Origin of the sequence: Pandoraea sp. XJJ-1 (assembly GCF_026802345.1) — a bacterium.
Taxonomy (GTDB): Bacteria; Pseudomonadota; Gammaproteobacteria; order Burkholderiales; family Burkholderiaceae; genus Pandoraea; species Pandoraea cepalis.
Genome location: NZ_CP113827.1, coordinates 3,722,843 through 3,778,998, shown reverse-complemented (window position 1 = coordinate 3,778,998; position 56,156 = coordinate 3,722,843). Strand labels below are relative to the sequence as shown.

Below are 56,156 nucleotides of genomic sequence, written 5' to 3'. Positions count from 1 at the left end.
CGCTGCCGGAAGTGCCGCTGCTGGGCGTGCTGCCGGGCACCGGCGGCCTGACTCGCTTGACCGACAAGCGTCACGTGCGCAACGACCGCGCCGACATCTTCTGCACCGTCGTCGAGGGCATTCGCGGCGAGCGTGCCAAGCAATGGCGCCTGGTCGACGAAGTCGTCAAGCCCGCGCAATTCGCACAAACGGTGTCGGCGCGTGCGCTGGAACTCGCTCAAGGCAGCGACCGTCCGGGCGGCAAGGGTGTGACGCTCACGCGCCTGGAGCGCACCGACGAGCCGGACGCGATCCGCTATGAATTCGTCGACGTGGAAATCGACCGCGCCAACCGCACCGCCAGCCTCACCGTGAAGGCGCCGAAGTCCACGCCGCCGGCCGACATCGCCGGTATCGAGGGCGCCGGCGTGAACTGGTGGCCGCTGAAAATGGCGCGCGAACTCGACGACGCCATTCTCAATCTGCGCACGAACGAACTCGATATCGGCACGTGGCTGTTGCGCACCGAGGGCGAGGCGAAACACGTGCTGGCGGCTGATGCATCGCTGCTGGCCCATCAGGATCACTGGTTGGTGCGCGAGACCATCGGCATGCTGCGCCGCACGTTTGCGCGTATCGACGTGTCCTCACGCTCGCTCTTCGCGCTGATCGAGCCGGATTCGTGCTTCACCGGCACGCTGGCCGAATTCGCCTTCGCGGCCGACCGCACGTACATGGCGGCGCTGCCCGCCAGCGAGGAAGACGAACCGGCAATCACGCTCACCGAAGTCAACTTCGGCCTGTTGCCGATGGTCACCGATCAATCGCGTCTGGCACGGCGCTTCTATGAAGACGCGGCGGAACTCGACGCCGTGCGCGCCACGATTGGCCGCCAGGTGCGCCCCGATGAGGCGGAACGCCTCGGGCTGGTCACGGCCGCCGTCGACGATCTCGACTGGCCGGACGAAATCCGCATCGCGATCGAGGAGCGCGCGGCCATGTCGCCCGACGCGCTCACCGGCCTCGAAGCGAACCTGCGCTTCAACGGCAAGGAGACGATGAACACCCGCATCTTCGGCCGTTTGTCGGCGTGGCAGAACTGGATCTTCATCCGTCCGAACGCCGTGGGCGAGAAGGGCGCGCTCAAGGTCTACGGCAAGGGCAACAAGGCGCAGTTCGATCCGAACCGCGTCTGACGAATGGGCTGCAACGTCGCCGGTGACGAACGCCGGGCGGTGGCAGGACCGAACAAGTCGTTTTACACAGAATACGTACGAGACACGAGGATTCCCACGATGGCTTCGATCAACTACAGCGAGAAGATCCCCAACAACGTCAACCTGTCGGACGATCGCACGCTGCAACGTGCGCTTGAACAGTGGCAGCCGAATTTCCTGTCCTGGTGGGGCGACATGGGGCCGGAAGGCTCGCACGGCTTCGACGTCTATCTGCGCACGGCGGTAAGCGTGGATCCGGGCGGCTGGGCGCACTTCGATCACGTGAAGATGCCGGACTATCGCTGGGGCATCTTCCTCACGCCGGGAGAAGCCGATCGCAAGATCCACTTCGGCGAGCACAAGGGCGAAGCTGCGTGGCAGGACGTGCCGGGCGAACACCGCGCGAACCTGCGTCGCATCATCGTCACGCAGGGCGACACGGAACCCGCGTCGGTCGAGCAACAGCGTCACCTCGGACTGACGGCGCCGTCGATGTACGACTTGCGCAACCTGTTCCAGGTGAACGTGGAAGAAGGCCGCCATCTGTGGGCAATGGTCTACCTGCTGCATCGCTACTTCGGCCGCGACGGCCGTGAAGAAGCCGAAGCGCTGCTCGGCCGCCGCTCGGGCGACGAAGACAATCCGCGAATTCTCGGTGCGTTCAACGAGAAGACGCCGGACTGGCTGGCGTTCTACATGTTCACGTACTTCACCGATCGCGACGGTAAGTTCCAGCTCTCGGCACTGGCCGAGTCGGGGTTCGACCCGCTCGCGCGCACCACGAAGTTCATGCTGACCGAAGAGGCGCACCACATGTTCGTGGGCGAGTCGGGCGTCTCGCGCGTGATCGCTCGCACGGCGCAAGTGATGAACGAATTGAAGACCGATGACGTCGCGAAGCTGCGGGCAGCGGGCGTGATCGATCTGCCGACGATTCAGCGCTACGTCAACTTCCACTACTCCGTGACGATCGACCTGTTCGGTGCGGATCAGTCGTCGAACGCGGCCATCTTCTACAGCTCGGGCCTGAAGGGCCGCTACGAAGAGGGTAAGCGCGACGACGACCATCAGCTCAACGGTCAAATGTATCGGCTGCTGGACGTGGACAACGGCAAGCTCGTCGAGCGCGAGGTGCCGATGCTCAACGCGATGAACGAAGTGCTGCGCGACGATTACATCAAGGACTCGGTCGCGGGGGTAAATCGCTGGAACAAGGTGCTGGAGAAGGCCGGTATCGACTTCCGCCTTAGCGTCCCGCACAAGGCATTCAATCGTCAGATCGGCACATTCGCGGGCGTGCGTGTGTCGCCGGACGGCCGTGTGGTGAGCGAGGCCGAATGGGCTGCGCATGAGCGTGAGTGGCTGCCGTCGGCGGAAGATCGCGCGTATGTGGCGTCGCTCATGGGCCGCGTGACCGAGCCGGGCAAGTTTGCCAACTGGATCGCGCCGCCCCCGCTCGGCATCAACCGCCAGCCGATCGACTTCGAGTACGTGCGCTTCAACTAAGGCCAACGAGAGCCCAGGCGCGAGCCATCCCACAAGGAGACAGCATCATGAACGGCCCCGTTCCGGTCGAAGTTCTGAAGCAGCATCTGATCGATCCGGAGATCTGCATTCGCTGCAACACCTGCGAGGAGACGTGTCCGGTCGACGCGATCACGCACGACGAGAACAACTACGTGGTGCGCGCGGACACGTGCAATGGGTGTATGGCGTGTATCTCGCCGTGCCCGACGGGGGCCATCGACAACTGGCGCGATGTGCTCAAGGCCGACGCGTATGCTGTCGACGACCAGCTCACGTGGGACGAGTTGCCCGTGCAGGACGATGCGCTCGCCGGTCAGGGCACGATCGGCGAGGCGGCGCCGGGCGTGGCTGGCGGTGCGTCGGCCGACGTCCCCGAGCCCGTCATCGCCGGCTCGGATTTCGTGCGCGGCTCTGTCGTGCCGCCGTGGTCCGCCGCCAAGCCCTATGTCAATCTGTACAACCACAAGGCGCCGGTACAGGCGACCGTGGTCGGCAACTATCGCCTGACCGACGCCAGCACCGAGAGCGACATCCACCATATCGTGCTCGACTTCGGCAAGCAGCCGTTCCCGGTGCTCGAAGGACAGTCGATCGGCATCATTCCGCCGGGCACGTCGGGCGACGGGCGGGCGCACCATGCGCGACAGTACTCGATTGCGTCGCCGCGCGACGGCGAGCGTCCCGGTTACAACAACCTGGCGCTCACGGTCAAACGCGTGACGAAGGATCACCAGGAGCAGGCGGTTGGCGGGGTGTGTTCGAACTACCTGTGCGATCTGAAGAAGGGCGACGTGGTGAACGTGATGGGCCCGTTCGGCAGTACGTTCCTGATGCCGAACCACGCCGATTCGCACCTGCTGATGATCTGCACCGGCACGGGGGCGGCCCCGATGCGGGCGATGACCGAGTATCGTCGTCGTCGCCGTCTGAAGGGCGCGACCGGCAAGCTCATGCTGTTCTTCGGCGCGCGCACGCAGGGCGAGCTGCCGTACTTCGGCCCCCTGCTCAACCTGCCGAAGGACTTCATCGACACGAATCTGGCCTTCTCGCGTACACCAGGACAGGCCAAGCGCTACGTGCAGGACGCCATGCGCGAGCGCGCGGCCGATGTGGCGGCGCTGCTGCGTCACGACCACACCTACATTTATGTGTGCGGGCTCAAGGGCATGGAGGACGGCGTGCTGCAAGTGCTGCAGACCATCGCGGGCGACGCCGGGCTCGACTGGCAGGCCCTCTGGCAACGGATGAAGACGGAAGGGCGTCTGCATCTGGAAACCTACTGATTGACTGACGACTGACGATATCGGCTCGCGCAGCACCCGGCAGAGGGTGTGGCGCGAACCTCGGCTTGACCGACGGCGTTTTGCGCCGGCTTGACACCGCGTGCTTCGGCACGCGGTTTTTTTTCGTTCGTCGATGACGGTCGGGGTATCGAAGGCTGTCGCGGCGACGTCACCGGAATTGAGTAACATGGAGGAGCGGTTTCCCTTCCATCTTTTCTCTGAACGGAGAGTCATATGGGCAAGAAGCGGATTCTGGTACTGGCAGGCGACTATGTCGAAGACTACGAGCTGATGGTGCCCGTGCAGGCACTCATGGCCGTGGGTCACCGGGTGGAAGTGGTCTGCCCCGGCAAGAAGGCGGGCGACAAGGTGCGCACTGCGATTCACGACTTCGAAGGCGATCAGACGTACAGCGAGAAGCGCGGTCACGACTTCACGCTCAATGCGACATTCGACGGACTGTCTCCCGCCGACTTCGACGCGCTGGTGATTCCCGGTGGCCGCGCGCCGGAATATCTGCGGTTGAATGATGAGGTCGTCGAGATCGTCAGACATTTTGCCGAGAGCGACAAACCGATTGCCGCGATCTGTCACGGGGCGCAGTTGCTGGCGGCGGCCGGTGTGATCGAAGGGCGCGAGTGTTCGGCGTATCCGGCCTGTGCGCCGGAGGTGCGGCTGGCCGGCGGGAAGTACATGGAGATCGGGATCGACGAGGCGCATACCGACGGCAAGCTGGTGACCGCCCCCGCCTGGCCCGCGCATCCGGCGTGGATCGCGCAGTTCCTCGCCGTGCTGGGAACGAAGATCGAGCTCTGACGCGCGGCGGATTTGTCCGAACTTGCCTCGTTTTCGAAAGCTTGACGTCCGGTGGCGCAGCAAGATCGGCCGATCTCAACCAGGTCGGTCGGCAGGCGCTGCGCGCGCCGGAGCCCCGGCATACGACGAAGGAGGGTCGTGATGGACGTCAATGCTTATCCCTTCAGGGGCCATGCCGCAGGCTCCCCTGCCAGTCCCACGGCCGCTGGGCCGACGCGTGCCGGATTATTGCCGGAAGCCGGACCACTTGGAACGTTCGGGGCAGTCACCGGACATGACGGTAGCGGCACGCCGCTGCCGCCCATCGGACCTTACGATTTTTCTACCGCGCGGCGCGTGCACGAGGTCCTTCCGGCAGGGGCCCCCAGTGCGGCTGTTCGACTATCGTTCGAAGCGCACGCGCAAGCACCGCAATACGTGGTGACGGCGTTCCCGAGCGCTGGGCATGCCACGCGAGCGTGGCTTGCCTCTCGCCTGTTCGGCGCGTTGGGCCTGGCGACACCGACGGCCGTGTTGGTGCGGGGATGTTCGCTGGCATTCGATGGAACCCAGGCGCCTGAGCGGATCTACCTGGCGACGACGTATCTTCCCGTGTACCGGCCATTGGGGGAATGGTTGGAGGGGGAGGCCGCGCTGCGCGCGATCGACGCGGCAGATGGCGCGCAAAGCTCGCCGAGTGCGCGCGGCGGTGGGGGCGATGCGTGTGAGCGTGCTCGAGACGGCGCCCGCGCGGCCGGACGGCAAATGGCGCAAGTACTTGCGCAGTCCGGCGGTGCACCACTGCATGCGCTCGCTGGCGCGCCGGCACAGGCGTATGCCGACGCCACACGCACACGCGACGAAATGCGCGGCGTGCTCTGCGCTTGGCTCCCCGAAGTCTATCGATGCGCATTGGAGCGTCAGTACGTCGCCGCGCTGTGGCTGGGCGATCGGAATCTTTTCCACGCCGTCATGGAAAACGTCGGTGTCTGGCGAGACAAGAACGACTTGCCCTACATGATGACGGTCGATTTCCGGGCCTGCCTCGATGCGGGCTTTCAGGGCGCGCTGTCGGATTTGATGCCGTATCGCCTTGGCGAACCTTCCACGGCATTCGTGCGGCGGTTGGCCGGGCTGACACAGACCGTCGACAGCAAGACGGTGCTCGACGAACTGAAGAATCCGACGGGGGTTCGGGCACTGGCGGCCGAGATGGCCTTCCGCCTCGGGCGAATTTCGGCGCACCACATCGCGCCTTGGGTGGACGATGCCCAGGACTTGGTCCGCGCGACATCGGTCGCTGCCAAGGTGGCCGCGGCGGCCGAGGACTGGAGCGGAATCGTGCCCCACCTCCTGGCGCGACGCGACCGTCTCGTGACCCGGCTGGGTGGCGCCTGGGCCGCACAGGCGTGGACACAACTGTACCCGACGCGCGCCCGCGCCATCGAGGCGCATCAGGCGCCCTTTTTGCGTTCGGCCGCAGCCGAACGCGATCGTGTGTGAGCCCGTCGGATCGGGCCGTCCGACCCATTGTCAAGCCGCCTCGGCGAATGGCACCAATTTGGTGCGCGGCGCCGATTGACGTGCGTTTGCCCCGGTTGCCTAACGTCGCAAGCTCGCATAAACTATCGACGCCACAAACCCCGCGTGACTGGCGATTAGGGTGCACAGCCTTGTGTGCCCGAGGTGGAGCAACCCACCGGGAAGCGCCGGGGTCTTATTTGCCGTTCGCCTGGGCAGCCGTGATGGTTGGTGCTGCCCTGTCTATCGTCTTCCGAAGCACAAAGGAAGATGCGCTGCGCCATCCCCTCCCGGAAAATCTGTTCAATTCAACGGAAACGCCATGTTCGACAAATCGAAATCCACCGTTGCCTCCGTCGATCCCGACGTTTGGGCTGCGATTCAGAAAGAAAATCAGCGTCAGGAAGACCACATCGAGCTGATCGCATCGGAAAACTACACCAGCCCGGCCGTGATGGAAGCGCAGGGCTCGCAACTGACCAACAAGTATGCGGAAGGTTATCCGGGCAAGCGCTACTACGGTGGTTGCGAGTATGTCGACATCGTGGAACAACTGGCCATTGATCGCGTGAAGGCGCTGTTCGGTGCCGAAGCCGCGAACGTGCAGCCGAACTCGGGCTCGCAGGCTAACCAGGGCGTGTACTTCGCCATGCTCAAGCCGGGCGACACCATCATGGGCATGAGCCTGGCGCACGGTGGCCACCTCACGCACGGCTCGCCGGTGAACATGTCGGGCAAGTGGTTCAACGTGGTGAGCTACGGCCTGAACGAGAACGAAGACATCGATTACGACGCTGCCGAGAAGCTCGCGCAGCAGCACAAGCCGAAGATGATCGTGGCGGGCGCCTCGGCCTTCGCCTTGAGGATCGACTTCGAGCGTATGTCGCAGATCGCCAAGTCGGTCGGCGCGTACTTCATGGTCGACATGGCGCACTATGCCGGTCTGATCGCCGCCGGTGTGTACCCGAACCCGGTGCCGCATGCCGACTTCGTGACGACGACCACGCACAAGAGCCTGCGCGGCCCGCGCGGCGGCGTGATTCTGATGAAGGCCGAGTTCGAGAAGCCGATCAACTCGGCCATCTTCCCGGGCATCCAGGGCGGCCCGCTCATGCACGTGATCGCCGGCAAGGCCGTCGCGTTCAAGGAAGCCGCGTCGCCGGAATTCAAGGCGTACCAGGAACAAGTCGTGAAGAACGCCCGCGTGATGGCCGAGACGCTGGTCAAGCGCGGCCTGCGTATCGTGTCGGGCAAGACCGAATCGCACGTGATGCTGGTTGACCTGCGCGCCAAGAACATCACCGGCAAGGCCGCGGAAGCGGCGCTGGGCGAAGCGCACATCACTGTGAACAAGAACGCGATTCCGAACGATCCGGAAAAGCCGTTCGTGACGAGCGGCGTGCGCCTGGGCTCGCCGGCCATGACGACGCGCGGTTTCAAGGAAGCTGAAGCCGAACTCGTCGGCAACCTGATCGCCGACGTGCTGGAAAACCCGGAAGACGCCGACAACCTGGCTCGTGTGCGCGCACAAGTGGCTGAGTTGACGAAGCGTTTCCCGGTCTACGGCTAAGCCCCGGACGCCGCCCGCATGCGCTGCCCGTTCTGCCGTCACGACGACACGCAGGTCATCGACTCGCGTGAAGCGGAAGATGGCGCCGCCATCCGGCGGCGCCGGAAATGCCCGGCGTGCGACAAGCGTTTCACCACGTACGAGCGTGTCGAGCTAGCGATGCCGGCGGTCGTCAAGAAAGACGGCAGCCGCGCCGAGTACGACCGCGCGAAGGTGCGCGCCAGCATGCAGTTGGCGATTCGCAAGCGCCCTGTGAGTGCCGAAGCGATGGATGCCGCAATTGCGCGCATCGAATACAAGCTGCTGGCCGGTGCGGAGCGCGAGGTGATGAGTCAGCGTATTGGCGAATTGGTGATGCGCGAATTGAAGCGGCTCGACAAGATTGCGTACATTCGCTTTGCGTCGGTGTACCGCAGCTTCGAGGACATTGCCGAGTTTCGCGATGTGCTCGAGGAAATCGACAGCACCGATGTCAAGCCCAAGCGTAAGCCGGTGGCCTGAGTCGACGGCGATGCGAGAGCGCGTATGAGCTTGCGCTGGCGACCGTAAGGCCCGTTTGCTGTAAAGAAGGACAGGAAACCCGTCGTGTCTGAAAGGGCACGGCGGGTTTTTTTATTTCACCATGACTCCAGCTCGGCACTTCGCTGGACTACGCCAAGACTAGATACAGCAGGTTTATCAATAACTTAGGCGAGTTCATCATATGCCGGTGCTTTCTGAAACTTGACCCGACTTCCGCTCTGCTGGCCCCTAGAAGGCTCCTGGGAACCGGGTCTTTTCGAGGAGTCATCATGGCAAAAATCAAGCTCACCAAGTCCGCTGTCGATGCGGCACACCCCCAGGCGCAGGCCGTCGAACTCCGGGATACGCTGGTGCCCGGCTTCTTGTGCAAGATTACCCCGTCGGGCCGCAAGGTGTTCATGCTCCAATATCGGACGAACGCCGGCGAGCGCCGCAAGCCCGCCTTGGGCCAGTACGGGGAACTGACCGTCGAACAGGCCCGTTCGCTCGCGCAGGAATGGCTGGCCCAGGTACGCCGGGGTGGTGATCCCGGCGCCGACAAGGCGGAGGCGCGCAAAGCGCCCACCGTCGAGGAGTTGTGCAAGAAGTTCATGGAGGATCACTCCAAAAAGCGCAACAAGCCCAGCACCCGAGTCGGCTATCAAGGCGTCATCGACCGCTGCATCATCCCGTTGCTGGGCCGCAAGAAGGTCCACGACGTGAAGCGCCCTGACATTGCCGGACTGATGGAAAAACTTTCGTACAAGCAGACCGAGGCAAACAAGGCGTTCAGCATCCTGCGCAAGATGTTCAACTTGGCCGAGGTATGGGGCTATCGGCCTGACGGTACTAATCCTTGCCGCCATGTACCGATGTTCCCTGCCGGAAAGTCCACCCACCTTATCAGCGACGAGGACATGGGCAAGCTGTTCCGGCAGCTCGACAAGATCGAGGCCGAGGGGCTGGAGAACTACGTCATCCCGTTAGCGATCCGCCTGCAATTCGAGTTTGCCGGCCGCCGTGGCGAAATCGTTTCGCTCGAATGGGAATGGATCGATCTGGAAAACCGCCGCGTCGTCTGGCCCGACAGCAAGACCGGCGGCATGTCCAAGCCCATAAGCGAGGAAGCCTACCGGCTGCTTTCTACGGCACCGAGGCAGGAAGGCAATCCCTACGTACTGCCGTCGCCGCGCCATCCAGGGCAGCACCTGACCACGGGCGAGTATTACGGTGGCTGGAGCCGTGCGCTCAAAGCGGCGGGGGCGACACATGTGGGGACGCACGGTATTCGCCACCGCTCGGCGACCGACATTGCCAATTCGGGAATCCCGGTCAAGGTCGGCATGGCCCTGACGGCTCACAAGACTGTAGTGATGTTCATGCGCTACGTCCACACTGAGGACAAGCCGGTGCGGGAAGCCGCCGAACTGGTGGCGAATCGGCGCAAGGCAATCACTGGGGGGCGCCGCACCGAAGAGGTGAATGCTTGATCCGGTGCAAGATATCCGTTCCGTCGCCAGCAGCACCTTCAATGCTGCTGGGCGACATCCGGGGGCCGGCCAACGGGCAGCGCTTGGCCGGCATCCACCAGCGCAGCGTCATGCCCACCAGCGTGCGCTACGCGAAGGGTGAACTCCAACGAATTGTCGTGACGCGATACGACAATTCGCAGAAGAAGTGTTATCCGGTTCCGTTCTGCGATTGCTGCAAGGCTTGTTCGAGCCAACCGCTTTCTTCTTCGGCGACGAGCTGTTGCATTGCGTCCAATCGGATTGCCTGCGCGGACCTCCGACGGGTTTCAACCTTTCCGGGAGTCATCTCCGACTGCAACTCAGTCTGCATGCATTCTCCCAGAACGTGCTGGAATTCCAGTTCATCGGTACGGGCGAAGAGTACGCGCCGATGTGCATCATCGATCAGCATCAACCTCACAGAATTCAGGCGCAGCAAGTGACGCCAGCGGCGGTCGATCGACACGAAATAAGGAATGAAAAACGAGCCGAGCTGACTTGCCGTAGCATTCTTCTCTAAGACACGGAGGAGAGTCATGTCCCAAGCCATGCCGCGAATCTCCTCCAACATCGTCTTGGATCGACCAGTGATCGGGCCGAAGAACGGCGACCCCAACTCGGAAGTCATGCCGCTCCATATGAGGTGCAACTCGGTGAGCGGGATGGCCCCCAGGTTATGGATGCTGAAACGCAGCAGTTCGCTCAAGATGCGTCTCTTATCTGCCTTGCGTTTCTCGTGCCACAGGCGGGCAAACCGCAAGAGCAACGCCTGTGTCCCAGCGCTCTTGGCTTCGTGATGAATGACATGCTCACTGGTCTGCAACTCCGACAGAAAGGCCTCGGCTTCGGGACGGAGTAAAGCCTTTAGCTCTTCGCATGGGACATCGAAAACGAAGCGAGTGGGATCATCCCGAAAGGCATCCCAATCCAGGTGATCGAGCATGCGGAAGGCGATCAACGTATTCAAGGGTCGTTCGTTGCGTGGATCGTCGCGGGTCAGTCGGGTGTTCTCGATGAGGAACGGCAGCACATCGAATTGCACGTTGCGGTTCCGAGCTTTAAGCATGAGGACCTCGTCGACCCGGTTGCGATCGACCTGCTGGATGCTCTCGCCGGCGATGGCCGCACGCATTTTCTCTGCAAAGTTCGAATCGAAGCTCAGCGAAAAATCGATCAGTGCATTCGACTGGCCGCCAGTGAATCGTGCTTGAATGCTGGTCCCGGCGGACATGAAAAACGCTCGTGGCCCCTCGAAGAACGGGGTGACGTACTCACTGGAGGACAGGCTGAGGCCAAGTTCGAGGTTGATCGCACCTGGGGAATCGGTGCAAATGACAGCGCGAAGACCTGCGCATTCCGCCGCGCGTTGGGACTCGATGGCGTCAAGTGCGGCCTTGTCGCTGTTGAGTAGTGCAGAAAATAGGGCGTCTACGATTGGGATATCAGGCACGAGTCGGTCCTGGCTATAAACGGATGCCGCCAGACTTCGGCGTGGCGCATTGTTCGGGCTGACGATTGCGCACCACCGATTCGTGAAAACTCTTCACGTCCTCATGGCGGCACTTAACCAAGCCCGGAAGTTTCTTGAGACGGGCTTTCTGAATGGCACACATCATTTGTGTGCTGGCCATCGAATGCTCACGCCGTCCGGAAGCTCAAGCTCAAGTTTCGGGTCCAGCTTCCGGTCTGGCGCAATTGTGAGCAAGTCGAGGGGGATGCTCCACTCATCTGCAAGTTGCGCCTTCAGTTCCTTAACCGTAAAGCCCCGGAATGACAAACGCCATACTCGCCCGTCTGGGCTATCGTTGTCCTTGTCTTCACTCAGCAGACTGCGTTCCCCAATCGTCAGCGCCTTAACGAGAGGTGGCGCACTCCGCTTAACGCTCAACTCCACGACCACTTCCTGAGGTGCGGTGGAAGGAACAAAAGGAAGCTCGTCACGATACGGTTCAAGCGTCCGTTGGATGAATAGCATTGCGGGCTCGTACTTCTTCACCGTTTGAATAGCCAGCAACTTCTCCAAACACCGTCCCTTGATCTTGCCGGAGCGGAACTCGCCAGCAGCATTGAAGTAGACCTCGAAGAACATTCCGTTCAACATATCGAGCGCCCGCTCGATTGGAATGGAAGCCAACTCCTGACGCAGCTTGTCCAAGAACGCGACCGCCCGATTCTCGTTTCCACATGCGCATTGATATAGATTGCGACCCAGCACAAAGGCTTCGTCAGCACTGACCTTGCCCCAATCGAGTTCCAGTACGGCCACGACGGCCGGATTCTGCTGATACCAGTTGTAGGTCTTCATCGCCTTAATGAGACCGGCGATTTTGTTTCCGTTCTTTAGCGGGAAGTCCACATCTGCCTTGGCCTCATCCGAGTACGAAAAGGCCTGCTTCAGGCGTACACCGGCTTTTCGTAGCTTCTTGGTGATGAGTTCGGCCAGGGCAGCGGGCGAACGACCTGCAAGAGCAATGTGTCCTGTTGTCTTCAAGAGACCAGGCACTTCAACGCTCTCATCAAAAAAGGCCGGCAGGATGTATTCGCGGCTTTCGGTGAATGCCCGAGCTTGGGCGCTCTTGCGCTCATGGTTCGTCCACAACTTCTTGCGGTACGCGTCGGAGACGAACATGACAGTGAAGACAGCTCGGTTCTGGTAGACATCGCTCAGGTGCGTGTACAGATCCTTTCCCCACAAATCGACTTCCTCGAACTTGTCGTAAAAGACATCGACGCCTTCGGCTTGCAACGCCTTGGCCACGGCATCGACATACACACGATCTTCGCCGGCAAAGGACAAGGCGACATGAAATTTTTTTGGCACTTCGGTAGTCTCCATTAAGAGTCGGTAACCCCAGGCGGAGGGGGCGGACCGTTCTTCGCTCCATCATTCGGTTCGAGTAGGGCACGCAGATTCGCTCGTATCGTTGCGGCAACTGTTGAAGTGGGCATTCCGTGTAGCCGGCTGAGCGCTTCGACCACTATGGCAACATCGGCAGGTTTAGACGGGCGATCGCCCGTCTTTGTGAAGGGGCCATCGGTCTCAGTCAATAGCCTATCGAGCGGAATCAGCGCGACCATAGATGCATGTCGCGTATTTTCCAACATGGCGGCGTTTATCGAAAAATAACACCCCAATTCGAGAGCGCGCTGCGCTTCTGCCTTGCTGCCGGTGAACCAGTGAAGTACGACCTTCCCCTTAGATGGAGGCAAAAACGATTCAATATGGTCAAGTACAGCCTTGGCAGCTCGAACGCTGTGAACAGTGACAACCTTGCCCCCCGCGTCAGCGCAACGCTGAAGAACGTGTTGAAAGACTTGCTTCTGCAGGTCCAGAGATTTGTAGAAGCGCGGACCTGCATCGAGGCCGACTTCACCAACGTAACGCGCCTCCGACAGGTAGCGATCCCACAGTTCAAGTTCGCTCGCACGCTCCGCGACCAATTGCGGATGCAGCCCAAGCGCAGCTCGGACATGCTTCGTGCGCTGCGCGAGTTCGTGATTGCGTGGCCACGCTAACGGTGTTGTTGTCACCGCGAGGGTGAATACGCCAGCCGCATCTGCCTCCCGGACCGCAAGAGCGTGGTCCGGGTAGAGATCGACGTGGCAATGGAAGTCCACAAGACCGGCCGACGGAATCATGATCGCATCCTCGTCAACTCGGTCTTGCCTCGACACCATCGATCAGACGCTCGACTTCACCAAGGCCTCGCCGATAGACATCGGCCAGCTCGTTGAGATGAGCCGACTCGTCCGCGAGGGAGCCGGGCTTATGAATCAGCAGATTCGCAAGCTGCGGTCTTGCCCGCAGGCGCTCAATCGCGTACTGAAATGATCTGATCTGCTTTCCTGTCGATTCGCGCGTGTCCAGCGGCTGTGCGTGTAGGTCTTCCACGGTGTATGTCGTCGCGTCACCTCCGACACCCCATGCCGTAGTCAGGGCAGCACGACGGATTAGGCACGGAAGGCAATAGCCGCAGTGTTCGATGCCAAGTCCTTGCCACCGACCCTTCGTCGGGGATGAACACGACAATGAATCGGTTGCCAAATTCTTCAACAGTGAGGGATTCCGACAGTTTGTGGCCATTTCGCCCTTCGTCTTGTCCCAGTACGGGTTTCGGATCTCGCCGTCTATGCCGAGTATGCCGAGCAGGTCGTTCCACCTAGCCATGTAGTAAGGATGCGTGGTGCGGGTGCTGTTCGATCCGAGCCGTAGTGGGTCCAAAGGCACATTCAGAGCAATGAGTCCATTTTCGGGTACACGTAGAATGAAACTCCGCCCCAATCCAGTACCTGCAAACACCCCGAGCGCGAAGAACAGGAACGACCTACCGCGCGTGCTGTTCTCTGAACCGACGCCTTCCACAAGGCCATCCACAAAGGTCATTCCGACCCGCAGACGCTCGAAGGACGACTTGTTGAAGTGCTTCTTCAAACCCGTGAACAGCTTGCCCTGCGCGTCGCTTGTCGCGCCTTCGCCGAAATGACTGACTAACAACGGTGTGGCGCCGTCTTCCAGTAGATCAATGGCGCCAATCAAGCTATCCAATCCCCCCGAGAACAGGCTGATGGAATCAAATGGTGGGGCAATCAAGCTCGGAGGCGCCACCTGGGCGATTGTTGCGAATCGAGCCGGACGTGCCCTGAACCCAATCATCCAGCGGTCGCCCGTTAAGAAGTCCAGTGCTTTCTTCAGCGTTGGTCCTGCCGCAGCCCAGCGAGCAGGTTCGCTGACCGGGACGACCAGGCGTATCTCGCGCGTCCAAGAATCCTGCGACTGCTCGACACGTGAGATGCGGGTATCCGCTGCATGGACATGCGCGGCCAGCACCAGCAGATCAATGCCGATCTCAGAGGGAAACACGCCGATCTTCTTCAGGCTCGTCAGCGCGCCACCGATACCATGATCCAAGGACTTTTCGCCGGCGACGAGTTGTATGTACGTCCTCTGTTCATCGGTCCCAACCGCAACATCGAGACTGTCGTCGGGGCCGAAGCGGCCCGCTAGGAGTTGTCGCTTCATTGGTCGGCCTCCGCATCACCAAGAGTTTGCAAGATCGCAAATGCCGACTCGTACACGGCGTCTACGAAGACCTGAATCCGCTCGGGCGTGAGATTGGGGGTCTCCGACCGAGCACGCGTCAGCGCGTCGCTCACTCCGCCACGGATGAAATCGCGCAACTGCTGTTCAACGCGATGCGCAGCTTGCGCGTCTGTCGGCATAGTCACGGCCTTGGTGCCGATGTCATTGCATATGCGCGCTTCTATCGCGTGCGTGGCATACAGCTCGAAAACCGTTTGCATTTGATCCGGGGTAAACGTGGTTAGATCGGTTAGCCCTTCGCTTGCCAGTTCAACGATGGTCTCGATGTATGCCTCGCGGGCAATTCCTTCATCCACGGTGCCTGCGCCCGGACAGATGTAGTCGGCCAAGCCCACGAATATCTCGGCGATCGGACGACCTGCCAGCGACTCCAAGTCCAGTGCACGTAACGCCTCGCGCACACCACGCGCCTGCGCGTCGGCCAAGAAGCCAAGGAGTCGCGCGCCGGCACCGCGAGAGGCGCCCATGCGTTGTGCAGCCTGGCGCGCGCCGCCGGCCGACGTTGAAACGTACTTTGATACGGCGCGCCCCAGACTGGCCCGATCACTGCCGCCAGAACCGGCGAATCGAGTAAAGCTGTTACGCGCGCCCGAGAAGCGTTGCGGGTCCGCCGTCTTCGGAATGGGTGGCCGGTTTGGTGGTGCAGGGGGCGCAGCGCCATCTGCGGGAGGCTGGCCATCAGGGCCTACGCCAGGACTCGCAGGGTTGGGAGGAGCGTCACCGCCATCACCGCCGCCCAGCCATGACGGGACGAGCGGAGTTCCTCCGCCAGGGCCTCCGTAAGCCGTTGAGGTTCCCATCAGCGCGCTCCCTTCACGTCTTTGAGCGCCGCTTCGGCGCTGGCCTTGAGGCCGGGGTTGTTGGTGGCTTTGCTCCAATCGCCAAGCAGCTTCGTCAGGCGGGCGGCGCACTCAACATCTTTGATAACGCCTTGCCAGCCGCTGACAGCCCAAGGACCGCACTTGCCACTTGGCAGCGCCTCCAGGAAATCCATCAACCGGGTCTGTAAGCCTGGTTGCGCCTTCACGAGAACCACGAGGCCATCGATACCCGGCGGCTTGATGTCGAAAGCGCCGGTGCTCATGATCTTCGTGCGCACGGCTTCGAACACCTTCTCCGCTTCAGGCTGCACAAGCTGCTTCAACTCGGCCTCGTAGCTTTGAACAGTCATCTTGCCGCCGAACAGCTTTTCCACCACGCCGGCCAAGTGTCCCAGCACCGACACCGGGCCGAAGTAGTCCTTCTTGTCCTTGGTCACGAACAAGTAGGGGCGCAAATCGATACCCGATAGTTTCGGCGACAAGCATGCCCAGTCGCATATCGTCTCTGAGGACTTCCACTCAGCCAACACGGCGCTGTCAGGCACGGATACAGGTTCGACGGACTTCGGCCCCTTCCGCTCACCAGCTTGAGGCTCCTTACCATCAGCCGTCGCCAAGTGCTTTTCCAGGGCATCGAGGTCTTCGCAAAATCCGTGCGGATGGACCGCTGCGACAAATGCGATCTGCTCGAACAGCCGTGGTATGAAGCGTTCCGCGAGCATAAGCTTCGCGAGTACGGGCAACTTGATGTCGTCACCGAATCCGCGTGCTGTCGCGGTGCGCTCGCGCAGCAACAACGTGTTGAGGAAACGTTTTATCTGACGCGGGTTGCCTTTCGCGCCGCTTGCCAGGATGGGGCCGATTTGATCGCTGAGTGCGAGCGCGTTATTCGCCTTCTCGGCCTGCTTTCCTAGCGCTGTCTTGATGGTCGCAGAATCCAATCCGCCGCTGGTCCAAGGACGTTTCAGCTTCTCCCGTGCCACGCCGATCAGCTTCGCGTAGTCCGCGTCGTCCTCACCGATTTCGGCGCCAGCCAGCAGCAACGTGACATAAATCCGTGTCTCGGTCTCGCCCAATGCCGGAATACGGAATGGAACCTGGATGAGTTTTTCGAGGTAATTGCGCGCGTAGTCCCGCGGCCCGGTACTGTCGGGCAGATCAGGGAAATGCTTGCGCACTGCGTACTCGATCATTGCCTCGTCGGCTGCGACGACGAACGCCGTCCGCGCAGTGAAGACGAACAACCGGATGGCTTCGAGGGTTTCGATGGCGGTGTCGGGCAAGCAACGATCGAGGTCATCAATCAATACGACAAGTTGCCTGATACCGGCGTCCTTTAGAAGTCGGTCAAACGCCTTGCGGAACGCCTCCACTTCCTCCGGCACGTTTTTGGACTCGCCCGGCTTCAGCACGGCCTTCACCTCATCCACGGCCGTCGTGAGGTTTTCCTTCGTCGCAATCTTGGCTGGGTCTGCTACCAACGCTTCAAGGGAGCCGATAATGGCTCCGATTTGGTCAGGTGTTGGTATGCCCGTGAAAGCGGTCATCGCCAAACCGCCAGCCCTCTTCGCAACCTTCAGCCAGTCGATCCGGCTGAACACATCCTTGACGGCGGCCGCAGCCTTGGTCAGGGCCGGGCGCTTTTCGACCAAGCCTGTCACGATCCCTTCGATCAGGGCGATCTTCGCGTCCTCGAACCCCTGGAATCGCCAACCGTTGAACTTGAGGCACAGGACATCGTCCGTGTTGGCGAAACCCGCCTCGATCATTTCGAGCACGCTGGACTTGCCCGCACCCCAGTCGCCGTGTACCCCGATCGTTACGGGATGTTCGGGCTTTGCGCGAAGCAGCCCGATGATCGTGGTGGCGATGGCCTCGTTATTCAGCAGATCAACCTTGGTTTCGTTGTCGGCTAGGATCATTGGTTTCCTCCCTGTGCATACAGTGCCGCGCCGGCTATGGCGTCCTTTGGCCGCAACAACGCGGCTGCGCCCAACCCCACACACTGGCGCAACCGATCATCGTCCAAGTTGTTCAGGTCCTCGGTATTGCGAACGCCAGCAGACAGTAGTGCCAAGTATTGGCCGCGCGTCAGCCGCACCGAAACCTTAGTGAGGGGCAGCGCGTCGGACGGCAAGCCGAATTCGAGCCGCTGAAGAATTTCGTCCAGACCTTGAAGAAAATCAGGTTGATCGGGGAATAGCGTTGCCAGAATCTGATGCGCGGAACGCAGATGAAAGCGAGTCGCGTCGGCAATGCCGATGATGTTGCCGTAGCCAATGGCACCGCCAAACGGCGTCGTAGAGTAATGCCTCTCCAGCACATCGACGGGCGTCCCCTCAATCCAATCATGCAGCAGTGCGGCACGCTTGCATCGTGCCCAAAACTCGATCTGGTCACGACAGTACCGCTGCAGCATTTGAGGCATTTGCTGTCCGAAGCGCTGTGCCACCTCGCCAGCGCGCACACTTTCGGACTGCCCCTTCTTCATAACCGGCGTATAAATGGCATCCAGTTCGTCCAGCACTTGGACCATCGCTAGGATGTGGCTGGGCGGTGTCTGCGCGACGTTCAGGCGCCCCATCAATTCGACCAGGCGCAGGCTCGACTCGAATGACAGGGACGAGGCGCCACATGCGCGCCCAAGGAGCGTCAGGTGGATGAGATCGCCTTCGCGCTCGGCAAGCCCTGCCTGCAACAGGCGCTCAACCAGAGCGCTCACGTCCCGCTCTACCATCGCGACCCATTGTGGATTCGCTCGCGATGCCGAGTACCCTCCGAAAGTGTTGACCAGCAGTCCCGGGATCTCGTCAGCACGGACGCCGCGCACCTGACTGAGCAGACGCAGCGTCCATGTCGGCAGATCACGTTGCTGGAAGGAGGACCTTGCGTCTTCGGGGACACCCAGCACATAGCGCTGGAAAAGCTGTGCACGTTCCATTGGCGTGTCCGCCAGGATGATCGCCTTGCCGGTCTCATTGAAGCCGAGTCGCCCAGCGCGACCCGCCATGTTCTTGTACTCGGCCACCGTGAACTGTCGACCGTCCTCGCCGACGAATTCATTCTCGGCGAGCACCACCGTTGAGGCTGGCGTGTTGATGCCGGCGGCCAAGGTCGTGGTGGCGACCAGGGCATGGATGCCCCCCATGGCGCTGCGATACCCTCGCTCGACCGCCTCGCGTTCCGCCCTCAGCAAATTGGTGTTGTGGAATGCGGTGCCACCGGCCAGGCATTCCCGCAAGTCCTGCGATGCGCCGGTCAGGTCTTGGGTGGGAAGTGCGTCCAGGATTGCGCTGGCCGGCGGCAGGCCAAGTTCCTTGGCAAGGTACTTCGCACACCCCTGGGCCGGACCGCGCATGTTGCGGAACACCAGTAGCTTCTCGCCCTGACCCACCAGTTGCTGCGCCAGAGGCACGATCACATCCTGCGAACTGGGTTTGTCGCGACGCTGCACGATGCGGTACGAAGGCAGTAAAGCCTCGGTCTTCGTAGTCCCGTCGGTATCGATGTATTGGAATGTTCCTCGCCGGTCGAGAACGCCTTCGATCAACGGCACGGGCCGCTCGCGCGACAACAGTAGCGGAACACCGAGCCAGCGATCGAAGCTATTCAGATTGCCAATGACTGCGGACAGGATCACGAGCTGCGGCTCGATGCCATGCTGCCGGGCCCGCAAGAGCAGAGAAAAGATCAGCTCAACCGTGATGCCGCGCTGCGGGTCCGTGATGAACTGCCCTTCGTCCAGCACAACCAGACCGAGCTGACTCAGCAGGCGAGGCGAGCCCAACGCTAGATTGAGGAAGGTCTCATAGGTAAAGAAGCCCAGGTCATAGCGCCCAGCCAAAACGGGCCCGATGCCGTCGGTTGCATCCCCACTGCAGCGGACCACGCGCAATCCTGCAGCCGAGTAGCGCTCAGTGAACTCCTCGAATTTCTCGTTGACCAGCGCTCGATAGGGCAACAGGAATGCCGCCTTCTTGCCGGACGTGACCGCCTGAATCGCCGCCACCTCGCCGACCATCGTCTTGCCGGAACTCGTCGGGGCAACAACCAACAAGGAGTTTCCGCTGAGCACGCCGAACTCGTTGACCGCTTTGAGTTGCAGTGCGTTGAGACCTTGAGGAAAGTCGGTGGCCCACCTATCGACAATCTCGGGCGGGAAGCCGTGGGCGGAAAACTCCGCGAACGATCCCGACATTTGATGGACAGCCCTTGTAGGAAAAGCTGCGGCGTAGTTGTCGCCGCGCTTGAGCGTCGGGAACGTCAGACCGCCTTGCACACTGCCCAAGAATACGGGCGTTTGCGTGACGCTGATTCGCTCGGCCTCCACACGCGCCAGTCGGATGATCTCCCCGGCGATCTCAGGAAAGCTGACTGAGTCGCCTACCGTGCCTGTCAACGCCTCAATCACGGCGTGGGTGAGCAAGCCATGCCCGGTGCCGGGCTGTTCCCACGCAGATTCATTCGTCGCACAAGCCGCCAGAAGGATACGGCCTTCTCCATAGATGCCCGTAAGTGCGAATGCATTGCGCGGGCGTGCCACCGTCTCCAGCACGCGCGCCGGTGCCTGGCCGCTGAAACAGCAATCGAGGATACATAGGACAGCGCGGGCCTTGGTCGCCTTGAAGGCGTCCGCCAAGCCAGCCATCGATAAGGCCGTCCCAGCAAGGTCGCCGGCGTTCGTGTCGAACAACACCAAGTTGCCATCTGGAGATCCGTGTCCCGCAAACGCGATAACCACCACGTCATCTACACTCGCGGCAGCCAAGGTGCCTAGCATGGCTCCTGACACTTCCGCGTGGGTGGCGGCCTCGTCCACGAGTAGGCGGCCACTCAGGCCTTCGATCGTATCGGTGAACAGTGCCCACAGAGCCGTAGCATCGCGGCGCGCTCCGCCCAGTTCGGGTATGGAGGTATCGAGATGCTTGTTGATGCCTACGAATATCGCCTTGATCGCCATACGCGTTCCTTATCCGATTCGAGCAAGGAGTTGTTCAATCACGTCGCAGGCCTGCCGCTGCCGCAACGTCCTCGCCTCACGTTGCTCTGGTTCGTCACCTTCGCCCAGCTCAAACTTGGCGACCGACACCGGACCATCCTTGCGATAGCCTTCGGCTTTCTCGTTGCTTGCGAAGCGGCTGCGCAGGATTGCCAGCGAGGCCTCGACGACGGTACCGTGCTTGCCGTTGCGCTCCTTGTGGAAAGCCGCAGCCACGGCGTCTAGTCCTTCAGATGCATGTTCAATGCAATAGATCAGATCGTGCGCGTCCTTGCGTTCGAAGCGCTGATCGAACGCGAACGACTTCAGGCAGGTAAAGCTGACCAGGTTGGCATGCTTAATGTGTTCCGTCGCGATTCCGTTGCCGCCGAGGAGTTCAGCCTGGATCTCGGTAACTTGGTGAAGGTCAAAAACAATGGAGGAATATGGGATATTCAGTGCCGAGATCGTGCCTTCGGTCGGCAATGGCTGTACCTTGCCACCAGCGATGTCCGGTGCATCCGCCAGCAGTTCCAGCACCATCAACGCGCCATGTTCAGTGCGGGTCTGCCAACGCCAGGAAAGCTTTGTACCGGCGCTGTTCTCGGCCCGCTCGAATCCCATCTTCTTGAGGTTGTCTTCGAGTGTGTGATACGCCTCGGTATCCGCCAGGATTTGCAGGTCGATCACGATGTCCACGTCCAGAGTGCCTGCGTGCGCCGGCACTACCGGCGGCCGTGCGGCAACAAGATAGCGCGGCGTGAGTCCCCCGATCAGGTAGACCGACTCTTTCCACGGCCCGAGTCCCCGCAGCAGCGTCACAAGGACGCGTTCGCAGTCCACCGTGTACTGGTCGCTGTAGCCGTCGAACGTTGCAGGTTTTGCCATCAGAATCCGATCCTTTCCTTGCGTAAGTGCTCGGCCATTTCCTTAGCGCGGCCTTCACCGCGCAAGAGGTCGAGATAGACCTGGACCGGACTGGCCAACCAAACGCCCCCGACGTTTTGCCGAAACAGCAGTTCTCCCGCCGACTTCGTCTCGATGACCGCGAGGTTCGCCCCTTCATTGACGACGCGAGCACCCAGCTCAGCCATTGCCGTCTCGGCACTGGTGCTGGGTAGCAGTCGAACTCGCACCTGTGAGATGCCGGACAAAAAGGGGGCATAGCGCTGTGCAGCGGCTTCGTAGCTCACCGCGTAAGCGACCTGATGCGCATCGAACATCTGGCCGAGCCGTTCGATCAGTGCATCAGATTTCAATCCGGGCACGAAGTACCGGCGCAGCACTGGCGCGCGTTGCGTGGCGAGCTGCTTCGCCCAAGCATCGAGCAACGCACTGGGTTCTCGCAGATGCCGCTCCTTGCTCGGCCCCTGTCCTCGCGACACCAACCAGTCGAACCGCTCCAGCTCGCTTAGTACGTCCGAGGCCGTGGATGGAGCCACCTGCGCCCGTTCGGCCACTTCGGTAACACCAAACCATTCCTCGTGATTGACCAGGAGCGCATACAAAACCTGGGCACGCCGCCCGGAGAAGAGCGACCGCACCGACTTTTCCAAAGTCTTTGGAGCCGGCTTGTCGATGTAGACGTAGGCACCAGCGGCGGGCAGGAACAGGCTTCCGCCGCTGTCGAAGTAACCGATGCGCTCGGCTCTAAGCAATTCTTTCGCCCCCGGTGAGAGCGACTCGGCGATGAGCAGGTGTTGCACATCGGCGGAATGACTGTGCTGCAGTGACTTCAACTGCCACAACGCTTGGCGCACGTCTCGGGGAAAGACGGACTTCTTTGCCTCAACCAGCAAGACAATCGACTTGCCGGCGATGTGCAGATCAATCTTCGCGTCGATGCGACCAGCGGCTTGAACAACAGGTTCTGACCGAGCCAACTCGGCGTGCACGTCTGGCAATTCCCGGAGTGAATCCAAGAGCTGTTCGATCAGAGCATGTTCCACGAGGGGCGATTCGGTCATGACGGCCGTTATTTCCTGTTCAGCGAATAACAGCACTATACCGAATATTCGGCATAAACGCCATATTCGCTGCACAGCGAATTCCCTTCCGGGTAGCCTGGTGTACGACAGCCGTCCCGGCGTTCCGCCGTCGGGCTCGCGGGCTGCGCCCCGCGCCTCGTACCGAGTCGCGGCCATCCAGCTTTGATCCCTGATGCCTTCGGCCCTTGAGGGCCTGCGCGCTGCGCTTGCCCATCCGTCGTCTCTGCGGGTGGTGGAGTGTGGGCGGTCTTGCTGTTCCCTTCACCGTATCACGGCGTTCTCGCTGTCAAGGGCTGCGCGCGCCTTGCGTGCTTGCGTCCTGGCGTCCGTCGCCGACCCCTGACTGCTTGCGCTGCGCCGTGCTGGAGCCGGTTCCGGGCAATTCCGCCCGAGCAACCGGAGCACGATCATGTCGCAACTTTCTCTATCTCTCGATTCCTCGCTGCTGGTGCGTGACGACCAGGGGCGTTATCTGCTGGCGACTGCTGACCAGATTCTGGAAGCAGCCCGGTATGTCATCGACCAGAAGACCCCGCGTGGGACGTTGTTCACGTCGCCGGCCCTGGTCAAGGACTACCTGCGCACCAAGCTGGCCAGCTTCGAGCACGAAGTCTTCGCTGCCTTGTTCCTCGACAGCCAGAACCGTCTGATCGAATACGTCGAGTTGTTCCGCGGCACCATCGACCAGACATCGGTCTATCCGCGCGAAGTCGTGAAAACGGCGCTGCATCTCAATGCGGCGGCCGTGATCTTTTCTCACAACCATCCGAGCGGGAATTCCGAGCCGAGCCAGGCGGACAAGCTGCTGACTCAGCGCCTCAAGGAAGCCCTGGCGCTGGTGGATGTGCGCACGCTGGATCACATTGTCGTCGGCGGCGAGGCCACAACGTCATTCGCCGAGCGTGGCCTGCTCTGAACCCAGGGGCTTCGGCCCCTTTTTTGCTGCGTCCGGTGGCGCAGCTCCGGCCCTCACGGGCCTGCGCGTGCTGCGCACTTGCCGAAGGCAGGTCTGCGTAGGTGGTGGTGTGAGGCGGTCTTGCTGCTCCCTTCACCGTATCACGGCGTTCTCGCCATCAAGGGCTGCGCGTGCAAGCACGCTTGCGGCCCTCTGGCCGTCTGCGCCCCCTGACTGCTTGCGCTGCGCCGTGCTGCCGACGGTTCCGGGCAATTCCGCCCGAGTAACCGGAGATCGTCATGAACGACAAATCACACGTTTCAATGGAACAGCACGTCTGCCTGGTCTGCGGCCTGGCCTTCGACGCAGGCGCCATCCTGCTGGACAAGCGCCTGCGCGCGAGCATGGAGCGCCATACGAAGACGGGCTGGGGACTGTGCGCCGAGCACCAGAAGCTGGCCGACGATGGTTTTGTCGCCCTGGTCGAGTGCAATCCGCAGCGCAGCGGCTCGCCGGGTGGCAGCCTGAAGCCCGAGCAGGCTTATCGCACGGGCCGCCTGGCGCACCTGAAGCGTCATGTGTTCGCCAAGGTGTTCAACGTACCGATCGAGGCCAACCAGCCTTGCGTCTTCGTCGAACCGGGCGTCATCGAGCAGCTTGAGGCGATGGTGTCGGCGACGGCGAGCTAATCGCGCGCTGACAACCTGGCGCGTCGTCCTCTCGGGCGACGCGCCTTTCCTTTTGCTGCGCCCGATGTCGATGCCTTCGCGCCTGCGACGCTGCGCGCTTCGCTTGCCTCCAGGGGAAAGCCCTTCGGCCTATCCCCGCCGCGCGATGCTTGGCGCCCCTCGAAGACTGCCGAACCGGCTGCGCCGGATCGGCCAGAAACCAATCGCAATCCCAGCAGCAGAACCAGTTCCTCGATGCCTTGTGCAGGAGGGCTGTCCTGGGCGTGGTGTTCACCGAACATCGAGTTCAGTGCGTCCCCGGCCAAGGAAACATGGCCGGTCGCGCTGTCGTGCTGCGCATCGAGCCGCCTGCGGCGTCTCGCCCCATTCGGGCTTCCATCGTTCCCTCGCGCTGCTCGGCTGACGCCTCTGGCCCGGCTTCCAGATCCGGGCCTGCGCGCTTCGCTTGCCGTGCGGTCGGCACACAAGGGCGGCCGTTGCCTGTCCAGCCGTCTTCCCTCGCTCATCACCTTGCTCGCGACTGTAGCCCGCGGCCTGGTGCCGTCAAGGCGCGCAGGGCCGTGTCCTCGGCTACGCCTGCGGGCCGCACCAACCCTGCGCTTGTTTCCTTGACGGCCCCCGTCCGCGCGCTCCTGACCGTCGCGGGCGATGAACTCAGGAAAGACGGCGGCAACGAGGCCAACCGGGTTCTTCGTGCCGACCGCACCGAACAGCCGAAAGGCTGGGCTCCGAATCTAGGAATCCGGTGTGCGGTTTGAACAGCAAACCCTTTTCGTCAGGAGAAAGACCATGCAACTCGCATCCCGCTTCGCTTCCCGTTCCCCGTCGCTGCGCAGCGATTACCCGCTGTCGGATGACCAGATTCGCCGCGTGGCCCCGTCCATCTTCGCGGACGCCCCGCACGAGAGCCGTTCCGAGCGGTACAGCTACATCCCCACCGCCGCCGTGCTGACCGAGCTTCGCAAAGAAGGCTTCCAGCCCTTCATGGTGACGCAGACCCGCGTGCGCGATGAAGGCAAGCGCGAGCACACGAAACACATGCTGCGCCTGCGTCATGCCAGCCAGATCAACGGCGCGGAAGCCAATGAAATCGTGCTGCTGAACTCGCATGACGGCACCAGCAGCTATCAGATGCTGGCCGGGATGTTCCGCTTCGTTTGCAGCAATGGCCTTGTCTGCGGCGACACCGTGGCGGACGTGCGTGTGCCCCACAAAGGCGACGTGGCCGGGCACGTCATCGAAGGCGCTTATCAAGTGTTGAGCGGCTTCGAGCGCGTGAAGGAGTCCCGCGACCTGATGCGCGGCATCACGCTGGACGATGGCGAAGCCGAGGTGTTCGCCCGCGCCGCGCTGGTCCTCAAGTACGACGACCCCGACAAGCCCGCGCCCGTCACCGAATCACAAATCCTGATGCCGCGCCGGTTCGATGACCGCCGCCCCGACCTGTGGAGCGTGTTCAACCGCACGCAGGAGAACTTGACCAAGGGTGGCTTGCATGGCCGCAGCGCCAACGGACGCCGCCAGCAAACCCGCCCGGTGCAGGGCATTGATTCCGATGTGCGCCTGAACCGCGCCCTGTGGCTGCTGGCCGATGGCCTGCGCCAGTTGAAAGCCTAAACCGTTCCCCCGCCGGAGGGGCGGTTCCCCTCCATTCCCTTGTTTAACTCGATTGGAGATACACCATGAACGCCGTTACCCAAACCGAAGCCCGCGCCGTCAATGCCGCCGCCGTGCTGGAAGCCGCCGACCCGACCAAGAACCTGATTCTGGTTCCGCTGTCGCGGCTGCTGCTGCGCCCCACGGGCCGCAACGTGCGCAAGACCCCGCGCATGTCCATTCCCGAGTTGGCCGCATCCATCCAGCGCGTGGGCCTGCTGCAAAACCTCATCGTGATCGCCGCTGCCGATGGCGAGCATTACGAAGTCGTGGCCGGTGGCCGCAGGCTGGCCGCATTGAAGCTGCTGGCGAAGAAGCGCCGCATCCCGAAGGAATGGGACGTGCCTTGCTTGCTGGTGGCCGATGGCACGGCGCGAACCGCCAGCCTCACCGAGAACGTGCAGCGCGAAGCCATGCACCCGGCAGATCAGTTTGAAGCCTTCGCGGCGCTAGTGGCCGAAGGCCGGCCCATCGAGGACATTGCGGCGGACTTTTCCGTCACGCCGCTGGTGGTGCAGCGCCGCTTGAAGCTGGCCAACGTCTCGCCGCGCCTGATGGCCGACTATCGCGCCGATGCCATCACGCTTGACCAGTTGATGGCCCTTGCCCTCACCGACGACCACGGCGCGCAGGAGAGCGCGTTCTACGACGCGCCGACATGGCAGCGCCAGCCGTCCGCGCTGCGCGAACGTCTCACCGAGCGCGAAATCGACGCCTACCGGCATCCGCTGGTGCGCTTCGTCGGGCTGGACGCCTACGAGCAGGCGGGCGGCGGCATCCGCCGTGACCTGTTCGCGGAAGGCGATGCAGGCGTGTATCTCACCGATGCCGCGTTGCTGGAACGGCTGGCGCAAGACAGGCTGGCGGGCATCGCCGCCGAGGTGCGCGGCGAAGGTTGGGCATGGGTGGATGCCACGCCCGGCGTGACCCATGCCGACCTGCACGCCTTCCAGCGAGCCCCGAGGGAGCGGCGCGAGCCGACCAAGCGCGAGGCGCAGCGTATCGAGAAGCTGCAAGCCAAGATGCAGGAAATAGGCGAAGCCCTTGATGCCGCATTGGAGGCCGAGGACGAGGACAAGGCCGACGCGCTGCAAGAGGAAGGCGAAGCCTTGGGCGAGCAGTTGCAGGCGCTGGAAGATGGCTTGCAGGATTATGGCGCGACCGTGAAGGCCGCCGCCGGAGCCATCGTCACCATCGACCGTAACGGCGAGGCCGTGATTCATCGCGGCCTGCTGCGCGAGGCCGAGGCCAAGGCGCTGCGCACGCTGGAACGGCTGCGGCAGGGTTTCGGCAGCGATGGCGAAGCCGCGAACGATGACGAAGGCGAGGACGACGAGCAGCCCAAGACCGTCGCCATGTCCGACCGGCTGGCGCAACGCTTGAGCGCGCACCGCACGGCGGCGCTGCAAATCGAAGTCGCACGGCATCCGCAAGCGGCACTGGCGGCGCTGGTGCATGGCATGGTGCAGACCGTCTTGCATGAAAGCCACTACGGCCACGACCTGCCGCTGGGCGTGCGCCTCTCGCAGCAAGACCGGCTGGAAAGCATGGCCCCGGACTGGCCGGAATCGTCCGCCGCCGTGGCGCTGCGCGAACGGCAACAGGCATGGGCTGGCAAGCTGCCCGAGGACAGCGCCGAACTGTTCGCCGCGCTGCTGGCGATGGAGCAAGGCGAGCTGGTCAAGCTGCTGGCCGTGTGCGTGGCCTCGACGGTCGACGTGGTGACGCCCCGCGCCACGCAGCGCCAGCCCGGCGGGGAGCTGGCGCAAGCCGTGGGCCTCGACATGGCTGCATGGTGGCAGCCGACCGCAGAAGGCTACTTCAAGCACATCCCGAAGGCCGCGATTCTGCAAGCCGTGGGCGAGTACGCGCCGGAGCACGTCACGCGGCTGGCGACGCTCAAGAAGGCCGACATTGCCAGCGAAGCCGAGCGGCTGGCCGATGGCTCGGGCTGGATGCCTGTCATCTTCAAGGCCGAAGTCCCGGCAGTGCAGGAAGCCCAGCAGGAGGATGGCCCGGTCCAGGATGCCCCGGAGGATGCCGAGGCTGTGGCGGATGAACCCGCCGAGGCGCTGGCCGCTTGACCCGCGCCGAAGGCAAGTGCCCCGGCCTCGACCGGGGCGCTTCGCTTGAAAGGAGAAATGCCCATGACCCGCAGCACCACCAGTCGCCCGCGCATGGCGGCGATCTATGCACCCGGCACGGTACGCGCCCGCCGCTGGCACAGCGAAGGCGACGTGCGCGGCTACCACCCGCCCTCGGGCTGGACGGCTCGCGCCGACCTCACGGACATTCACCCCATCACAGGCCGCGCCTTGCCCCGTGCGGTGTGGTGGCTCATCGAGACGAAGGAATAACCGCGATCAGCACCGCGCCCAGGCCGTTCCGCCCTGGGCGCGGTGGACGCAAAAATCCGGTCGCGGCAGTGGCCGCGCCCGGTGTCGAAGGCCAATAGCAAAATCAGAACGCCGCCGTCTTCGCGATGGCTCAGGCGGCGGCGTTGATTTCGCCGAACATCCCGCCCGGCTGATGCCGGCCCGCATGAGGCTGGCAGTCAAAGCACGTGCGTACGCGGAATCATCCAACAGCAGTTCGTGCCCCATCGCCTGCATGGCTCGATGCTCGGACAGTGCTAATTCCAGCAAGCGCATGTGCCCGTTTCTTTCTTGGAAATCTGGAACGACCTGGGCGTGTCGGCGCGCAGCGCCGCCGGGCTTTCGGGCTGCGCCCCGTGCCGTCTTTGCCGTCACGGCCATTCGGCTTCAATCCCTCACGCACCTTCGCGCCTGTGGCGCTGCGCGCTTCGCTTGCCTCCAGGGGATCGGCGCAAGGCCCATCCCCGCCGCGCGCTGCTTGGCGCCCCTGTGAGAGCGCCGAACCGGCTTGCATCGGATCGGCCAGACCAGTGCCCCACCACAATGGACGGGTGCGGGGCTACGCCCTGGCTCGCTGCGCTGGGTTGTGCAAATGCGTGCCGTGCTCAATGCTGGCGTTTCGTCACCACCACGTCACGACAGACGATTCACAAATACACCGCCCAGCCTGGCTATGGAGCTTCCACACCACGCCTCAAGCATGCCGCCGCAGGATGCTGCGGGGTCGTTCGACATTTCCGTTGGGGGGATCGGCCTTGTTCGCATCAGGGGGCAAACCGGCGAAGTAATCTGGCTGGAATGCCGAGTCAGCCCTGTCTCCTTGCGGAGCAGTCGGCCCATGCGTCCTTGGCTTGTCGTGAATCCTGGCGGGGGCACGGCTGCGCCTTGGGCTTCATGGCCGCAACCATCCGGCGCAAACAATTTCCCCTGCGCGGTCACTGTGTTCGGCGCATTCCTCGCGGGACAAATTCTTTGCACCTCCCAGTCCTCCACTGCGTTTCGGCCGCAAGCGGTGCGACCCGCCCATCCCCCGCCGGCCGGATCACAACAAGGACGCGATGGGCGCGACCTTGGTTAAACCGCAAGGAGAAAACATCATGGCCACCATCGGCACCTTCACCGCAGACAAAGACGGCTTCACCGGCACGATCCGCACCCTGACGCTCAACGTCAAGGTCAAGCTCATCCCCAACGAAAAAGAAAGCGAGAACGCCCCCGACTTCCGCGTCCAGGCGGCAGGCGGCTACGACATCGGCGCGGCGTGGAAGAAAGTCAGCAAGGCCGAACGGCCCTACGTGTCCGTGACCCTCGACGATCCCACGTTCCCGGCGACGATCTATGCCCGCCTGATCGAGGAAGAGGACGGCACGCACAACCTGATCTGGTCGCGCAGCAAGCCCCAGGCAGCCTGAAGGCCGCCTCAGCGCCCCGCCCATTGCGGCGGGGCAGCCGTGCTCTGCACGGCAAACCTACGACCTGGCCGCTGCGAGCTGGTTCTCGGTCTCGGTCATCAGCACGGCGGTACTGCATTCAAGCGCGCCGGCGATCTTGAAGATGATCGCCAGCGTGGGCATGTGCTCCCCGCGCTCGACCTTTCCCATGTGGGAACGCTCGATGCCCGCCAGATTCGCCAGCAACTCTTGCGCGATCCCGCGTTCCGCCCGCAGCGCGCGCACCGCCGCGCCGAAGGCTTGCGCCAATTCGGCATCGAAGGTGGTGGCACCGGTCGGCCGACCGGGTTGGATGGATCGCTTCTGCATAGACAGAAGCGTCCAATTTCGGGACAATTAAAACCACGTTATCTTTAACTCATTAGCTGGGGTTTTGTCCGCTTCCGTACTTTTACGGAAAACCGTATCGGCGGATTTCGACAGAACCGGGGAACCGTATCCGTGTCTTGCCTGGCTTCCACAATTCCGCTTTTGCATTTCTGTGTCTGTACGGATTCGACGGCTTGCGTATCCGTGCTTACCCACGAAAGCACTCATCCGGTTCGGTGTTTCTGCACTTTCACGCAAAAGCGGTTTCGTGCATTCTCGGTTTTGTGGGGTTCCTGACCATGACTCAGCCTCTCACCACCGCCGACGAGCGAGCGCAACTGCTCGCTAATGGTGAGGCACGCGCCGCGGGTCAGCGCATCGACCCGCTGCCTGTGGTGCGGTTGTTCACGCCGGATGCGCACGCAACCTGGTTGCTGGCTGCGCTCGACCCGGCCGATGGCGACACGGCCTGGGGGGTGATCGACCTCGGCATCGGCATGCCGGAATTGGGGACGGTCAAGCTGTCCGACCTGGCAGGTATCGTCGGGCCGCGTCAGGAGCCCATCCGACGCGACCTGTATTTCCGCGCTTCGCGGTCGTTATCGGAATACGTCCGGCTGGCGCAACGCGATGGCTCAATTTCCGACTGATTGAGCCGCATGGCCCCGCCGCCGCGGGCCATCCAGTCACGGACAATAGCGGCGCATTGTGTCTTTCTCTGTCTAACTCAAGACCGTTGCGGTCTGAATCGAATCTCTTGCACCAAGTCGGCGCGTCCTGACCGAAAGAGACACGATGCACGGCAAGGCTTGCGGCAGGGTCTTATCCGCTGCGCCCCATTTCAGGGCTGCGCAGACGTCGCATTCGGACAATCCTTGTAAGGCTTCGGAGTAAATCAGTCTTGACACCTCTCGTTGCAGCTTGAGTCTATCCCTTTGCTGGCAGTGCGTTGAGGTCTTGATGACATAGCTCTCGCGTGCCGACGACCGTGGCGACGATCCCTGCCCAACAGGAGGTTGCGTCATGACTGATCGAAGCGCCGAACCTTGGTATCCCACTGCCGCGTATCTCTACGTGCTGCACCTGGATGACCTGGCACTGGCCTGGGAGTATTTGCGCCGGCATCCCGATTATCGCCACGACTGGCTACACCGTCGCCGCCAGCCGGAGACTGCCCACACCTGGGGATTGCGTATGCTAGAAGACCCGGCCCTGGATGCGCGCGACGCACATCCGGCCTGGTTTCCCGGCCATCCCTGCACGGCGCAGCTCCACCCGGACATTGACCCGCCACCGGATGCCGCTCCATTCGAGTTCTGGAGCATTCCCGGTCACAAGCACCTGGCCCACGATGGGCAACGCCTAATACTCACCACGCGCTGGCCCGGGTGCTGCCTGCGCCTGACGTTGGCGCAGAACCTAGAGGATGGTATGGCCTACGTCTACGCCATCCGCACGTGCGACATGCCTTGCGCACGCCATTGCACACTCCGGGTCGAACTGGACAAGCTGGCCGTAGCCGCCGAAAGCACGCCTGCGGCAGTTGCTTGGCCCCGGCCTGCGCCCACTGCGCTGCAGGAACTGCATACCTTGCAGGCGCTCGACGCCACCTTGTCAGGGGCGTCCTTGCGTGAAGTCGCCGAAGGCCTGTTCGGCGCCGATGCCGTGGTCCAAAGCTGGTATGCCGATGGCGGCCTGCGTTCCCGCGTGCGCCGTCTGGTGCGACGAGGCCAGGGCCTGATGCGCGGTGGCTATCGCCGCTTAGCGCAACTCCAATAAATTGAGCAGGGTCGTTTTGCCTTCCCTGTAAAACGACCCTCAACGGGACGCATCCCTTTCTTGAGACTGCCTCCATCTGGCCGCGCGGTGCGGCTGGACTGTCCTGACCGATGGAGGCTTACCCGATGCGACCCGCTCCCTTGCGGCCTGCTGCCGCACACGCCACGCAGCCGCAGCCCGCTGCTACTGCACAACCCCAACGCTACCTGACCAACGACGAGGCCGCCGAATACCTGCGCTTGTCGCCGCGCACGCTGGAAAAGCAGCGCGTGATCGGCGGTGGCCCGCGCTTCCGCAAGTTTGGCCGTCGCGTCATGTACGCGGTGGCCGACCTCGACGCCTGGGCCGACCAGCGCAGCTTCGAGGCCACGTCCGACCCCGAATATGCCGAGCAGCACTCGGCCGACAGCCGTGCGCGCTGATCGGCGCTTCGCCGGTGGCCATCGCCATGCCCAACCCATCGCTGCCGTCCCGATCATCGGGGCAGCGATCGATGCAGGAGCGGGAACAGCTCGATCTGTTCCGCGCGCTGCCGGGCGACATGGCGCCGCGCGACAGCCAGGACTTGATGGCCTTTCCGTTCTTCTCGCTGGCGAAGTCGAAGCGCGTTCAGCCGATCGACTTTCGCGCCGGTGGCGTGACGATCCGTGTGGAGGGCACGCAGGAACACGGCATCGCCACGATCTGGGATGCCGACATCCTGATCTGGGCGGCCAGCCAGATCGTGGAAGCGCGCGACGCGGGCATTCGTCCGTCGCGGCTCATGCGCGCCACGCCCTACGAGATCCTGCGCTTCATCGGGCGCGGTACGTCGCTGCGCGACTACCAGCGCCTCAAAGCTGCCTTGGATCGACTGCAATCAACCACGGTGGCCACCTCCATCCGGGAGACGACCGGGCGACGCCTGCATCGCTTCTCGTGGATCAACGAATGGAAGGAGTTGGCCGACGCCAGCGGCACGCCGCTGGGCATCGAGCTGATCCTGCCGGACTGGTTTTTTGTCGGCGTGATGGATGCTGCGTTGGTGCTGACCATCGACCCGGCGTATTTCAAGCTTACGGGCGGCATCGAGCGTTGGCTGTACCGCCTCGTGCGCAAGCACGGCGGCAAGCAGCCGGGCGGCTGGCAGTTCGACTTCAAGCATCTGCACCGCAAGTCGGGCAGCACGGCCAAGCCCTACGACTTCGCCTGCGACCTGCGCGCGCTGGTGGCGCGGCAGTCGATGCCGGGTTACGTCCTGGGCATCGAGCGGATGCCGGACGACGGGGCCGAACTGCTGACTTTCCGGCCCGTGCTGCGGACGGCACGGGGATAACTCGGGGAAAAACTGTGAATGGCCTCGTGCTATCAGACGTGCCGGGTATCGTGCTATCGGGCGTGTCCCTATCGTGCTATCAGGCGTGCGAAACCGCCGAAAACCCAATACTGGAGCGGGTTTCCGGTCTCTCTAACTTCCCTAACTTAATTTCTTTAACTAATAAGAACAGCGCGCCGTTTCGGTGGAAAACTGCCAAACGGCACGATGCGCGGCGTTTCACTCGGCGAAGAAAAACCGGCTTTCCAGCAAGGAGGGCCGCGCCATGATCATCGCTTTGCTGAACCAGAAAGGCGGTGTGGGCAAGACCACGCTTGCCACGCACATCGCGGGCGAACTGGCCATGCGCGGCCAGCAAGTTGTTTTGCTCGATGCCGATCCGCAAGGCTCGGCACTGGACTGGACCCAGCGGCGCGCCCAACAGGGCTTGCCGCGCTTATTCAGCGCCGTGGGCCTCGCACGCGAGACGTTGCACCAGGAGGCGCCCGAACTGGCACGCCGGGCCGATCACGTCATCATCGACGGCCCGCCGCGCATCGCCGCTCTGGCGCGCTCCGCGCTGCTGGCAGCCGAGCGCGTGTTGATCCCGGTACAGCCCAGTCCCTACGACTTGTGGGCGTCCGCCGAAATGGTGGCGCTGATCCGTGAGGCGCAGGTGTTCAGGCCAGCGCTACGCGCAGCCTTCGCCATCAATCGGCGTGTCAGCACGACCATCATTGGCCGTGAAGCGCGCCAGGCGTTGGCCGACCAGCCGCTGCCTGCGCTGCGTTCGGAAGTGCATCAGCGCATCGTCTTCGCAGACAGCGTGGCCGCCGGCCGGCTCGCCCGCGAGACGGCACCTGACAACGCCGCCGCGCGCGAGATCACCGCGCTGGTCGATGAACTGCTGCGGTGGCCGACATGACCACAGAACGATCTACGCGCGGCAAGCGCGTCGGCATCGGTGCACGTCCGCCAGCGAACCCGCACGCAGAGGCGTGGGTTCGCCAGGGCGAAGCCAACGACATCCAGAAAGGCGACCTCTACACCGCGCGCCTGACCCTCGATATCACGCCCGCAATGCGTGCGCGCATTAAGGTGTCGGCCTTCACGCAGGGCGTGACGGTGGCCGAACTTCTGCGCGCATTGCTGGAGCGCGAGTTCCCGGACGTATCCACGGAGAGAACACCATGAACGCTCACGCCTTGCCAGGCACGGCTGCACCGCCGACTTCGCTCGCTGAACTCGTCGGCCGAGCCGGCGCCGCACCACTGACCCGCGTTTCGCTGGCCTACATCGAGCAGCGCATCGACATCTATCTGCGCTTCGGCGAACCGGCGCGCACCATCCGGCTCGACCGCTGGCGGCGCGTCGCGATGTTCCTGCCAGGCGCCGTGTTCTGTCGCATTCGCTGGCACGCCAACGACTACGGCACCGTGCGCTGGCAGCTCATGGTGATGCAGGCCTGCACGCCGCTGGACGCGGCGCAGCGCATCCCCGGTGTGCTGCCCGGCGCGCACCTTCTGCTGCACGCCGAGGGTGAACCCGCCGTGCGCACCGTGCTGGCGCAAATCGACGCCATCGAGGCGCAAGGCGTCGCTCCCTCCGATGTGTCGCCCGCGTACTGGCGCACGCTCGGCAATCGTCTCGCTGCGCGCCTGCCGCTGCCAGCGTATACAGCCAAGCGGCACGCGACCTGGCTGGTCGGGAGAGCGCTGTCATGACGACGCTTTCCACATCCGGCACTGCGCCGCATTCTCGCTCGCTCGGGCGCGCCCGCATCGTTGTGGCGACACTGGCCGCCACCGGCTTCGCTGCGCTGGCCTGGGCGTCCTTCGTGTTGCCGCTGCCGCGCCTGACCTACAACCCGTCCGACAGCGTGGCGGTCGGCTGGTATCGCGTCGATCCGCTCGACCACCGGGCCGGCTCGCTGCCAAGCTCGTTGCCCGTGAACAGCATCGTGCTGGTCCCACTACCGGCCGAGGCCGCCGCATTGGCTGCGCAGCGCGGCTACCTGCCGACGCGCGTTCCATTGCTCAAGCGCGTGGGTGCGATTGCACCGCAGGAAGTGTGTATCACTGGTGGCATCGTCCGCATCGACGGCGTGCCTTCGGCCGCCGTGCTGCGAGCTGACCGGCTGGGCCGTCTGCTGCCATCGTGGCAGCAGTGCCGTCGTCTTGAATCCGGTGAACTGTTCCTGTTGAGTGTGACCAATCCGGCGTCGTTCGACAGCCGTTATTTCGGGCCGGTTGCTGCATCCACGGTGATCGGTGTTGCGCATCCGATTTGGCTGGAGACTCGTCCATGATGGCTGCCGATTCGCTGCACATTTCCATGTACCTCATCGTGCCATCTGACTTGTCGTTTCACTGGTCGTCGAAGTGTCGCTGCGCGTGCGGTGCGGGTGCCGATCCTGCGTATCGTGCACCGCACTTCGCGCAAGCTCATGCACCGTCCTTCTACGTGCAGGAGTCTTGCCTCGAACACACCCGGCCGGTGGCCGTGGCCGTGTTCGCCGGCGGGCTGGCTGCGGGCAGCGCAGCACCGCCGGGCCGCCGACGCCCAGAGCGAAAGCGAGGGGCAAAGGCGGAAGGCAAGATAAAAGGTCGCGGCACGCAGCCGCTTGAAAACCCTGTCTGCACGCGGGGGTGGCGCGGCACGCGCCTGGGAGCGGCGCCGTGCCGTGAGAGTGCGCAATGCCGCATCGGCATTGGCGAAGGCGTGTGCTTCGTCCGCCCGGCTACGCTGATCTTGTATGGAGGCACAGCATGAGCAATCAAGACGATGACCGATTCCGGGTGCGGCCTGGCGCGCCAAAACAGCGCGATAACGCCTTCATCAACAAGGTGCTGCGCCAGACCAACAAGGCCGGCGCCAAGCTCGGCAAGACGATCGGCGAAGTCGGTCATCGGCCCGGTTTCCGGTTGGGGCGTGGCCACGTCGCGGCCCGCTTCGCCGGAGCCTCGCTCACACCCAACGCCCGTCGCGTGACAATCAAGGCGCGGCTCGTCAATCTGTCCAAAGCCGGGTCACGTTCGACCATTACGCACCTGCGTTACATCGAGCGTGAAGGGGTGGATCGCCAGGGCGGTCCGGGCCATGCCTACGGCCCAACGACCGACGCGGCGGACACTGCCGCTTTCGAGGAACGCGGGCGCGAGGACCGGCACCAGTTCCGCTTCATCGTCTCGCCGGAAGACGCCGAACAGCTAGACGATCTGCGCACCTACACCCGGCATCTGATGGCGCGCATGGAGGCTGACCTGGGCACGCGGCTGGACTGGGTGGCGGTGGATCACTGGAACACTGATAACCCGCACACGCACGTCGTCCTACGAGGGAAGGATGACACTAGCAAAGACCTCATCATCTCCCGCGACTACATCGCCGAGGGGATGCGTCACCGGGCCGCCGAACTGGCAACCGAATGGCTGGGGCGGCGCACCGAGTTGGAGATCCAGCGCGCCACGCAACGCGAAGTTGACCAGGAGCGGTGGACTGGGTTGGATCGCACCTTGCAGCGCGTGGCAGTGGATGGTCTTGTGCATCCGGAGACACTAGCCGAGCCCCGGCTGCAAAGCCACCGTCAAATGCTGATCGGCCGCCTACAACGCTTGCAGCGCATGGGCTTGGCGGCCGAGATGCAACACGGCACATGGGCTGTCCACGCAGACGCCGAATCCACGCTGCGAGCCATGGGCGAGCGAGGCGACATCATCCGCACCATGCAGCGCGCCATGAGTGGCCGGCAACGCGAACTGGCGGTGTTCCAGCCGGGCGAGGATGGCCACACCATTGTCGGCCGGGTGGTCGGCAAGGGGCTGGCCGACGAACTGCACGACAAGGGCTATCTGGTCGTCGACGGGACCGATGGCAAGGCGCACTACGTCGCGCTGCCGCCACGATCGGAACTGGGGCAATACCCGACTGGTGCAGTGGTGGAAGTAAAAGGCGCGGCCGCCGTGCGCACGGCCGACCGGAACATCGCTGCGCTAGCCATCAAGGGCGTGTACCGTACCGATCAACATTTGGCTGTCGCACAGGGACAGGCCACGCCCGATCGCGACCCGCGCGAGGTGGTGGCAGCGCATGTGCGTCGGCTCGAAGCGCTGCGCCGTGCCGGCATCGTGGAGCGTGAGGCCGAAGGCGTCTGGCGCGTGCCCGGCAACCTGACCGAACAGGGCCGCCAGTACGACGCGCAGCGGCTCGGTGGCGGTGTAGCGGTAGAGCTGAAATCGCACCTTCCCATTGAGCTGCAGGCCCGCATGATCGGCGCCACCTGGCTCGATCAGCAGTTGATTGGCGGCGGCAAGGGGCTGGGGGACCTGGGCTTTGGCAGTGAGGTCAAGGATGCGCTACAACAGCGTGCCAATTTCCTGACCGAGCAAGGGTTGACCGAGCGACGCGGGCAGCGCATCGTCCTCGCACGCAACCTGCTGGCGACGCTGCGCAGTCGCGAGCTGGCGAAGGCCGCGAAGGACATTACCGCTGAAACCGGGTTGGAGTATCGCCCGGTGGCCGATGGGCAACGCATTGCCGGGATCTATCGGCGTAGCGTCACGCTTGCCAGCGGGCGTTACGCCATGCTCGATGACGGCATGGGGTTCAGCCTGGTGCCTTGGAAGCAAGTGATCGAACAGCGGCTAGGTCAGCAGATTGCTGCAACGGTGCGAGGCGGCGGAGTGTCATGGGAAATCGGACGACAGCGCGGCATCTCCGTTGGTTAGTAGTCGGGATGGTACGGCTTCACTGCCGTAACCAACCTCAAGCCCTTGGAGGGCTCGTAGTAGTGGAAGTGTCGTGTGATCATCTTGTTGGATTTCTGCGATGTACCTCTCGGCGCTCAATTGCGCGTCCGCAGGCGCCGCGTGCGAAAGGTGCCCCAGCCGCTGCTGAAAGCGGACTTCAAGAACGCTGCCAGGCCACTCTCGTCGGGACGCGGCTCTCTACCCCTTGCAATGCGCTTGAGCTGGCGCGTGTACCACAGCACCTCCATGATTCTCATGCGATCGACAGCTTTGAGACCGGTGTTGATCGGGCGCACCTGCAGCACGCTGTCGCGCCCTTGCAGCAAGGCGGCGGGCGCGTCTGGATCGATCGCCAGCAGCCGCGCCAGGCCCACAACATCCAGCGCGCTGGAGCGCAGCGCAGTGTTCATGCCGGATGCGGTGCGGAAGCCACCTGTGACCATCAGCGGCACCTTCACGGCGGCGCGCACCTTCTCGGCAAATTCGAGGAAGTAGGCTTCGCGGTCCGCAGTGGAGGTCTTCTTCGTCTCTTGCATCGCACCACTCATGGCTGGTGCCTCGTAGGTGCCGCCGGATATCTCAATCAAGTCGATGCCCGCATCGGCCAGCGCGCGGATCGTCTCGATCGATTCTTCTTCGGTAAAGCCTCCGCGCTGGAAGTCGGCCGAGTTGAGCTTGATCCCAACCGGGAAGTCCGGGCCGACCTGGCGGCGGATTTCCGCATAGACGGCCAGCACGAAACGCCGCCGCTTCTCGGGACTTCCGCCCCATTCATCGCTGCGGCGGTTGTGGTGCGGGGAGAGGAACTGGTTGACCAGGTAACCATGCGCGCCGTGAATCTCCACGCCGCTGAATCCGGCCTTCTTGCAGATGGCCGCGCTGCGCCCGAAGCGTTCGATGATGTCCTGGATATCGAACGTGGTGGCTTCGCGCGGGGTCTCGAAGAATGCCGCCATGTCCTTGCGGAAGGGAACGGCCGAGGGCGCGAGGTTGAACGTATTCAGGCCCTTGGTCGACTGTTTGCCAGGATGGTTGAGCTGTGCCCAGATGGCTGCACCTTGTCCGGTTGCCGCGTGTGCCCATTGCCGCAGGACAGGCAAGTCTGCCTCGTCCTCGATCACCACATTGCCGGGTTCGCCCAATGCGCGGCGGTCGATCATGACATTGCCCGTCACGATCAATCCCAGCCCAGAAGCGGCCCAGCGCCGGTACAACTGCACCAGGTCCATGGTCGGGCGATTGCGATAGGTGCCCAGCGTTTCGCTCATGGCCGCCTTGGCGAGCCGATTGCGCAGCATGCTGCCATTGGGCAGGCGCAACGGCTGATTCAACAGGTCGGTTTTCATGCGTGTCTCAGAATGCGGTGCGTTCGTAAGGGGAGATGACCTTCGGCGGTTGCAGGAACGCCGTCAGGCCCTGGAACCACATCACCTCCTGGAAATCGCCGCTGATGGTCAAATCGGTGCTGCCCAGGCCCCTCAGGAAGGCAGCTTGGCTATCTTTGGCCGACAGTATCTCGAAGCCTTTCGCGGCATCTTTGAAGCTCAGGATGAACTGGGCATTCGTCGTCAGTCCGGCATAGGATCGGATGGCGCCATCGCGGATGACGAAGTAGCGACCAACACCGGAGACCGTGCGGATCTGAAACACGAGGCTCTTACCCTCGATGTAATGGGCGCAGTCGGGGTTGTTTTTGACCTCCCTTCTCAGGAGCAGAGTGAACGCCCATAGCAGGAATTTGAACTTGAACATAGCGGTGTCCTTCGGATGCTGGATCGTGAATGGATCGATGAGTGCCGTGGTCACTCGCTCAGAAACCGCACCGCGTGATACAGAAAGCGCTGCGGGCACTGGAACTGCGCGGCGTGACCGCAGTCCGGGTAGATGAACAACTGGGCGTTCGGCAGGTTGCGGGCCATGTAGAACGAGTTGATAGTTGGGATCATCACGTCGTTCACGCCGTTAAGGATGAAGGTAGGCTGCTGGATGCTGCGCAGGTAGGCGAAAGGGTCGTCTTCCGACAGCCTGGGCAGGTACAGCATGTTGGCCTCGATCTGCGCCTTGGCGACCTCCGGTGAGGACGGCGGGTCTTGGTCGATGCGCTCATGACGGCGCTGCCAGAATTCGCGCGCAGCCTGTTCCGCTTGCGTCGATCGGCCGAAGAACAAGTACAGGAAGTCTTCAAAGACCGGAACCGGGCGGGGGGCGGTGGTCAGCACCTGCGGCTCCATGTCGGGATTGCCGCCGCGCGGGCCGGTGCCCAGCAGCATCAGTTTGCGCACCAATTCGGAATGACGCCAAGTCAGGTCCAGCGCCTGGAAGCCGCCCAGCGAGAAGCCCAGAACATCGATTTGCTGCAAGCCCAGCGCGCGAACGAAGGCTGCCGCGTCATCTGCCATGTCTTCAATACGGGTACGCGGCTTGCCGGATGACGATGCAATGCCACGACCGTTGAAGAGGATCACCTCTCGACCTGCGGCCAAACCGTCCGTCATGAGCGGGTCCCAATGGTCCATTCCCCCACGAAAATGCTGGAGGAAGAACAGCGGCGGCTGGTCTGTTGCAACATTACCCCAGCGGCGATAGGCGAATCTATTGCCATCGACTTCTACGAAGCGAGTTGGGGCAGTGACGTGGGTATCGTTCATAATGGGTGCTTCCTATAGATGAACATTTGCTCCGCAAATGACAGCCTACTGCTTCAGAAACTCAAGCGACTTCAGAACAAAGTCGTCATGGAACTGAAACGCGGCGCCGTGGCCAGCATCGGGATAAATAATGAGCTGGCCATTTGGAAGCCGCCGAGCCAAGTCGCGTGAATTTGAAGTTGGAACCATTCGGTCGTCGTCACCATTGACCACGAGCACGGGCTGCTTGATGACTGACAGGTCGGCCGGTGACTTAGATCCCCAGGCGCGCAAGGCGGATAACTGCGCCATAAACGCGCTTACGGAGATTTCTTTGTCACGGTTCTCTGTGCGCTCCTTCAGTCGTGCCAGAAACGCCTTTCCAGCCTCGATGCCATTTGGCGTGCGCGTGAAGAACAAAAACTGTTTTGCATCCTGGCCCGTGAAGAAGCCACGCAGCATGTCGTAGAAGGTCACACCTGCTACGGAACTGATGCCTTCGCCACCCGCTGGACCTGTTCCTGCTAGAACCATCTTGTGGACGAGTTGCGGTTCTTTCAGGACAACTTCCTGAGCAATCATCCCGCCCATCGAAAATCCGAAGAGGTCAACCTGCTCGAACCCCATCGCTTTGATGAAGGTAATGGCGTCATCTGCCATTTGCTCGATTGAGTTCGACGGCGAACCGCTAGATGCCCCAATGCCGCGGTTATCGAAAGTAATGACGTGGTGCTTCGCGGCGATGCCCTCCACGACCCGTGGATCCCAATTATCTAGAACCGCGGCCAGATGCACGAGGAATACCACCGGCGTGCCACCGTTGCTCTTGCCAAGCTCGCGATAGGCGAAGTCCACGCCGCCTGCCGTGATGGTTTGTGTCGGCACGTTTTTCCAGGAATCCTGCGGCCCTTGCTCCATCGTCTGCGAGCTTTGTGCCACGTCAGCGAAAGCCGCATCTCGTGCCGAAGCGGATGTTGAAGCCAGTGTTGCGGCGACGACCAGCCCAAGGAAGTGGGCTTTCATTAGATTTCTCATTGTTTGTGGCTCCAAAGGGGCTGGATGTAAAAGGACGGGTAAGTGAATATCTACGGGGCATCAAAAATTACGCATGTTGTAGTCGCATGCGCGTAGAGCTTGCCGTCAGGGCCGACGATCCGGGCTTCGGATGTACCAACCTGGCGACCGACATGAAGAGCTGTTCCGATGCAGCGCAGGGCCCCTGTTTGCGTATTTGCAGCCCGAACGATATTGGCGTTGATTTGGGCGGTGGTGTAAGTCCGGCCAGCAGGCAGTTTGGTCTGGACAGCACACCCCAAAGCAAAGTCCAACAGTGTTGCGTACCACCCGCCATGAACAGAACCGAGCGGGTTGTAGTGCTTGAGTTGTGGAGTCGCCTGAAATACGGCATGTCCATATCCAAGTTCAACCAAGTCACAATCAAACGTATCGGCCATGTAGGGATGTGGCAGATCGCCATTGAGCAATGCCGTCATGACCTGTAGTCCTGTCAGGCCTTTGATCTGCTCAGGACCGGCGAGCCCCGCTTTGCCGTCACCCCGATCAAGTCTCCGTTGCCGCACTTGTTCCATCTGGACGTTCCATGCGCGCAAGGTTTCACTGGCTGAGCCGTCGTTTGTCATTTGAAATTCCAGAGCTATATTGGTGGCTTACGCATGATATTCGTCATATGAAAAGGCGAGGGATGGCATCGCAAGTGCAGGTGTCCCTACGTCACTGCAATGACTCCAGTCAGCCTTTATCTCAGCTTGACGACAACCTTACCCTTGGCTCGCCCTTGGGCAAGGTATTCAAGAGCTTCCTTTGCCCGCTCGAAAGGGAACACCCTGTCAATTACTGGCTGGATGCGCTCCGCCTTGAGGAGTTCACCGATCTCGGTGAGTTGAGCTCCATCGGGACGCACGAAGTGAAATGAGTAGGTGATATCTCGTTTTTTCGCAAGACGCGTGATCTTGCGGCTCATCAGCCCGAATACGAATGCCAGGACGAAGTTCAACCGCTTAGCACGAGCGAACGCTGCATCCAGTGGGCCAACGATAGAAACGATCTTGCTTCCTGGTTTGAGGATGCCGATGGATTTCTCAATCGCGTCTCCCCTGACCGTACCAAGCACCGCGTCGTAGCTGTGCAGCACTATCTCGAATTCCTGCTTTTTGTAGTCGACGACCTCATCTGCGCCAAGGCGGCTTACCAGTTCAACGTTGCCTGTGCTGGTCGTCGTTCCCACTTTCGCTCCCATGTATTTGGCCAATTGGATTGCAAACGTGCCAATGCCGCCGGACCCTGCAGGGATGAACACTTTCTGGCCAGCTCGAAGATTGACCCGCTCCTTGAGAGCTTGCCACGAGGTGAGTCCAACCATTGGGATCGAGGCCGCCTGTACAAAATCCAGATTGGCCGGTTTCAGGGCGGCAACGCTCTCCGGCACCACGGCAAAATCCGCGAGAGAGCCTGTGCCAAGATCGAAGACACTGGCATAGATGGCATCGCCTGGCTTGAAACGTGACACGCGGCTGCCGACTTCAGTCACGACACCGGCCAGGTCGCTACCCAATGTGGCCGGCAGCCGGAACTTCAGGACGGGCTTAAACATTCCCGTCGGGATCATGTTGTCGATTGGGTTCAACCCAACCGCGTGAATCTGGACCAGCAATTCATCGGGCTTCAGTGTGGGATGGGGAATATCGGCGAACCCAATCTCGGGCGACTTGCCATAGCGTTTGAAGGTGAGTGCTTTCATGGTGTTTTCTCTTTTCTAGTTGTGGAGTTTGCTCGGCAGTTGAGTTGGCGGCATATTTTGCATGATATTCATCATATGTATTGGCGAGCGAAAAACATTGGTAGATGAATTCAAGCTCCCGATGGGGCCAAGTTCTTCAATGCTGCACGACACAGCGCCTCGGACAACGCAGGCTCATCGACAGCACGGGCAAGCACTAAGGTGCCGACCATGGTTGCCACGGTAAACAGTGCGCGCTCATGCGCGCTGGGTTGTCCCCAATCCGGCAATTGGCGAGCCACAACATCGATCATCTCCTTGATCCGTCGTGTTGCCACGCGACGCACCTCCGGCGATTGGCGCGGCATTTCAGATCCGAGTGCTGAGATCGGGCAACCCGTCTCAATACCCTCCAAATGCTCTTTTGAAAGATAGACTTGAATTAGCGCTCGCAACGCCTGTTCCGGCGGAACGGCGGCGAGGACACTCGCCGCCACGGCGTTGGATTCGGCACTTGCCTGATCAGCTGCCTCCGCCAACATGGCCTCACGCGATGGAAAGTGCGCGTAGAAGGCGCCATGCGTCAGGCCGGCCTCCTTCATGATGTCGGCAACGCCCGTACCGCCATAGCCGCTCCGCCGGATGGCTCGCGCGGCAGCGCGAACGATACGCTCGTGTGACGCCTCTTTGGCTGCGGTTCGGATGTTAGGTGATTTTCGCATGATGATCATCATACATAAAACGCGTCCAGCGTGCAAGGCGCTTACTACAAGCACCAGCAGGAAGGATGCTGTCGAGAGCGCCACCTTGCGGCTATGCCCTAGCGCGGCAAGGGCGTCGTCTGTTGCCTCTTGCGAAATTGCATCTACGTCAGCGGTGCATTCACATCGCAAATCTCATTCTGGCCGGCAGAAATCGGACGGGCCTGCGCGTCCGCACCGCCCCCCCGGTAGGCCTGCAAAAAGCCATCCGATGCGATGTGGTCGGCCAGCTCCCGTAGCAAAGTAGCAGAGTCCGGCCCCAGCACTTCTTCGACACGGTGGTTAACGGTGGACCAAGCTTGCACTGCCTGCTTAATGCGGGCCTTGCCCTGAGCGGTAAGGACGCTGCGCTTCGTGCGCTTGTCGTTGGCGTCTGGCAGCAATTCAACGAGCCCGTCCCTCACCAGCGGTCGCAGGGCATGGGTTAGGGCTGATATCTGGATGGTGAGCCCGCTGGCCAATTCATGCAGAGTGGGGCCCAGTGCGGTTTGAGGATCGGTCATCTGGTCGATAGCGCCCACCAGCGCGACCTGGGTTGACTTCAGGCCCACACACTCCATCGCCTCGTCGTAAAGATATGCCAGCCGGCGGGCAGCGCGCCGAATCGCAGTGTGCGTGCACGGCAAATCGCCCAGATCCTCTCTTTCGTAGGCGCAGGAAGTCTGAGAGGGGCGGTCACAGGCTGGTTCGACATATAGCAGATTGTCGCTTCATAAAAGGATTTTCCCTGAGATGGGCACTTAGTTCGCTTGAGTGCTCAAATTTTATCATAGTTGAGCACTCAACATGTGATATAGTTGAGCACTCAACTTAACTCCAGAAAGGTTCGTCATGTCTACTTCCAATCTCAAAAAAGTCGCCGTTGTCACGGGCGCATCCTCCGGCATTGGCGCCGGCTACGCAGACCGACTGGCACGGCGGGGCTACGACCTTGTCCTGGTAGCGCGGCGCACCGATCGACTCAAAACCCTGTCGGAGCAGCTCACCCGCACGCACGGCGTCAAAGTGGAGCTGATCACCGCCGACCTCACCAATCCAGCCGATCTGGCACGGGTGGAGCAGGAGTTGGCGAACAACCCGGCCATTCAGGTGCTGGTGAACAACGCCGGCCTGGCACGACTGCGCCCTCTTGCAGATGCTCCAGTGGAAGACTCGCTGTCGCAAATCGCGCTGAACATTACCGCGCTGGTCCGCCTCACCCATGTCGTGCTGCCGGCGTTCAAGTCGCGCGGACAGGGGGCGATCATCAACATCGCGTCCGTGCTGGCCTTGCACGCGCTGCCAGTCAGCTCGGTCTACAGCGGCACCAAGGGCTTTGTGCTGAATTTCAGCCGCGGGCTGCAGCAAGAGCTGGAAGGTACCGGGGTGCGGGTCCAAGTGGTGCTTCCGGCATCCACCGCGACCGAAATCTGGGACCAATCCGGCATTCCGTTGGCGGCGTTGGACCAGCAAGCCGTGATGACCACCGATAACCTGGTGGACGCCGCACTGGCAGGCTTCGACCAGGGAGAGCTGGTCACCTTGCCGTCCTTGCACGATGCGGCCCAGTGGGAAAACTACGACGCCGCACGCGGCACCGTATTCGGCGCAACGCAGACCAGCAAGCCCGCGCCCCGGTACAAAGCCGCTTGACCAGCGCGCCTGGACACCTTTTAAGCGTTTAGCCGAATTTTTCAGTCATCCCCGGCGGCAACACGCAGCATGTTTGCCGCCGTTTTCAACCCTAATCATTCACAAAAATAGGTAGATACCCATTGACCTGCTCCCCGTGGTTAGTACGAAATCGATGTAGAGTCCGTTCACAAAGGAACGGCAATGAAGAAACGATTTACAGAAGAACAGATCATCGGGGTGCTGAAGGAGGCCGAGGCAGGGGCCAAGGTGGCCGAACTGTGCCGCAAGCACGGGATCTCGGAGGCCACTTACTACATATATGGACTGCCCTAGATAGCAAGTTGATGTTTTGATTAGCACGGGAGTCGATTGCGTACATATATCCGGCGTCATGGAAAAGTCCTGCGCCTAACTGGAAATCCGCACGAACAGGCCTCAACAACTGGAAGACCTCAAGGGCCGTCATAAAAATCAGGTTCCCTGCTCGCCGGATCGACCGGTGTGCCACTGTCAATCATCAACGCATCGTCGGTGGAGGTAATGTTACGCAGGACGGTAAGGCTGGCCTGAGGCGAGTATGGCCCAGATGGTACGAGCCATCTTGTTGGCCATTGCGACGATCGCACGATTTGCGCCACGCCGCTGTTGAAGCGCCAAAGCCCAGGTATGCTTTTTATCCTGTTTGGTGGGGGCAGTTCGAAGTACCGCACGTGCGCCATGAATCAGTAGTGTTCGCAGATGTCGATCGCCGCGTTTGCTGATTCCCTGGAGTCTCGTTTTGTCGCCGCTTGAGCACTGGCGAGGCACCAAGCCCAGCCATGCGGAGAAATGACGCCCGTTTTTGAAGTCTTTGGGGTCCGAGACAGCGGCCACAATGGCGGTGGCCGTTTTGGGGCCGACGCCTTCGATCTTCGCGATGCGCTGGCACGTTTCACTGGCCTTGAAGACCGCATCAATGCGCTTGTCAAAACCGGAGATTCGACCGTCAAGCTCACGCAACTGGTCCATAAGATCGGACAGCATTTCTCGCGCGAGCGGTGTGAGCGCATTGCCGGTGTCAGCAACAATAGTTGGAATCTCCCGACGCGCCCGCGTGATTGACTGAGCAAACACGATGCCACGCTCGGCCAAGATGCCTCTCATTTGGCTTACCAAGCCAGTTCGATTGTTGACCAAGCGACTGCGAGCACGATGCAGACTTTGAACATCCTGCTGCTCAACAGACTTTACGGGAACAAATCGCATTGAGGGGCGTTGTAATGCCTCGCATATGGCCTCTGCATCATTGCTGTCGGTTTTGTTTCCCTTGACGAAGGGTTTGACGAACTGCGGACTGATCAACCGAACCGCGTGGCCCAGCTTCGCGAACTCCCTGGCCCAGTGGTGGGCGCTACCACATGCCTCCATGCCGATGGTGCACGGCGTGAGCCTCAGAACAGCTTCCATGAGTTGCGACCGCGCGACACGGCGTCGTAGCATGATTTTCCCAGACGCGTCGACGCCGTGCAGTTGGAACACATTTTTTGCCACATCGATTCCGAGAAAAGAGATTGCCATGATGGCCTCCGAACACGAGATGAGTCATTAGCACGATACCCCTTCGGGGGCAGTCCATCCCATTAACTGGAAGGCGAAGTTCGGCGGTATGACCGTCTCGGACGCCCAGCGACTGAAGGAGCTGGAGCAAGAGAACAACAAGCTCAAGAAGCTGTTGGCTGAATCGATGCTGGACAAGGCTGCGCTTCAGGACCTTTTGAGCCGAAAGTAGCAAGCCCGCAGGCCAAACGCGAAGCGGTCAAAACGTTGATGACCGAGCGCGGCATGGGTATCACCCGGGCCTGCGGGCTGGTAGGCATTTCCCGGTCGCTGTTCGCTTATGAAAGTAAGCGTACGGGCGACGCGGCATTGACCGAGCGCATGAAGGAGATGGCAGCGCTCAAGCGACGCTACGGCTATCGGCGCATCCATATTCTGCTTCGCCGTGAAGGCTGGCAGACGAATCACAAGCGGGTCTGGCGGCTTTACAGCCAAGCCGGCTTGAGCGTTCGTAAGCGTCGCCGCAAGCGCATCGCTCCCGCAGAACGGGTAGTTCGTCCCGTTGCGACGGCGCCGAATCAGAGCTGGTCGATGGACTTCGTGTCCGACGGTCTGGCCTATGGCCGCAGGTTCCGGTGCTTGAACATCGTCGATGACTACACGCGCGAGTGTCTTGCCATCGAGGTCGATACCTCACTGCCGGGATTACGGGTAGCGCAGGTGCTGCAACGGCTCGCGGAACTGCGTGGGCTGCCCAAATCCATCACCGTGGACAACGGCCCAGAGTTTGCTGGCAGGGCCTTGGATGCTTGGGCCTATCAGGTCGGCGTGAAGCTGTCGTTCATCAGACCAGGCAAGCCCGTGGAGAATGCATACATCGAGAGCTTCAACGGAAAATTCCGCGATGAATGCCTGAATGAGCATTGGTTCATGTCGCTGCGCCAAGCCAAATCCTTGATCGAAGACTGGCGCGTCGAGTACAACACCGAACGCCCGCATAGCGCGCTGGGATACTTAACGCCGGAGCAGTTTGCTCAGGCGCATCGGCAACAACGGTTTTTAACCCTGGACTCTATGTCGGTGCCGTACTAAGTCTGGGGGCAGGTCACCATGCTTTTCAAAACTCTACAGGTCGGCTCCATCACCCTTCCTAACCGCATCCTGCTTGCACCGCTGACGCGCGCGCGGGCAGGCAGAGAGCACCTGCCCAACACATTGATGGCCGAGTACTACGCACAGCGTGCGACCGGGGGCCTGCTGATCACCGAATGCACCATGGTGATGCCTCAGACATCGACGGTCTTTGCGGCTGAGCCCGGTATTTATTCCGCTGAGCAAATCGAGGGCTGGAAGGAAGTCACTTCCGCCGTCCATGCCAAGGGTGGCCGCATCTTCCTGCAAATCTGGCACGCCGGCCGCGCCGCCCATCCGGCTATGAATGCCGAGCCGGTGGTGGTGTCCTCCAGTGCCAAGGCCATCGACGGTGAAGTAAACACGCCTCAAGGCAAGCTGCCGAACGCAGTGCCACGAGCGCTGGCGATCAACGAAATCCCCGCCATCGTGGCCGCCTACGCCCAGGCCGCCAAGAACGCCATCGAAGCCGGTTTTGACGGCGTGGAAGTACACGGCGCAAATGGTTATCTGATCGACCAGTTCCTGCGCGACGGCGTGAATGACCGCACGGACAGCTATGGCGGCTCCCTGGAAAACCGTGCGCGCTTCCTGTTCGAAGTGCTGGACGCGGTCACCACCGCCATTGGCGCCGACCGAGTCGGTGTGCGTATCTCGCCCTTGAACAGCTACAACAGCATGAAGGACAGCAACCCGATCGCGTTGACCGCTTTTCTGGCTGAGCGTCTGAACACCTACAAGCTGGCCTATCTGCACCTGCTGCGCGGGGATCCTTTCCAGGTGCAGAAGGGTGACGTGCTGACAGTAGCCCGTGAACACTACAAGGGCGTACTGATTGGCAACATGGGCTACAGCGCCGACGAGGCTGCGCAGGCGATCGAGGACGGCAAGCTGGACGCCGTGGCGTTTGGCACCAGCTTCCTGGCGAACCCGGATCTGCCGGCGCGCATTAAAGCCGGCGCACCGCTCAACGCACCCGATGCCAGCACTTTCTACTCGCCCGGTGCAGCGGGTTACACCGACTATCCGACGCTCGCCGGTTAAGCATCAACCATCCTCTGATTACCAATCCACCTCAACCTCACGAATGACTAAAGGAACCAATATGACTTTCAATATGAATACTTTCAAAACCGCGCTCATGTCCATTGCGCTTGCGGCCACGGCCAGCCTCATGCCGGCCGGCGTGTCTGCGGCTACTAAGGGCAAGGTCCTTGTAGTGATGTCGAGCGCCCATGAGCTCGAACTTCGCGACGGCAAGCAGTACAAAACAGGCTACTTCCTTAATGAACTTGCCGTACCGTTGCAGATGCTGGTCGAGGCGGGGTACACCCCGGTGTTCGCCAACCCCAAGGGCGACACACCTCAAATGGACGCGAATTCAAACAACAAAAATTACTTCGGAGGCAATGATGCGAAGCGCGAAGACGCACTCTCCTTCGTTGAGAAGTTCGATGCGTTGAAGAAGCCCAAAACATTGGCATCTGTTGCTGCGGAAGGCGCTAGCGGCTATGCCGCGGTGTTCATTCCGGGTGGCCATGCGCCTATGCAAGACCTGCTGAAGGACCAGTCGCTCGGCACCATTCTGAAAAACTTCCACGCGGCAGCGAAGCCTACAGCGATCATCTGCCACGGACCAATCGCTCTTCTGGCCACTCTGCCCCAGGCAGCCAAGTTTCAGTCTGCCCTCATCGCAGGCGATACTGCTGCAACCAAGAGCCTTTCTCAGGGCTGGACGTATGCTGGCTACAAGGTAAGCGTCTTCGCAACCTCCGAGGAAAAGCAGATAGAAGGTAACGCACAGCTCGGCGGTCAGGTCCTTTTCTATCCGGACGCAGCTTTGGCCGCAGCCGGTGCCACTATTCAGAACAATGCAGATTGGCAGCCCAACGTCGTGGTCGATCGTGAACTGATCACCGGTCAACAGCCACTGTCCGCTGACGCCTTCGGCAAGGCCTTGATGGCGAAGTTGGCCGCACAAGCCAAGTAAAAAAGAGAATGGGCCTGCGCCTGCCAGCGCTGGCTCTGCAGCTCTTCGCACAAAAAATGGTTGCAAGCTGGTCCGCGCCTACGGTCCAGTTCGCAGGCTTCTTTGCGCTCGTGAAGGTGGGGCATGTATTTCCGCTGCTCGATCTGCCGCAATAGCGCGGCATAGCGATCCAAGAGCCTATTCACGATGAATATCACATGTATCGATCTACGACCCAATCCAATGAATCCGTAAACACAAAGAGGAGAAATCACTATGACCTTCAAGGCGCTGCTGACCACTAAAACGGGCGACGCGATTTCCACCGCCTTGGTCGACTTCGATGAAGCCGACCTGATGCCGGGCAACGTTACCGTGGTGATCGATTATTCGACGGTGAACTACAAGGACGCGGTGGCGATCAGCGGCCGCGCGCCGGTGATCCGACAGTTCCCGCTGATTCCAGGCATCGACTTCTCGGGCATCGTGGAAGCCTCGTCGCACTCTGGATTCGAGGTGGGCGACCGTGTGGTTGCCAACGGTTGGGGCCTGAGTCAGACCCACCATGGCGGCTTCGCGCAGAAGGCACGCGTCAGCGGTGACTGGCTGGTCAAGCTGCCGGCCGTGTTTTCGACGTGCGATGCCATGGCCATCGGCACGGCGGGATATACCGCGATGCTGTCCGTGCTCGCGCTGGAGCATGCGGGAGTGACGCCGGACAAAGGGGACGTGTTGGTGACCGGGGCTGGTGGAGGTGCCGGTTCCATTGCTATCGCTTTGCTGTCCAAGCTGGGTTATCAGGTGGTCGCCTCGACCGGACGGATGGAGGAGACCGACTACCTGCGCGAGCTGGGTGCTGCCGAAATCATCGACCGCCGCACGCTGTCTGAGCCGGGCGCACCGATCGCAAAGGAGCTCTGGGCCGGTGCGATTGACTCTGTGGGTAGTCACACGCTGGCCAACGTACTTGCGCAGACCCGCTACCGTGGCGCGGTGGCGGCCTTCGGGCTCGCACAGGGCGCGGACCTGCCCGGCTCAGTATTCCCCTTCATTCGGCGCAACGTGACCCTAGCCGGCATCGACTCGGTCAACGCGCCGCAGGAAGTGCGGTTACAGGCATGGGCACGTCTGGCCACTGACCTGGATCTAGGCAAGCTCGCACGCGCAACGCAGATGGTCGGCCTGGCAGAGGTGCCGGGCCTGGCTAGTAAGGTGCTCCAAGGCCAGGTTCGGGGCCGCACCGTTGTCGATGTCAATGCCTGATGACCGCCCTCAGGAGAAAACGATGAACCGTTCCGACGCGCGCAGTGAATCGGGCACGTCCTACATCCATGCGCAGAACCGTTTGGTCAATGCCGGGGGGACTGCCTTCGCCTATCGAGACGTCGGCCCACGCACCGGCGTACCCTTGGTCCTTCTCAACCACTGGGGCGCAGTGCTGGACAACTTCGACCCGCGCATCGTCGATGGCTTGGCCCGCAGCCATCGCGTCATCGCCATCGACTACCGCGGAATAGGCTCATCCACCGGCACCGCGCCAGTGACCGTAGACGAGATGGCGCGCGACACCATCGCGCTGATCCGCGCACTGGGTTTCGGTCAGGTCAATCTGCTCGGTTTTTCGTTCGGCGGCTTCGTGGCGCAGGACGTGGCGCTGAAGGCGTCGAACCTCGTATGCAAGCTCATCCTCACTGGTTCTGGTCCTGCTGGTGGTCAGGGCATCGACCAGGTGGGTGCGGTGTCTTGGCCGCTGATGCTCAAGGGCCTGTTCACGCTTCGCGATCCAAAGTTCTACCTGTTTTTCACATCGACGACTAACGGTCGGCGCGCCGCAAGCGCGTTCCTTGATCGGCTCAAAGAACGCAAAGTTGACCGTGACAAAGGACCGACGCCTAGCGCTTTTCTGCGCCAGCTCAAGGCGATCAAGGCCTGGGGCCAGCAAGCGCCGCAGGACCTCGCCCGACTGCGCATGCCTGTCCTGATCGCCAATGGGGACAACGACATCATGGTGCCCACCGCACTGAGCCATGACATGGCCCGTCGTATTCCCCATGCGCAGCTCGTCATCTACGAAGACGCTGGGCACGGGGGCATCTTTCAGTATCACGCCGACTTCGTATCCAAGACGTTGGCATTTTTAGCGGAGTGAGCCATGAATGCTCTTACCCCAACAGCAAAGACTTGCAATGCGCTATCAGAGCGCAAGCTGCCTGACGATGATGTCCTGATCCAGATCCTCGCCGTAGGCGTCAATTCTTATTGAAAGCGCGGAGGAACAATGGAATTACGACATCTCCGTTGTTTCGTCGCAGTTGCCGAAGAGCTTCATTTCGCTCGTGCAGCGGAGCGACTGCATATTGAACAGTCACCTCTGTCGAGAGCCATCAAGGAGCTGGAGGAAGACTTAGGCGCCCAGCTTTTCGTGCGAACCACGCGCAGCACTCGACTGACGCGCGCAGGCCGGATGTTCTTGGAACACATGCCTCGCGTCTTTGCCTCCTTGCAGCAGGCACGGGAGAGTGCGAAGGCAGCCGCCAATGGTTTTCACGGCCAGTTACGCATTGCTTTGTCTGACGGCATCACGTCATCGTGCTTCTCTGCGCTCTTGGCGCTCTGTAGACAGGAGGAGCCTGAAATCGAAATTCGTCTGTCCGAGATACCCTTGTCGCAGCAGATCAAGGGGCTGCACGACGATCTGTATGACATAGGATTCGCCCAATCGGATGAGGTAGGCGATGAACTCATTGCGGAACCCATCTGGCATGATCCATTGATGGTGGCAGTGCCTGCACGCCATCCTTTGCTTGCTTACAAGCACGTGCCTCTGGACGAGGTGATGCGCTACCCCATAGCGCTCGGCGATACGAACACGTGCGAGGGGCATGCACGTCAAGTAGAACGGGTGTTGCGCCGAACGAATCAAGAGCCGTTGATCGCCGAACGGGTTGCTTCCTTCGCCCTGATGATGACACTGGTGTCCGCAGGATTTGCATTGGGACTGGCCGGCGCTTCGCAAATTTCCGCCAGCCGTGAACCAAATGTCGTGGCGCGACCACTGGACGATGGTTCGCACAAGCTCACGACTTACCTGCTGCGTGTAGGTGGCGAACCGTCGGATGCTCTGGCCCGCTTCATTGAGCGGGTCTATGTCGTTGAGCCACCGAATGGAAAGACTTCTGCTGCAAGAGTAAAACCTGACCCATTCGAGGAAATCAAGCCATGAAGAAAATCATCCCGCTTCTGCTTGCTGCTATGTTGATAGCCTGCGGCAAATCCGAGCCGGCCAAGACGACCACCACGTCCAAACCGTCCGAAACGGTCGAATCGCTCGCCGCCAATCCAGAGCGATTGAAGGAACTGCGCCTGCAGTGCAAGACCGACCGTGCAAAGCTCGGCGACGAACTCTGCAATCGAGTGGCCGAAGCGACGAATCGACGTTTTCTCGGCGACGGTAAAACACCATACACACCGCCGAAGGAACAACCTAAGTTCTGATCGTGGACGACTCGCCGAGAAAATGCACCTATTTTCTCGATACGCCGCAATGCGCCTTTGCTTGCGGCGTTTTTATTGGCTTTTCCCCTGCATGAATTGATGCTTTTTGAGGCGTTTTTGTCCCGATAACGGTCTTTGACCGCCCTTGTTCTGCCTCCGATCCTGATGGCTGCGGCACGTCTTCGTGCCACTTGCCAAACGGGAGAAATCGGAGGCCAGAATGCAAGGTCAAGGCGTGCTGTTCGGGCAGATCGTTGCTGTTTTTAGCATCGTAATCGCCGGTGTGTGGAGCGCCACACAATGGACAGCCGCCGCCCTGGGCTATCAAGTACGCCTGGGTTCGCCCTGGTTCGATTTCTTCGGCATGCCGGTCTATCACCCCTGGCGGCTGTTCGAGTGGTGGTTCTTCTTCGATGCCTACGCGCCGCATGTCTTCGACATCGGCGGCGCGATCGCAGGTGGCAGCGGCCTGGTCGCCGTCTTGGTTGCCATCGGCATGTCGGTGTGGCGTTCGCGGCAATCGAAACTGGTCACGACCTATGGCTCTGCGCGCTGGGCCGATGCTACCGACATTTGCAAAGCCGGACTGAATCAGCCCGCCGGCGTTTTTCTCGGGCTGCATGACGGGCAGTACCTGCGGCACGAAGGACCGGAACACGTCCTAACCTTCGCGCCGACGCGGTCCGGTAAGGGCGTCGGTCTCGTGGTGCCGACGCTGTTGTCCTGGCCCGCGTCCGCTGTCGTCCACGACATCAAAGGCGAGAACTGGCAGATCACCGCCGGCTGGCGCTCGCGTTTCTCGCACTGCCTGCTGTTCAATCCCACCGATCCCAAGTCAGCAGCCTACAACCCGCTGTTGGAGGTCCGGCGCGGTGCGCATGAAGTGCGCGACGTGCAGAACATCGCCGACATCTTGGTCGATCCCGAAGGCGCGCTGGAGCGCCGCAACCATTGGGAAAAAACCTCGCACGCGTTACTGGTTGGCGCCATTCTGCACGTCCTCTACGCAGGCGACGATAAGACGCTGCGCGGCGTCGCCAACTTCCTGTCCGACCCGGCGTGCCCGTTCGAGCTGACGCTGCACCGGATGATGACGACGCGCCATCTTGGGGATGCCCCGCATCCTGTCGTCGCCTCGGCCGCGCGCGAGGTGTTGAACAAGTCGGACAACGAGCGTTCTGGCGTGCTGTCCACGGCCATGTCCTTCCTCGGCCTGTACCGCGACCCCACGGTAGCCGAAGTCACCTCGCACTGCGACTGGCGCATTGCCGACCTGATCGCGTCCGAGCATCCGGTATCGCTGTACCTCGTCGTGCCGCCGTCCGACATCAGCCGCACCAAGCCGCTGGTGCGCCTGATCCTCAATCAAATCGGCCGGCGCCTGACCGAATCGCTCGACGGCAGCGACGGCATCGCGCGTCGGCACAAACTGCTGTTGATGCTCGACGAGTTTCCCGCGCTGGGCCGACTCGATTTCTTTGAGACGGCGCTGGCGTTCATGGCCGGTTACGGCATTCGCAGCTTCCTGATCGCGCAGTCACTCAATCAAATCGACAAGGCCTACGGCCAGAACCATTCCATCCTCGACAACTGCCATGTCCGGGTGACGTTTGCCACCAACGACGAACGCACCGCCAAGCGCATCTCCGAGACGCTAGGCACGGCCACGGAGCTGCGTGCGCAGCGCAACTACGCGGGGCACCGGCTTGCACCGTGGCTTGGGCACCTGATGGTGTCGCGCCAAGAGACGGCGCGCCCATTGCTGACACCCGGCGAGGTGATGCAACTCCCGCCGGACGGGGCCGTCGTGATGGTGTCCAGCGTGGCACCGATCAAGGCCAAGAAGTTGCGCTACTACGCCGACGTGAACTTCAAGCGGCGCGTACTGCCTCCGCCCGCACTTGCAGCCATTCGCTACGCCGATGCCCCGCCTCGGCAGCCCGACGACTGGAGTGCTCTAGCGATCCCCACGGTACCAACCGCACCTGCCGCCGCCTTGACTGACAGCGAAGCCAGCACCGTCGATGACGGTGGACCGCGCCGTCAGCCAGAGCTGTCCGAAGTCGCCGAGTACCACCCCGAGCAGGAGCAGCCCGCCAACGACCTGGCGCTGCTGGATGACGACGACTTGCCGCTTCCGCTTCCCCGCCAGCTCGACCCGGCAATGCAACGCACGGCCCGACTGGCATCCCTCGACCCTGACGACGGAATCCAGCTATGAGCCAATACCGCCTCAACCTCTTTATTCCGCCCGAGCACGCCAAGCGCCTGGACGAACTGGCCGCCAAGAAAGGCGTG

Annotated in this window: 54 protein-coding genes, 1 pseudogene and 1 riboswitch (2 of these 56 running past the window's edge); of the genes and pseudogenes, 36 read left to right on the top strand and 19 right to left on the bottom strand. The window is 61.7% G+C overall.

The genetic code is table 11. The features are described from left to right. From boxC to OYT13_RS17365, 8 genes are all read left to right on the top strand, one after another. Positions 1-1,175, top strand: partial view of a 2,3-epoxybenzoyl-CoA dihydrolase gene (gene boxC, locus OYT13_RS17400; protein WP_268566718.1) — the 3' portion only. It extends 481 nt beyond the left edge of the window; only the last 1,175 of its 1,656 coding nucleotides appear in the window; its start codon lies off the left edge, out of view; the stop codon is at positions 1,173-1,175. Between the two features lie 99 nt (positions 1,176-1,274). Next, positions 1,275-2,702: a benzoyl-CoA 2,3-epoxidase subunit BoxB gene (boxB, locus tag OYT13_RS17395; RefSeq protein ID WP_017234254.1), complete on the top strand. Its 1,428-nt coding sequence runs from the start codon at positions 1,275-1,277 to the stop codon at positions 2,700-2,702. Between the two features lie 47 nt (positions 2,703-2,749). Beyond that, a complete protein-coding gene (gene boxA / locus OYT13_RS17390) occupies positions 2,750-4,006 on the top strand; it encodes a benzoyl-CoA 2,3-epoxidase subunit BoxA (RefSeq protein ID WP_017234253.1) in 1,257 nt (418 codons plus the stop codon). 234 nt (positions 4,007-4,240) lie between these two features. Next, positions 4,241-4,822 carry a DJ-1/PfpI family protein gene (locus OYT13_RS17385; RefSeq protein ID WP_017234252.1) on the top strand — a complete coding sequence of 194 codons (582 nt, stop codon included), beginning with the start codon at positions 4,241-4,243 and terminating at the stop codon, positions 4,820-4,822. Between the two features lie 141 nt (positions 4,823-4,963). Then, the gene (locus OYT13_RS17380; protein ID WP_268566717.1) at positions 4,964-6,304 is read left to right on the top strand and encodes a hypothetical protein; all 1,341 of its coding nucleotides are present in this window, start codon (positions 4,964-4,966) and stop codon (positions 6,302-6,304) included. Between the two features lie 134 nt (positions 6,305-6,438). Then, a riboswitch (ZMP/ZTP riboswitch) is annotated at positions 6,439-6,546 on the top strand. Positions 6,547-6,644: 98 nt separating this feature from the next. Next, the gene (gene glyA, locus OYT13_RS17375; RefSeq protein ID WP_017234250.1) at positions 6,645-7,892 is read left to right on the top strand and encodes a serine hydroxymethyltransferase; all 1,248 of its coding nucleotides are present in this window, start codon (positions 6,645-6,647) and stop codon (positions 7,890-7,892) included. An 18-nt stretch (positions 7,893-7,910) separates the two neighbouring features. Next, positions 7,911-8,393 (top strand): transcriptional regulator NrdR, encoded by a 483-nt coding sequence (nrdR, locus tag OYT13_RS17370; RefSeq protein ID WP_017234249.1) that lies wholly within the window; start codon positions 7,911-7,913, stop codon positions 8,391-8,393. Between the two features lie 290 nt (positions 8,394-8,683). Continuing rightward, on the top strand, positions 8,684-9,883 hold the full coding sequence (locus OYT13_RS17365) for a tyrosine-type recombinase/integrase (RefSeq protein WP_268566716.1): 1,200 nt from the start codon (positions 8,684-8,686) through the stop codon (positions 9,881-9,883). A 190-nt stretch (positions 9,884-10,073) separates the two neighbouring features. Here the strand turns inward: OYT13_RS17365 and OYT13_RS17360 are convergent, their stop codons facing one another. The 9 genes from OYT13_RS17360 to OYT13_RS17320 form a co-directional block, all read right to left on the bottom strand. Next, the gene (locus OYT13_RS17360) at positions 10,074-11,354 is read right to left on the bottom strand and encodes a hypothetical protein (RefSeq protein ID WP_111374361.1); all 1,281 of its coding nucleotides are present in this window, start codon (positions 11,352-11,354) and stop codon (positions 10,074-10,076) included. A 162-nt stretch (positions 11,355-11,516) separates the two neighbouring features. Beyond that, positions 11,517-12,740 carry a toll/interleukin-1 receptor domain-containing protein gene (locus OYT13_RS17355; protein WP_197672470.1) on the bottom strand — a complete coding sequence of 408 codons (1,224 nt, stop codon included), beginning with the start codon at positions 12,738-12,740 and terminating at the stop codon, positions 11,517-11,519. Beyond that, entirely contained in the window at positions 12,740-13,543 is an 804-nt protein-coding gene (gene qatD / locus OYT13_RS17350) for a Qat anti-phage system TatD family nuclease QatD (protein WP_111374440.1), read from the bottom strand. The genes OYT13_RS17355 and qatD overlap by 1 nt, the downstream gene beginning before the upstream one ends. Before the next feature lie 13 nt (positions 13,544-13,556). Further along, positions 13,557-14,924, bottom strand: coding sequence for a Qat anti-phage system QueC-like protein QatC (gene qatC / locus OYT13_RS17345; RefSeq protein ID WP_111374363.1), 1,368 nt, complete (start codon positions 14,922-14,924; stop codon positions 13,557-13,559). After that, positions 14,921-15,472, bottom strand: a complete 552-nt coding sequence (qatB, locus tag OYT13_RS17340; RefSeq protein ID WP_232111347.1) for a Qat anti-phage system associated protein QatB — start codon at positions 15,470-15,472, stop codon at positions 14,921-14,923. The genes qatC and qatB overlap by 4 nt, the downstream gene beginning before the upstream one ends. Positions 15,473-15,804: 332 nt before the next feature. After that, entirely contained in the window at positions 15,805-17,748 is a 1,944-nt protein-coding gene (gene qatA, locus OYT13_RS17335; protein WP_111374365.1) for a Qat anti-phage system ATPase QatA, read from the bottom strand. Further along, a complete protein-coding gene (locus OYT13_RS17330; RefSeq protein WP_268566715.1) occupies positions 17,745-20,786 on the bottom strand; it encodes a DEAD/DEAH box helicase in 3,042 nt (1,013 codons plus the stop codon). Before OYT13_RS17330 ends, qatA begins: the two co-directional genes overlap by 4 nt. A 9-nt stretch (positions 20,787-20,795) precedes the next feature. Next, the gene (locus OYT13_RS17325) at positions 20,796-21,692 is read right to left on the bottom strand and encodes an antitoxin (RefSeq protein ID WP_268566714.1); all 897 of its coding nucleotides are present in this window, start codon (positions 21,690-21,692) and stop codon (positions 20,796-20,798) included. Next, positions 21,692-22,771: a type IV toxin-antitoxin system AbiEi family antitoxin gene (locus OYT13_RS17320; protein WP_111374368.1), complete on the bottom strand. Its 1,080-nt coding sequence runs from the start codon at positions 22,769-22,771 to the stop codon at positions 21,692-21,694. Before OYT13_RS17320 ends, OYT13_RS17325 begins: the two co-directional genes overlap by 1 nt. A 430-nt stretch (positions 22,772-23,201) precedes the next feature. Here OYT13_RS17320 and radC point away from each other — a divergent pair, with 430 nt between their 5' ends. From radC to OYT13_RS17290, 6 genes are all read left to right on the top strand, one after another. Further along, positions 23,202-23,708: a RadC family protein gene (radC, locus tag OYT13_RS17315; RefSeq protein ID WP_268566713.1), complete on the top strand. Its 507-nt coding sequence runs from the start codon at positions 23,202-23,204 to the stop codon at positions 23,706-23,708. A gap of 278 nt (positions 23,709-23,986) precedes the next feature. Further along, positions 23,987-24,376, top strand: a complete 390-nt coding sequence (locus tag OYT13_RS17310; RefSeq protein WP_268566712.1) for an ATPase — start codon at positions 23,987-23,989, stop codon at positions 24,374-24,376. Positions 24,377-25,165: 789 nt separating this feature from the next. Further along, positions 25,166-25,993 (top strand): DUF932 domain-containing protein, encoded by an 828-nt coding sequence (locus OYT13_RS17305; protein ID WP_268567895.1) that lies wholly within the window; start codon positions 25,166-25,168, stop codon positions 25,991-25,993. A 65-nt stretch (positions 25,994-26,058) separates the two neighbouring features. Further along, positions 26,059-28,116 (top strand): ParB/RepB/Spo0J family partition protein, encoded by a 2,058-nt coding sequence (locus OYT13_RS17300; RefSeq protein WP_268566711.1) that lies wholly within the window; start codon positions 26,059-26,061, stop codon positions 28,114-28,116. 63 nt (positions 28,117-28,179) lie between these two features. Continuing rightward, entirely contained in the window at positions 28,180-28,389 is a 210-nt protein-coding gene (locus OYT13_RS17295; RefSeq protein WP_268566710.1) for a hypothetical protein, read from the top strand. A 1,115-nt stretch (positions 28,390-29,504) separates the two neighbouring features. Further along, complete coding sequence (locus OYT13_RS17290; RefSeq protein WP_111374376.1) at positions 29,505-29,819, top strand: DUF736 domain-containing protein; 315 nt, start codon at positions 29,505-29,507, stop codon at positions 29,817-29,819. A 57-nt stretch (positions 29,820-29,876) separates the two neighbouring features. Here the strand turns inward: OYT13_RS17290 and OYT13_RS17285 are convergent, their stop codons facing one another. Beyond that, positions 29,877-30,167: a helix-turn-helix domain-containing protein gene (locus OYT13_RS17285; RefSeq protein WP_111374377.1), complete on the bottom strand. Its 291-nt coding sequence runs from the start codon at positions 30,165-30,167 to the stop codon at positions 29,877-29,879. A 299-nt stretch (positions 30,168-30,466) separates the two neighbouring features. On the opposite strand from OYT13_RS17285, the gene OYT13_RS17280 reads away from it, so the two are divergent. From OYT13_RS17280 to OYT13_RS17235, 10 genes are all read left to right on the top strand, one after another. Beyond that, positions 30,467-30,817: a DUF2958 domain-containing protein gene (locus OYT13_RS17280; RefSeq protein WP_111374441.1), complete on the top strand. Its 351-nt coding sequence runs from the start codon at positions 30,467-30,469 to the stop codon at positions 30,815-30,817. A 373-nt stretch (positions 30,818-31,190) separates the two neighbouring features. Next, positions 31,191-31,946, top strand: coding sequence for a DUF2285 domain-containing protein (locus OYT13_RS17275; RefSeq protein ID WP_268566709.1), 756 nt, complete (start codon positions 31,191-31,193; stop codon positions 31,944-31,946). Between the two features lie 125 nt (positions 31,947-32,071). Then, positions 32,072-32,368, top strand: a complete 297-nt coding sequence (locus OYT13_RS17270; RefSeq protein WP_268566708.1) for a helix-turn-helix transcriptional regulator — start codon at positions 32,072-32,074, stop codon at positions 32,366-32,368. Between the two features lie 26 nt (positions 32,369-32,394). Further along, a complete protein-coding gene (locus tag OYT13_RS17265) occupies positions 32,395-33,261 on the top strand; it encodes a replication initiator protein A (RefSeq protein ID WP_268566707.1) in 867 nt (288 codons plus the stop codon). 265 nt (positions 33,262-33,526) lie between these two features. Then, the gene (gene parA / locus OYT13_RS17260; RefSeq protein ID WP_111374380.1) at positions 33,527-34,165 is read left to right on the top strand and encodes a ParA family partition ATPase; all 639 of its coding nucleotides are present in this window, start codon (positions 33,527-33,529) and stop codon (positions 34,163-34,165) included. Beyond that, positions 34,162-34,434: a chromosome partitioning protein ParB gene (locus OYT13_RS17255; RefSeq protein WP_268566706.1), complete on the top strand. Its 273-nt coding sequence runs from the start codon at positions 34,162-34,164 to the stop codon at positions 34,432-34,434. Before parA ends, OYT13_RS17255 begins: the two co-directional genes overlap by 4 nt. Continuing rightward, positions 34,431-34,964 (top strand): DUF2840 domain-containing protein, encoded by a 534-nt coding sequence (locus OYT13_RS17250; RefSeq protein WP_268566705.1) that lies wholly within the window; start codon positions 34,431-34,433, stop codon positions 34,962-34,964. Before OYT13_RS17255 ends, OYT13_RS17250 begins: the two co-directional genes overlap by 4 nt. After that, positions 34,961-35,548: a S26 family signal peptidase gene (locus tag OYT13_RS17245; RefSeq protein WP_268566704.1), complete on the top strand. Its 588-nt coding sequence runs from the start codon at positions 34,961-34,963 to the stop codon at positions 35,546-35,548. Before OYT13_RS17250 ends, OYT13_RS17245 begins: the two co-directional genes overlap by 4 nt. Then, positions 35,545-36,012: a hypothetical protein gene (locus OYT13_RS17240; RefSeq protein ID WP_268566703.1), complete on the top strand. Its 468-nt coding sequence runs from the start codon at positions 35,545-35,547 to the stop codon at positions 36,010-36,012. Before OYT13_RS17245 ends, OYT13_RS17240 begins: the two co-directional genes overlap by 4 nt. Beyond that, the gene (locus tag OYT13_RS17235) at positions 36,009-37,967 is read left to right on the top strand and encodes a relaxase/mobilization nuclease and DUF3363 domain-containing protein (protein WP_247561255.1); all 1,959 of its coding nucleotides are present in this window, start codon (positions 36,009-36,011) and stop codon (positions 37,965-37,967) included. Before OYT13_RS17240 ends, OYT13_RS17235 begins: the two co-directional genes overlap by 4 nt. Before the next feature lie 116 nt (positions 37,968-38,083). On the opposite strand, the gene OYT13_RS17230 is transcribed toward OYT13_RS17235, so the two are convergent. From OYT13_RS17230 to OYT13_RS17195, 8 genes are all read right to left on the bottom strand, one after another. Then, the gene (locus tag OYT13_RS17230; protein ID WP_247561254.1) at positions 38,084-39,334 is read right to left on the bottom strand and encodes an NADH:flavin oxidoreductase/NADH oxidase family protein; all 1,251 of its coding nucleotides are present in this window, start codon (positions 39,332-39,334) and stop codon (positions 38,084-38,086) included. Between the two features lie 7 nt (positions 39,335-39,341). Continuing rightward, positions 39,342-39,740, bottom strand: a complete 399-nt coding sequence (locus tag OYT13_RS17225; protein WP_247561253.1) for a helicase — start codon at positions 39,738-39,740, stop codon at positions 39,342-39,344. Between the two features lie 50 nt (positions 39,741-39,790). Continuing rightward, on the bottom strand, positions 39,791-40,636 hold the full coding sequence (locus OYT13_RS17220) for an alpha/beta fold hydrolase (protein WP_247561252.1): 846 nt from the start codon (positions 40,634-40,636) through the stop codon (positions 39,791-39,793). Between the two features lie 45 nt (positions 40,637-40,681). Further along, the gene (locus OYT13_RS17215) at positions 40,682-41,638 is read right to left on the bottom strand and encodes an alpha/beta fold hydrolase (RefSeq protein WP_247561251.1); all 957 of its coding nucleotides are present in this window, start codon (positions 41,636-41,638) and stop codon (positions 40,682-40,684) included. Between the two features lie 62 nt (positions 41,639-41,700). After that, positions 41,701-42,255 (bottom strand): PaaI family thioesterase, encoded by a 555-nt coding sequence (locus tag OYT13_RS17210; RefSeq protein ID WP_247561249.1) that lies wholly within the window; start codon positions 42,253-42,255, stop codon positions 41,701-41,703. A 116-nt stretch (positions 42,256-42,371) separates the two neighbouring features. Continuing rightward, positions 42,372-43,373, bottom strand: coding sequence for an NADP-dependent oxidoreductase (locus OYT13_RS17205; protein ID WP_247561247.1), 1,002 nt, complete (start codon positions 43,371-43,373; stop codon positions 42,372-42,374). A 110-nt stretch (positions 43,374-43,483) separates the two neighbouring features. Further along, the gene (locus OYT13_RS17200) at positions 43,484-44,086 is read right to left on the bottom strand and encodes a TetR/AcrR family transcriptional regulator (RefSeq protein WP_247561244.1); all 603 of its coding nucleotides are present in this window, start codon (positions 44,084-44,086) and stop codon (positions 43,484-43,486) included. A 131-nt stretch (positions 44,087-44,217) separates the two neighbouring features. Beyond that, positions 44,218-44,664, bottom strand: coding sequence for a MarR family winged helix-turn-helix transcriptional regulator (locus tag OYT13_RS17195; RefSeq protein WP_268566702.1), 447 nt, complete (start codon positions 44,662-44,664; stop codon positions 44,218-44,220). Between the two features lie 280 nt (positions 44,665-44,944). Between OYT13_RS17195 and OYT13_RS17190 the strand changes: the two genes are divergently transcribed. Then, positions 44,945-45,745: an SDR family NAD(P)-dependent oxidoreductase gene (locus OYT13_RS17190; protein ID WP_247561240.1), complete on the top strand. Its 801-nt coding sequence runs from the start codon at positions 44,945-44,947 to the stop codon at positions 45,743-45,745. Positions 45,746-45,928: 183 nt separating this feature from the next. Then, positions 45,929-46,042, top strand: a pseudogene (locus tag OYT13_RS17185) (transposase); the annotation flags it as partial. 228 nt (positions 46,043-46,270) lie between these two features. Here OYT13_RS17185 and OYT13_RS17180 read toward each other — a convergent pair. Further along, a complete protein-coding gene (locus OYT13_RS17180; RefSeq protein WP_268566701.1) occupies positions 46,271-47,284 on the bottom strand; it encodes an IS110 family transposase in 1,014 nt (337 codons plus the stop codon). Between the two features lie 88 nt (positions 47,285-47,372). Here OYT13_RS17180 and OYT13_RS17175 point away from each other — a divergent pair, with 88 nt between their 5' ends. The 10 genes from OYT13_RS17175 to OYT13_RS17130 form a co-directional block, all read left to right on the top strand. Beyond that, positions 47,373-47,495: a hypothetical protein gene (locus OYT13_RS17175; protein WP_268566700.1), complete on the top strand. Its 123-nt coding sequence runs from the start codon at positions 47,373-47,375 to the stop codon at positions 47,493-47,495. Positions 47,496-47,533: 38 nt separating this feature from the next. After that, complete coding sequence (locus OYT13_RS17170) at positions 47,534-48,355, top strand: IS3 family transposase (RefSeq protein WP_268566699.1); 822 nt, start codon at positions 47,534-47,536, stop codon at positions 48,353-48,355. A gap of 18 nt (positions 48,356-48,373) precedes the next feature. After that, positions 48,374-49,438 carry an alkene reductase gene (locus OYT13_RS17165; RefSeq protein ID WP_247561238.1) on the top strand — a complete coding sequence of 355 codons (1,065 nt, stop codon included), beginning with the start codon at positions 48,374-48,376 and terminating at the stop codon, positions 49,436-49,438. Positions 49,439-49,499: 61 nt separating this feature from the next. Then, on the top strand, positions 49,500-50,384 hold the full coding sequence (locus OYT13_RS17160) for a type 1 glutamine amidotransferase domain-containing protein (protein WP_247561237.1): 885 nt from the start codon (positions 49,500-49,502) through the stop codon (positions 50,382-50,384). Positions 50,385-50,639: 255 nt separating this feature from the next. Next, positions 50,640-51,626 carry an acrylyl-CoA reductase (NADPH) gene (acuI, locus tag OYT13_RS17155; protein WP_247561233.1) on the top strand — a complete coding sequence of 329 codons (987 nt, stop codon included), beginning with the start codon at positions 50,640-50,642 and terminating at the stop codon, positions 51,624-51,626. 22 nt (positions 51,627-51,648) lie between these two features. Continuing rightward, a complete protein-coding gene (locus OYT13_RS17150; protein ID WP_247561231.1) occupies positions 51,649-52,512 on the top strand; it encodes an alpha/beta fold hydrolase in 864 nt (287 codons plus the stop codon). Positions 52,513-52,641: 129 nt separating this feature from the next. After that, complete coding sequence (locus OYT13_RS17145) at positions 52,642-53,586, top strand: LysR family transcriptional regulator (protein ID WP_247561229.1); 945 nt, start codon at positions 52,642-52,644, stop codon at positions 53,584-53,586. Further along, positions 53,583-53,858 (top strand): EexN family lipoprotein, encoded by a 276-nt coding sequence (locus tag OYT13_RS17140; protein WP_247561227.1) that lies wholly within the window; start codon positions 53,583-53,585, stop codon positions 53,856-53,858. Before OYT13_RS17145 ends, OYT13_RS17140 begins: the two co-directional genes overlap by 4 nt. 220 nt (positions 53,859-54,078) lie before the next feature. Beyond that, positions 54,079-56,079 (top strand): conjugal transfer protein TraG, encoded by a 2,001-nt coding sequence (locus tag OYT13_RS17135; protein ID WP_247561225.1) that lies wholly within the window; start codon positions 54,079-54,081, stop codon positions 56,077-56,079. Further along, positions 56,076-56,156 carry the beginning of a CopG family transcriptional regulator gene (locus OYT13_RS17130; protein ID WP_247561223.1) on the top strand. It continues 384 nt past the right edge of the window, so only the first 81 of its 465 coding nucleotides appear in the window; the start codon lies at positions 56,076-56,078; the stop codon falls past the right edge of the window. Before OYT13_RS17135 ends, OYT13_RS17130 begins: the two co-directional genes overlap by 4 nt.

What these genes read in the sequence shown, in the direction of transcription:
- OYT13_RS17280 (WP_111374441.1), top strand. Translation starts at nt 30,467, where the DNA reads ATGACTCAGCCTCTCACCACCGCCGACGAGCGAGCGCAACTGCTCGCT.
- OYT13_RS17265 (WP_268566707.1), top strand. Translation starts at nt 32,395, where the DNA reads ATGCCCAACCCATCGCTGCCGTCCCGATCATCGGGGCAGCGATCGATG.
- OYT13_RS17380 (WP_268566717.1), top strand. Translation starts at nt 4,964, where the DNA reads ATGGACGTCAATGCTTATCCCTTCAGGGGCCATGCCGCAGGCTCCCCT.
- OYT13_RS17215 (WP_247561251.1), bottom strand. Translation starts at nt 41,638, where the DNA reads ATGAAAGCCCACTTCCTTGGGCTGGTCGTCGCCGCAACACTGGCTTCA.
- qatB (WP_232111347.1), bottom strand. Translation starts at nt 15,472, where the DNA reads ATGGGCGCCTCTCGCGGTGCCGGCGCGCGACTCCTTGGCTTCTTGGCC.
- qatC (WP_111374363.1), bottom strand. Translation starts at nt 14,924, where the DNA reads ATGAAGCGACAACTCCTAGCGGGCCGCTTCGGCCCCGACGACAGTCTC.
- OYT13_RS17245 (WP_268566704.1), top strand. Translation starts at nt 34,961, where the DNA reads ATGACGACGCTTTCCACATCCGGCACTGCGCCGCATTCTCGCTCGCTC.
- OYT13_RS17305 (WP_268567895.1), top strand. Translation starts at nt 25,166, where the DNA reads ATGCAACTCGCATCCCGCTTCGCTTCCCGTTCCCCGTCGCTGCGCAGC.
- OYT13_RS17285 (WP_111374377.1), bottom strand. Translation starts at nt 30,167, where the DNA reads ATGCAGAAGCGATCCATCCAACCCGGTCGGCCGACCGGTGCCACCACC.
- qatA (WP_111374365.1), bottom strand. Translation starts at nt 17,748, where the DNA reads ATGATCCTAGCCGACAACGAAACCAAGGTTGATCTGCTGAATAACGAG.
- glyA (WP_017234250.1), top strand. Translation starts at nt 6,645, where the DNA reads ATGTTCGACAAATCGAAATCCACCGTTGCCTCCGTCGATCCCGACGTT.
- OYT13_RS17310 (WP_268566712.1), top strand. Translation starts at nt 23,987, where the DNA reads ATGAACGACAAATCACACGTTTCAATGGAACAGCACGTCTGCCTGGTC.
- OYT13_RS17365 (WP_268566716.1), top strand. Translation starts at nt 8,684, where the DNA reads ATGGCAAAAATCAAGCTCACCAAGTCCGCTGTCGATGCGGCACACCCC.
- OYT13_RS17320 (WP_111374368.1), bottom strand. Translation starts at nt 22,771, where the DNA reads ATGACCGAATCGCCCCTCGTGGAACATGCTCTGATCGAACAGCTCTTG.
- OYT13_RS17190 (WP_247561240.1), top strand. Translation starts at nt 44,945, where the DNA reads ATGTCTACTTCCAATCTCAAAAAAGTCGCCGTTGTCACGGGCGCATCC.
- qatD (WP_111374440.1), bottom strand. Translation starts at nt 13,543, where the DNA reads ATGATTCCGTCGGCCGGTCTTGTGGACTTCCATTGCCACGTCGATCTC.
- OYT13_RS17275 (WP_268566709.1), top strand. Translation starts at nt 31,191, where the DNA reads ATGACTGATCGAAGCGCCGAACCTTGGTATCCCACTGCCGCGTATCTC.
- OYT13_RS17220 (WP_247561252.1), bottom strand. Translation starts at nt 40,636, where the DNA reads ATGAACGATACCCACGTCACTGCCCCAACTCGCTTCGTAGAAGTCGAT.
- OYT13_RS17255 (WP_268566706.1), top strand. Translation starts at nt 34,162, where the DNA reads ATGACCACAGAACGATCTACGCGCGGCAAGCGCGTCGGCATCGGTGCA.
- OYT13_RS17250 (WP_268566705.1), top strand. Translation starts at nt 34,431, where the DNA reads ATGAACGCTCACGCCTTGCCAGGCACGGCTGCACCGCCGACTTCGCTC.
- OYT13_RS17170 (WP_268566699.1), top strand. Translation starts at nt 47,534, where the DNA reads ATGACCGAGCGCGGCATGGGTATCACCCGGGCCTGCGGGCTGGTAGGC.
- OYT13_RS17140 (WP_247561227.1), top strand. Translation starts at nt 53,583, where the DNA reads ATGAAGAAAATCATCCCGCTTCTGCTTGCTGCTATGTTGATAGCCTGC.
- OYT13_RS17330 (WP_268566715.1), bottom strand. Translation starts at nt 20,786, where the DNA reads ATGGCGATCAAGGCGATATTCGTAGGCATCAACAAGCATCTCGATACC.
- OYT13_RS17145 (WP_247561229.1), top strand. Translation starts at nt 52,642, where the DNA reads ATGGAATTACGACATCTCCGTTGTTTCGTCGCAGTTGCCGAAGAGCTT.
- OYT13_RS17290 (WP_111374376.1), top strand. Translation starts at nt 29,505, where the DNA reads ATGGCCACCATCGGCACCTTCACCGCAGACAAAGACGGCTTCACCGGC.
- OYT13_RS17150 (WP_247561231.1), top strand. Translation starts at nt 51,649, where the DNA reads ATGAACCGTTCCGACGCGCGCAGTGAATCGGGCACGTCCTACATCCAT.
- OYT13_RS17200 (WP_247561244.1), bottom strand. Translation starts at nt 44,086, where the DNA reads ATGATGATCATCATGCGAAAATCACCTAACATCCGAACCGCAGCCAAA.
- radC (WP_268566713.1), top strand. Translation starts at nt 23,202, where the DNA reads ATGTCGCAACTTTCTCTATCTCTCGATTCCTCGCTGCTGGTGCGTGAC.
- OYT13_RS17160 (WP_247561237.1), top strand. Translation starts at nt 49,500, where the DNA reads ATGACTTTCAATATGAATACTTTCAAAACCGCGCTCATGTCCATTGCG.
- parA (WP_111374380.1), top strand. Translation starts at nt 33,527, where the DNA reads ATGATCATCGCTTTGCTGAACCAGAAAGGCGGTGTGGGCAAGACCACG.
- OYT13_RS17205 (WP_247561247.1), bottom strand. Translation starts at nt 43,373, where the DNA reads ATGAAAGCACTCACCTTCAAACGCTATGGCAAGTCGCCCGAGATTGGG.
- OYT13_RS17230 (WP_247561254.1), bottom strand. Translation starts at nt 39,334, where the DNA reads ATGAAAACCGACCTGTTGAATCAGCCGTTGCGCCTGCCCAATGGCAGC.
- OYT13_RS17135 (WP_247561225.1), top strand. Translation starts at nt 54,079, where the DNA reads ATGCAAGGTCAAGGCGTGCTGTTCGGGCAGATCGTTGCTGTTTTTAGC.
- nrdR (WP_017234249.1), top strand. Translation starts at nt 7,911, where the DNA reads ATGCGCTGCCCGTTCTGCCGTCACGACGACACGCAGGTCATCGACTCG.
- OYT13_RS17225 (WP_247561253.1), bottom strand. Translation starts at nt 39,740, where the DNA reads ATGTTCAAGTTCAAATTCCTGCTATGGGCGTTCACTCTGCTCCTGAGA.
- boxB (WP_017234254.1), top strand. Translation starts at nt 1,275, where the DNA reads ATGGCTTCGATCAACTACAGCGAGAAGATCCCCAACAACGTCAACCTG.
- OYT13_RS17240 (WP_268566703.1), top strand. Translation starts at nt 35,545, where the DNA reads ATGATGGCTGCCGATTCGCTGCACATTTCCATGTACCTCATCGTGCCA.
- OYT13_RS17165 (WP_247561238.1), top strand. Translation starts at nt 48,374, where the DNA reads ATGCTTTTCAAAACTCTACAGGTCGGCTCCATCACCCTTCCTAACCGC.
- OYT13_RS17270 (WP_268566708.1), top strand. Translation starts at nt 32,072, where the DNA reads ATGCGACCCGCTCCCTTGCGGCCTGCTGCCGCACACGCCACGCAGCCG.
- OYT13_RS17210 (WP_247561249.1), bottom strand. Translation starts at nt 42,255, where the DNA reads ATGACAAACGACGGCTCAGCCAGTGAAACCTTGCGCGCATGGAACGTC.
- OYT13_RS17180 (WP_268566701.1), bottom strand. Translation starts at nt 47,284, where the DNA reads ATGGCAATCTCTTTTCTCGGAATCGATGTGGCAAAAAATGTGTTCCAA.
- OYT13_RS17175 (WP_268566700.1), top strand. Translation starts at nt 47,373, where the DNA reads ATGACCGTCTCGGACGCCCAGCGACTGAAGGAGCTGGAGCAAGAGAAC.
- OYT13_RS17295 (WP_268566710.1), top strand. Translation starts at nt 28,180, where the DNA reads ATGACCCGCAGCACCACCAGTCGCCCGCGCATGGCGGCGATCTATGCA.
- OYT13_RS17300 (WP_268566711.1), top strand. Translation starts at nt 26,059, where the DNA reads ATGAACGCCGTTACCCAAACCGAAGCCCGCGCCGTCAATGCCGCCGCC.
- OYT13_RS17355 (WP_197672470.1), bottom strand. Translation starts at nt 12,740, where the DNA reads ATGGAGACTACCGAAGTGCCAAAAAAATTTCATGTCGCCTTGTCCTTT.
- OYT13_RS17385 (WP_017234252.1), top strand. Translation starts at nt 4,241, where the DNA reads ATGGGCAAGAAGCGGATTCTGGTACTGGCAGGCGACTATGTCGAAGAC.
- acuI (WP_247561233.1), top strand. Translation starts at nt 50,640, where the DNA reads ATGACCTTCAAGGCGCTGCTGACCACTAAAACGGGCGACGCGATTTCC.
- OYT13_RS17235 (WP_247561255.1), top strand. Translation starts at nt 36,009, where the DNA reads ATGAGCAATCAAGACGATGACCGATTCCGGGTGCGGCCTGGCGCGCCA.
- OYT13_RS17325 (WP_268566714.1), bottom strand. Translation starts at nt 21,692, where the DNA reads ATGGCAAAACCTGCAACGTTCGACGGCTACAGCGACCAGTACACGGTG.
- boxA (WP_017234253.1), top strand. Translation starts at nt 2,750, where the DNA reads ATGAACGGCCCCGTTCCGGTCGAAGTTCTGAAGCAGCATCTGATCGAT.